Annotated in this window: 56 protein-coding genes (2 of these 56 only partly in view); 22 read left to right on the plus strand and 34 right to left on the minus strand. The window is 62.1% G+C overall.

The window, feature by feature from the left end:
* The 3 genes from NE850_RS12775 to NE850_RS12785 all read right to left on the minus strand — a co-directional run.
* Positions 1 to 54, minus strand: partial view of a class I SAM-dependent methyltransferase gene (locus tag NE850_RS12775; protein ID WP_007178531.1) — the 5' portion only. The gene continues 795 nt to the left of window position 1, outside the view; the window shows 54 of its 849 coding nt (coding positions 1-54); it begins with the start codon at positions 52 to 54; the stop codon falls past the left edge of the window.
* A 298-nt stretch (positions 55 to 352) separates the two neighbouring features.
* A complete protein-coding gene (locus NE850_RS12780) occupies positions 353 to 1,474 on the minus strand; it encodes a cyclopropane-fatty-acyl-phospholipid synthase family protein (protein WP_310698824.1) in 1,122 nt (373 codons plus the stop codon).
* Between the two features lie 67 nt (positions 1,475 to 1,541).
* On the minus strand, positions 1,542 to 2,318 hold the full coding sequence (locus NE850_RS12785; protein WP_310698825.1) for a DUF1295 domain-containing protein: 777 nt from the start codon (positions 2,316 to 2,318) through the stop codon (positions 1,542 to 1,544).
* A gap of 141 nt (positions 2,319 to 2,459) precedes the next feature.
* Between NE850_RS12785 and NE850_RS12790 the strand changes: the two genes are divergently transcribed.
* From NE850_RS12790 to NE850_RS12820, 7 genes are all read left to right on the plus strand, one after another.
* Positions 2,460 to 3,524 carry a DMT family transporter gene (locus tag NE850_RS12790; RefSeq protein WP_165189542.1) on the plus strand — a complete coding sequence of 355 codons (1,065 nt, stop codon included), beginning with the start codon at positions 2,460 to 2,462 and terminating at the stop codon, positions 3,522 to 3,524.
* 174 nt (positions 3,525 to 3,698) lie between these two features.
* Positions 3,699 to 3,902: a DUF3562 domain-containing protein gene (locus NE850_RS12795; protein WP_007178535.1), complete on the plus strand. Its 204-nt coding sequence runs from the start codon at positions 3,699 to 3,701 to the stop codon at positions 3,900 to 3,902.
* Between the two features lie 138 nt (positions 3,903 to 4,040).
* Positions 4,041 to 5,144: an FAD-dependent oxidoreductase gene (locus NE850_RS12800; protein WP_310698826.1), complete on the plus strand. Its 1,104-nt coding sequence runs from the start codon at positions 4,041 to 4,043 to the stop codon at positions 5,142 to 5,144.
* Positions 5,145 to 5,271: 127 nt separating this feature from the next.
* Complete coding sequence (locus NE850_RS12805; RefSeq protein ID WP_165189544.1) at positions 5,272 to 5,733, plus strand: GNAT family N-acetyltransferase; 462 nt, start codon at positions 5,272 to 5,274, stop codon at positions 5,731 to 5,733.
* A 295-nt stretch (positions 5,734 to 6,028) separates the two neighbouring features.
* Entirely contained in the window at positions 6,029 to 7,738 is a 1,710-nt protein-coding gene (locus NE850_RS12810; RefSeq protein WP_310698827.1) for a molecular chaperone HscC, read from the plus strand.
* Positions 7,739 to 7,744: 6 nt separating this feature from the next.
* A complete protein-coding gene (locus NE850_RS12815) occupies positions 7,745 to 9,451 on the plus strand; it encodes a J domain-containing protein (RefSeq protein ID WP_165189546.1) in 1,707 nt (568 codons plus the stop codon).
* A gap of 357 nt (positions 9,452 to 9,808) precedes the next feature.
* Positions 9,809 to 10,042, plus strand: coding sequence for a SymE family type I addiction module toxin (locus NE850_RS12820; protein ID WP_310698828.1), 234 nt, complete (start codon positions 9,809 to 9,811; stop codon positions 10,040 to 10,042).
* Positions 10,043 to 10,096: 54 nt separating this feature from the next.
* Here NE850_RS12820 and NE850_RS12825 read toward each other — a convergent pair whose 3' ends face one another.
* The 19 genes from NE850_RS12825 to NE850_RS12915 form a co-directional block, all read right to left on the minus strand.
* A complete protein-coding gene (locus NE850_RS12825; RefSeq protein ID WP_310698829.1) occupies positions 10,097 to 10,543 on the minus strand; it encodes a hypothetical protein in 447 nt (148 codons plus the stop codon).
* 24 nt (positions 10,544 to 10,567) lie between these two features.
* The gene (locus tag NE850_RS12830; protein ID WP_310698830.1) at positions 10,568 to 11,059 is read right to left on the minus strand and encodes an RHS repeat-associated core domain-containing protein; all 492 of its coding nucleotides are present in this window, start codon (positions 11,057 to 11,059) and stop codon (positions 10,568 to 10,570) included.
* A gap of 190 nt (positions 11,060 to 11,249) precedes the next feature.
* Positions 11,250 to 11,516 (minus strand): hypothetical protein, encoded by a 267-nt coding sequence (locus NE850_RS12835; protein ID WP_007178551.1) that lies wholly within the window; start codon positions 11,514 to 11,516, stop codon positions 11,250 to 11,252.
* A gap of 47 nt (positions 11,517 to 11,563) precedes the next feature.
* Positions 11,564 to 12,256 carry a DUF6531 domain-containing protein gene (locus tag NE850_RS12840; RefSeq protein ID WP_310698831.1) on the minus strand — a complete coding sequence of 231 codons (693 nt, stop codon included), beginning with the start codon at positions 12,254 to 12,256 and terminating at the stop codon, positions 11,564 to 11,566.
* Between the two features lie 35 nt (positions 12,257 to 12,291).
* On the minus strand, positions 12,292 to 12,555 hold the full coding sequence (locus tag NE850_RS12845) for an RHS repeat domain-containing protein (RefSeq protein ID WP_232064410.1): 264 nt from the start codon (positions 12,553 to 12,555) through the stop codon (positions 12,292 to 12,294).
* 310 nt (positions 12,556 to 12,865) lie between these two features.
* Entirely contained in the window at positions 12,866 to 14,269 is a 1,404-nt protein-coding gene (locus tag NE850_RS12850; protein WP_007178560.1) for an MFS transporter, read from the minus strand.
* A gap of 28 nt (positions 14,270 to 14,297) precedes the next feature.
* Positions 14,298 to 15,563, minus strand: a complete 1,266-nt coding sequence (locus NE850_RS12855) for an NAD(P)/FAD-dependent oxidoreductase (RefSeq protein WP_007178561.1) — start codon at positions 15,561 to 15,563, stop codon at positions 14,298 to 14,300.
* Positions 15,556 to 16,521, minus strand: coding sequence for a VOC family protein (locus tag NE850_RS12860; RefSeq protein WP_007178562.1), 966 nt, complete (start codon positions 16,519 to 16,521; stop codon positions 15,556 to 15,558). Before NE850_RS12860 ends, NE850_RS12855 begins: the two co-directional genes overlap by 8 nt.
* A gap of 26 nt (positions 16,522 to 16,547) precedes the next feature.
* A complete protein-coding gene (locus tag NE850_RS12865; protein WP_007178563.1) occupies positions 16,548 to 18,038 on the minus strand; it encodes an aldehyde dehydrogenase in 1,491 nt (496 codons plus the stop codon).
* Positions 18,039 to 18,078: 40 nt separating this feature from the next.
* Entirely contained in the window at positions 18,079 to 18,909 is an 831-nt protein-coding gene (locus NE850_RS12870) for an aspartate dehydrogenase (RefSeq protein WP_007178564.1), read from the minus strand.
* Positions 18,902 to 20,560, minus strand: a complete 1,659-nt coding sequence (locus NE850_RS12875) for a thiamine pyrophosphate-binding protein (protein ID WP_035516860.1) — start codon at positions 20,558 to 20,560, stop codon at positions 18,902 to 18,904. Before NE850_RS12875 ends, NE850_RS12870 begins: the two co-directional genes overlap by 8 nt.
* On the minus strand, positions 20,553 to 21,362 hold the full coding sequence (locus NE850_RS12880; protein ID WP_007178566.1) for an SDR family oxidoreductase: 810 nt from the start codon (positions 21,360 to 21,362) through the stop codon (positions 20,553 to 20,555). The genes NE850_RS12875 and NE850_RS12880 overlap by 8 nt, the downstream gene beginning before the upstream one ends.
* Positions 21,362 to 22,246 carry an IclR family transcriptional regulator gene (locus NE850_RS12885; protein WP_007178567.1) on the minus strand — a complete coding sequence of 295 codons (885 nt, stop codon included), beginning with the start codon at positions 22,244 to 22,246 and terminating at the stop codon, positions 21,362 to 21,364. The genes NE850_RS12880 and NE850_RS12885 overlap by 1 nt, the downstream gene beginning before the upstream one ends.
* Positions 22,247 to 23,137, minus strand: coding sequence for an alpha/beta fold hydrolase (locus tag NE850_RS12890; RefSeq protein WP_165189558.1), 891 nt, complete (start codon positions 23,135 to 23,137; stop codon positions 22,247 to 22,249).
* 46 nt (positions 23,138 to 23,183) lie between these two features.
* Positions 23,184 to 23,711, minus strand: a complete 528-nt coding sequence (locus NE850_RS12895; RefSeq protein ID WP_007178569.1) for a cupin domain-containing protein — start codon at positions 23,709 to 23,711, stop codon at positions 23,184 to 23,186.
* A gap of 26 nt (positions 23,712 to 23,737) precedes the next feature.
* Entirely contained in the window at positions 23,738 to 24,505 is a 768-nt protein-coding gene (locus NE850_RS12900; RefSeq protein WP_007178570.1) for an SDR family oxidoreductase, read from the minus strand.
* Positions 24,498 to 25,589, minus strand: a complete 1,092-nt coding sequence (locus NE850_RS12905; RefSeq protein WP_007178571.1) for an aromatic ring-hydroxylating dioxygenase subunit alpha — start codon at positions 25,587 to 25,589, stop codon at positions 24,498 to 24,500. Before NE850_RS12905 ends, NE850_RS12900 begins: the two co-directional genes overlap by 8 nt.
* 48 nt (positions 25,590 to 25,637) lie before the next feature.
* Positions 25,638 to 25,949, minus strand: coding sequence for a recombinase-like helix-turn-helix domain-containing protein (locus NE850_RS12910; RefSeq protein WP_310698832.1), 312 nt, complete (start codon positions 25,947 to 25,949; stop codon positions 25,638 to 25,640).
* Between the two features lies 1 nt (position 25,950).
* Entirely contained in the window at positions 25,951 to 26,265 is a 315-nt protein-coding gene (locus NE850_RS12915) for a non-heme iron oxygenase ferredoxin subunit (RefSeq protein ID WP_006047381.1), read from the minus strand.
* Positions 26,266 to 26,705: 440 nt separating this feature from the next.
* Between NE850_RS12915 and NE850_RS12920 the strand changes: the two genes are divergently transcribed.
* The gene (locus NE850_RS12920) at positions 26,706 to 27,779 is read left to right on the plus strand and encodes a porin (protein ID WP_310698833.1); all 1,074 of its coding nucleotides are present in this window, start codon (positions 26,706 to 26,708) and stop codon (positions 27,777 to 27,779) included.
* A 103-nt stretch (positions 27,780 to 27,882) separates the two neighbouring features.
* Here the strand turns inward: NE850_RS12920 and NE850_RS12925 are convergent, their stop codons facing one another.
* Positions 27,883 to 28,857 (minus strand): IclR family transcriptional regulator, encoded by a 975-nt coding sequence (locus tag NE850_RS12925; protein WP_007178575.1) that lies wholly within the window; start codon positions 28,855 to 28,857, stop codon positions 27,883 to 27,885.
* A 317-nt stretch (positions 28,858 to 29,174) separates the two neighbouring features.
* Between NE850_RS12925 and NE850_RS12930 the strand changes: the two genes are divergently transcribed.
* The 3 genes from NE850_RS12930 to NE850_RS12940 all read left to right on the plus strand — a co-directional run bounded on the left by NE850_RS12930 (position 29,175) and on the right by NE850_RS12940 (position 31,822).
* Positions 29,175 to 29,462, plus strand: a complete 288-nt coding sequence (locus tag NE850_RS12930; RefSeq protein WP_007178576.1) for a hypothetical protein — start codon at positions 29,175 to 29,177, stop codon at positions 29,460 to 29,462.
* 99 nt (positions 29,463 to 29,561) lie between these two features.
* Complete coding sequence (locus tag NE850_RS12935; RefSeq protein ID WP_310698834.1) at positions 29,562 to 31,265, plus strand: acid phosphatase; 1,704 nt, start codon at positions 29,562 to 29,564, stop codon at positions 31,263 to 31,265.
* A gap of 197 nt (positions 31,266 to 31,462) precedes the next feature.
* Entirely contained in the window at positions 31,463 to 31,822 is a 360-nt protein-coding gene (locus NE850_RS12940) for a DUF3564 domain-containing protein (RefSeq protein ID WP_007178578.1), read from the plus strand.
* Positions 31,823 to 32,111: 289 nt separating this feature from the next.
* On the opposite strand, the gene NE850_RS12945 is transcribed toward NE850_RS12940, so the two are convergent.
* Both NE850_RS12945 and NE850_RS12950 read right to left on the minus strand, forming a co-directional pair.
* Complete coding sequence (locus NE850_RS12945) at positions 32,112 to 33,038, minus strand: 3-hydroxyacyl-CoA dehydrogenase (RefSeq protein ID WP_007178579.1); 927 nt, start codon at positions 33,036 to 33,038, stop codon at positions 32,112 to 32,114.
* A gap of 20 nt (positions 33,039 to 33,058) precedes the next feature.
* Entirely contained in the window at positions 33,059 to 34,183 is a 1,125-nt protein-coding gene (locus NE850_RS12950) for an NAD(+)/NADH kinase (protein ID WP_310698835.1), read from the minus strand.
* Between the two features lie 102 nt (positions 34,184 to 34,285).
* On the opposite strand from NE850_RS12950, the gene gcvPA reads away from it, so the two are divergent.
* Positions 34,286 to 35,695 carry an aminomethyl-transferring glycine dehydrogenase subunit GcvPA gene (gene gcvPA / locus NE850_RS12955; RefSeq protein WP_007178581.1) on the plus strand — a complete coding sequence of 470 codons (1,410 nt, stop codon included), beginning with the start codon at positions 34,286 to 34,288 and terminating at the stop codon, positions 35,693 to 35,695.
* On the plus strand, positions 35,685 to 37,238 hold the full coding sequence (gcvPB, locus tag NE850_RS12960; RefSeq protein WP_310698836.1) for an aminomethyl-transferring glycine dehydrogenase subunit GcvPB: 1,554 nt from the start codon (positions 35,685 to 35,687) through the stop codon (positions 37,236 to 37,238). Before gcvPA ends, gcvPB begins: the two co-directional genes overlap by 11 nt.
* A gap of 103 nt (positions 37,239 to 37,341) precedes the next feature.
* On the opposite strand, the gene NE850_RS12965 is transcribed toward gcvPB, so the two are convergent.
* On the minus strand, positions 37,342 to 38,751 hold the full coding sequence (locus tag NE850_RS12965) for an aminotransferase (RefSeq protein WP_007178583.1): 1,410 nt from the start codon (positions 38,749 to 38,751) through the stop codon (positions 37,342 to 37,344).
* Positions 38,752 to 38,934: 183 nt separating this feature from the next.
* Between NE850_RS12965 and NE850_RS12970 the strand changes: the two genes are divergently transcribed.
* The 8 genes from NE850_RS12970 (at position 38,935) to NE850_RS13005 (ending at position 46,167) form a co-directional block, all read left to right on the plus strand.
* Positions 38,935 to 40,392, plus strand: coding sequence for an NAD-dependent succinate-semialdehyde dehydrogenase (locus NE850_RS12970; protein ID WP_007178584.1), 1,458 nt, complete (start codon positions 38,935 to 38,937; stop codon positions 40,390 to 40,392).
* A gap of 65 nt (positions 40,393 to 40,457) precedes the next feature.
* A complete protein-coding gene (locus NE850_RS12975; RefSeq protein WP_007178585.1) occupies positions 40,458 to 41,255 on the plus strand; it encodes an IclR family transcriptional regulator C-terminal domain-containing protein in 798 nt (265 codons plus the stop codon).
* Positions 41,256 to 41,426: 171 nt separating this feature from the next.
* Positions 41,427 to 42,182 (plus strand): SDR family NAD(P)-dependent oxidoreductase, encoded by a 756-nt coding sequence (locus NE850_RS12980; protein WP_007178586.1) that lies wholly within the window; start codon positions 41,427 to 41,429, stop codon positions 42,180 to 42,182.
* Positions 42,183 to 42,220: 38 nt separating this feature from the next.
* Positions 42,221 to 42,988: an SDR family NAD(P)-dependent oxidoreductase gene (locus tag NE850_RS12985; protein WP_165189566.1), complete on the plus strand. Its 768-nt coding sequence runs from the start codon at positions 42,221 to 42,223 to the stop codon at positions 42,986 to 42,988.
* Positions 42,989 to 43,179: 191 nt separating this feature from the next.
* Entirely contained in the window at positions 43,180 to 43,983 is an 804-nt protein-coding gene (locus tag NE850_RS12990) for a transporter substrate-binding domain-containing protein (RefSeq protein ID WP_007178588.1), read from the plus strand.
* 102 nt (positions 43,984 to 44,085) lie between these two features.
* Positions 44,086 to 44,760, plus strand: coding sequence for an amino acid ABC transporter permease (locus tag NE850_RS12995; protein WP_007178589.1), 675 nt, complete (start codon positions 44,086 to 44,088; stop codon positions 44,758 to 44,760).
* Entirely contained in the window at positions 44,760 to 45,506 is a 747-nt protein-coding gene (locus NE850_RS13000; protein WP_007178590.1) for an amino acid ABC transporter permease, read from the plus strand. Before NE850_RS12995 ends, NE850_RS13000 begins: the two co-directional genes overlap by 1 nt.
* Entirely contained in the window at positions 45,427 to 46,167 is a 741-nt protein-coding gene (locus NE850_RS13005) for an amino acid ABC transporter ATP-binding protein (protein WP_007178591.1), read from the plus strand. The genes NE850_RS13000 and NE850_RS13005 overlap by 80 nt, the downstream gene beginning before the upstream one ends.
* 33 nt (positions 46,168 to 46,200) lie before the next feature.
* Here the strand turns inward: NE850_RS13005 and NE850_RS13010 are convergent, their stop codons facing one another.
* The 3 genes from NE850_RS13010 to NE850_RS13020 are packed head-to-tail and all read right to left on the minus strand — an operon-like array spanning position 46,201 to position 49,454.
* On the minus strand, positions 46,201 to 47,337 hold the full coding sequence (locus tag NE850_RS13010; protein WP_310698837.1) for an FAD-dependent oxidoreductase: 1,137 nt from the start codon (positions 47,335 to 47,337) through the stop codon (positions 46,201 to 46,203).
* 37 nt (positions 47,338 to 47,374) lie between these two features.
* Positions 47,375 to 48,505, minus strand: coding sequence for an NADH:flavin oxidoreductase/NADH oxidase (locus tag NE850_RS13015; protein WP_007178593.1), 1,131 nt, complete (start codon positions 48,503 to 48,505; stop codon positions 47,375 to 47,377).
* 7 nt (positions 48,506 to 48,512) lie between these two features.
* A complete protein-coding gene (locus tag NE850_RS13020) occupies positions 48,513 to 49,454 on the minus strand; it encodes a dihydrodipicolinate synthase family protein (RefSeq protein ID WP_310698838.1) in 942 nt (313 codons plus the stop codon).
* Between the two features lie 419 nt (positions 49,455 to 49,873).
* On the opposite strand from NE850_RS13020, the gene NE850_RS13025 reads away from it, so the two are divergent.
* Entirely contained in the window at positions 49,874 to 51,004 is a 1,131-nt protein-coding gene (locus NE850_RS13025) for a porin (protein WP_007178595.1), read from the plus strand.
* A 79-nt stretch (positions 51,005 to 51,083) separates the two neighbouring features.
* Here NE850_RS13025 and NE850_RS13030 read toward each other — a convergent pair whose 3' ends face one another.
* From NE850_RS13030 to NE850_RS13050, 5 genes are all read right to left on the minus strand, one after another.
* A complete protein-coding gene (locus NE850_RS13030; protein WP_310698839.1) occupies positions 51,084 to 52,274 on the minus strand; it encodes an FAD-binding oxidoreductase in 1,191 nt (396 codons plus the stop codon).
* Positions 52,271 to 53,989, minus strand: a complete 1,719-nt coding sequence (locus NE850_RS13035) for an FAD-dependent oxidoreductase (protein WP_310698840.1) — start codon at positions 53,987 to 53,989, stop codon at positions 52,271 to 52,273. The genes NE850_RS13030 and NE850_RS13035 overlap by 4 nt, the downstream gene beginning before the upstream one ends.
* A 52-nt stretch (positions 53,990 to 54,041) precedes the next feature.
* Positions 54,042 to 54,764, minus strand: a complete 723-nt coding sequence (locus tag NE850_RS13040) for an SDR family NAD(P)-dependent oxidoreductase (RefSeq protein ID WP_007178598.1) — start codon at positions 54,762 to 54,764, stop codon at positions 54,042 to 54,044.
* On the minus strand, positions 54,764 to 55,546 hold the full coding sequence (locus tag NE850_RS13045; protein WP_165189570.1) for an SDR family oxidoreductase: 783 nt from the start codon (positions 55,544 to 55,546) through the stop codon (positions 54,764 to 54,766). The genes NE850_RS13040 and NE850_RS13045 overlap by 1 nt, the downstream gene beginning before the upstream one ends.
* Positions 55,547 to 55,662: 116 nt before the next feature.
* Positions 55,663 to 57,079: the 3' portion of a diaminopimelate decarboxylase gene (locus NE850_RS13050; protein WP_310698841.1), read on the minus strand. Its footprint extends 17 nt past the window's final position; the window shows 1,417 of its 1,434 coding nt (coding positions 18-1,434); the start codon falls outside the window, past its right edge — the gene reads right to left on this strand; it ends in the stop codon at positions 55,663 to 55,665.

The raw sequence follows: 57,079 nt of genomic DNA on the forward strand, positions 1-57,079 counted from the left end.
GTGCGCGGCGTTGGTCTTGAAGCGGTCGGGGACGAACGGAATCGGTGCGGTCATCGGCAGTTCCAGGCAGGTGGTTGGCGGCAACAGGCAAGCGAACAGAACGTCATTGTCGTTGCTGCGACGTATTTTCGCCGATGTCGCCATGCAATTCGAGCCGGTCGGCGTGCATGCGTCGGGATCGATCCTGCTGGTTGGATGTCCATTTGACTGCGCAGTTTCCGGCGGCACGATAAATCGTCCGTGCGGCTGCCGCGCGACAGCGTCCAGCGGGAGACCGGGCACGCAAGCGCACTGAAAGGCGCCCGACGCGTTATGTCCCGCCGGGCGATTCGAAAACCCGGCCAGTCACCATTCAACGCTTCACAAACCGCTTCACAAACCGATAATGCCCAACGCCCCACTCGTTCCCATTCGCGTAGCCGAATAGCTCGGCCACGGCCATATAGAACATGCGCCAACGTTGCAGCCACACGGCCGCATCGTGCGCGCCGTAGGTATCGGCGAGCATCGGCATCACCCGGTCGCGCGCTGCGTCGAGCGCGGCGAGCCAATGATTCGCCGTGCGCTCGTAGTGCGTACCGCTCACCCACCACTGCCGCTCCATGCGCAAGTCGCCCTGGAAATTGAGCAGCAGCGCCTCGGACGGCATCGTGCCGCCGGTGAAGAAGTACTTCGACATCCAGTCGCTGCCGTCCTGTACCTGGAAGTGGTACGCAAGCGTGCGATGCACGAAGATATGCACGAACAGCTTTGCGTCGTCGCGCATCCAGCGTGCGATTTTTGTCAGCAGCAAGCCGTAGTTCTTCATGTGCTCGAACATCTCGATCGACACCACGCGATCAAAGCCGCAGCCAGGCTGTGCGTCGTCGCCGTTCTCGAATTCGAAATCGACAACGTTGCCCGTGAACACCGAGAGATTGTGCAAGCCTGCCTCGGCCGCGCGCGCTTCGATGAACGCGCGCTGCGCATGCGAGTTCGATAGCGCGACGATCTGCGAATTCGGGTAACGCGCCGCCAGCCATAACGACAGCGAACCCCAGCCGCAGCCGAGGTCGAGAATCCGCTGACCGTCGGCCAGTTCCGCCCGCTCGGCGTAGCGTTCGAGCATGGCCGCCTCGGCTTGCGCGAGCGTCTCGCTGCCGGTCGGATACAGGCAGCACGAATACTTCAGACGCGGCCCGAGATGCGCATGGAAGAACGACGCCGGCACCTCGTAATGCTGCGTGTTGGCGGCTTGCGTTTCGATGGCGATCGGACTCGCGCGCAGATCGTCCAGCAGACGGTTGAGCCTTTGCGAGCGCACCTCGCCGTTGTTGAGCGCTTCGTCGCGCAAGCGCTGGCGCATCAGCCGACGCATGCCGAAACGGATCACGCCGTCAGGCAGCCAGCCGCGTTCGCAGCGCTGAATGAGCCAGCCGTCAGCGGGCTCGGCGGGCGGGGGCGGCATGGTGTGATCGGCGGTGGAAAGGCTCATGAGACTGACTCCCTATCGTTTTTGGGCGATTCTCTTGCAGGTGCTGCGCTTGCGCCCGCGTGGGTCTTCAATGCCGCGGCAGCCACGGAATCAGCGCGCTGGTGGTGCGCATGTAATCGGCGTAACCGGGGCGCCGCTTCGCCATGCCTTCTTCGAGCAGCGGGATGCCGGAGAGCTTCAGCAACAGGAAAGCCATCAGTACCGGCGGCAACAGCGTGAACCAGGCCCACGGCGTGCCGATCGACAGCGCGATATAGGCAAGCCAATGCACACATTCAAAGAAGTAATTCGGATGCCGCGAATAACGCCATAAGCCGACGCGGCATACGGCGTCGTGATTGGCCGGATCGGCCCTGAAGTTTCGCAACTGGCGGTCCGCGGCGCCTTCGCCGGCCACGGCGACGATCCATACCGCCACGGCCAGCACGATCCAGCCTGCGGCCGGCGCAGTGCTGCGGTACGACGGCACCAGAAACGCGATCGACAGCAACATCGAAATCACCCCTTGCAACTGGAAAAACCAGAACATCCGGCTCGCCGCCCTGTCGCCGCATTCCTCGCGGAAGCGGTGATAGCGTGCGTCTTCCGGCTTGCCTGCATTGCGTTTCCAAAGATGCGCGCCGAGCCGCACGCCCCAGATCAAACCGCCCAGCGCGGTCAACGCACGCGCCACGGGGTCGCCGGTGCCGAGCACGGCGTAGAGCACCGCCACAAGACCGAGCGAATAAGCCCAGATGGGGTCGACCATCCCGGCGTTTTCGGTCTTCAACTGCCACGCCCAGGCCGCGCTGAAAATCACAACGAGGCCAAACAGCGCAATCGCGGCGGCGACAAGCGGCGGCATGGGTTCTCCGGTCAATGACGATGCGGGTTATACGCTTGAAAAGCGGGATCGGATGCGCCTCGCGCGCCGTCAGTTGCGTCACGGCCGCATCCGGTTAGCATTAACGTGTCTGCAACGCCCGCTCCTTCGCGAATTACCTCTATGCCTACCCGCTTCAACGCCGCGTTCATCGCCTTGCTCGCCGCCGCCCTGTTCGGCGCGACCACGCCACTCGCGAAAGCGCTGCTCGGCTCGCTCTCGCCGTTCCTGCTCGCGGGGCTTTTCTATCTCGGCAGCGGCGGCGGCCTTGGCACCCTGATTCTGGCTCGCCGGCTGAAAGGCAGAGGCGCCGGGCAACCGGCCAGCCATAGCCGTTTTCCGCTACGTGAAGTGCCGTGGCTGGCCGGCGCGATCGTGGCCGGCGGCGTAGCGGGCCCCGCTTTATTGATGCTGGGTTTGAAAACGACGCCGGCCGCCACCGGCTCCCTGCTGCTCAACCTGGAAGGTGTGTTCACCGCGCTGATCGCATGGGCCGTGTTTCGCGAGAACGTCGACATGCAGGTGTTCCTCGGCATGGCCGCGATCGTCGCGGGCGGCGTGGCGCTGTCCTGGCAGCCGGGCGCGGCGGGCCTGCCGCCCGGCACATTGCTGCTGGCCGGCGCGTGCGCGTGCTGGGCCGTCGACAACAACCTTACGCGCAAGGTGTCTGCGCACGACGCCATGTTTATCGCCTGCATCAAAGGGCTCGTAGCCGGGTCGGTCAACGTGGCGCTCGCGCTTACGCTCGGCGCCGCATGGCCCAAGGTCTCGACCATGGTGCTTGCCATGCTCACGGGCTTTGCGGGCTACGGCGTCAGTCTCGTGCTGTTCGTCGTCGCGCTGCGTAATCTCGGCGCCGCGCGAACCGGCGCCTACTTCTCGGTCGCCCCGCTGTTCGGCGTGACCTTGTCGTGGCTGCTCTGGCCGGAACTGCCGCCGCCGCTGTTCTGGATCGCCGCCGCGCTGATGACGCTGGGCGTGTGGCTGCACATTCGCGAGCGTCATGAACATCCGCACACGCACGATCCGCTCGAGCACACGCATCGTCACCGGCACGACGCGCATCATCAGCACGAGCACGATTTTGCGTGGGACGGCGCCGAGCCGCACACGCATCCGCACCGCCATGCACCAATAACGCACGCGCACGCGCATTTCCCCGACATTCACCACCGGCATACACATTGATTTTCCGGCGAACCACGCCGAGCGCGCACTTGCTGCACCGCAAGACAAAAATCTCTGTGAATCGAATCATGCGATAGATCGATTCAATTGGCATGGTCGTGCATCGCATCCTCTAATGGAACTCCTGCTGTGCGCGCTTTGTCCGTCTAACCTGCCTCGCCCCTGGAGGAGCCCATGTCACAACCCGAGCCTAACGTGGACGAATTGATGAGAAGCATCGCCGAGGAAACCGACACGCCGACAGAAACTGTTTCGAAGTTGTATGCGGACATCGTGGCCGTCTATCGGCAGGATGCGCGCGTATTCGATTACGTACCGCTCTTTGCGGCGAAAAAAGTCCGCAACCAGCTTCGCCATAGCCCGGATCGCAAACATTGACGCGGCGGCGCGCGGAGACCACTGCTTGCCGAACGACGTTTCGCCTCGATAGACTCGCGCGCGGATCCAGATGATGTGCGCCGATTATTTTTCCCGCTGCTAGACTCTGACCCAGGACGATCGACTGGGGGAGTGGGCATGCGGGTAACAATCGTGGGCGCGGGCATTGCCGGCTTGAGCACGGCATGGTCGCTCTCGAAACAGGGACACGACATCACACTGATCGAGCAGGGCTCGATTCCCAATCCACTTGCCGCTTCAGGCGACCAGCACCGCATGATCCGCCGCGCCTACGGCAATGCAGACGGTTACGCACACACCATTGCCGAGGCTCTCGATAGCTGGGATCTGCTGTGGAATGACCTGGGCGTATCACACTATGCCAATTGCGGCGTACTCGGCATTTCGCAATTCGCAGGCGACGGCGCCGAACACTTCCGCGCCGGACTGGACCGCATGAAATTCGAGTATGAAATGCTCGAACCGCTCGACGCAGCCACACGTTACCCCTTTCTCGACCCGAACACGTTTCGCTACGCTTACCTCGATCACGACGGTGGCGCACTGTTCAGCGAACGCATTGCACGCGACATGAAAGCGTGGCTCAAAATGCGCGGCGCCGACATTCGCATGCACACCAAAGTGCTGGCAGTCGATCCGCACTCCGCTTCCGTGCGTATAGAAAACGACACGATCGTGCGTGCCGACCGGCTCGTAATCGCCGCGGGCGCATGGACGTTGCAACTGTTCCCCGCGCTCGCCGAAAACCTGATGACCTATCGCAATACCGTCGCTTATCTGCAGCCGCCTGTGGATCTGGAAGACGCGTGGTCGACGGCGCCTGCGATCGTGGATATAGGCGGCGAGAGTGACGGCTACGTGCTGCCGCCCATCGACGGCGTCGGCCTGAAGTTCGGTGCCGGTGTCAATAAAACGTTCGCGCCGGATCCCGACGCGAACCGCATTGCGGCGCCCGCTGAAGGCGACCGTTTGCGCCTGCTGTTTTCTCCGCCGTTCAGCCGCATCGGCGAATATACGGTATCCGAAGTAAAAACCTGCGCGTACACATTCACGGCGGATAAACGGTTCTTTTCGAAGCGGATCGGCAACACGCTAGTGGTGTCCGCATGCTCCGGGCATGGGTATAAGTTCGGCGCGGCAGTGGGCCGCCGAATCGCGGAGTCGCTGGAAACCGGCGACGACGCGATGCTCGCGCGATGGCTCAGGGCAGAAACGCCCTGACGCGTCACAACGCAGGCAATCACGCTGCCTGTGGCTCCAGAATCTGGCCGTTTGGTGGAGCTAACAATGGAGCGACAAATTTCTTATGCTGACGGTTTGAGACTCTTCACTTAACGAGGAATCAAACATGTCCGGCCCGATTCAAATCCGCCCCGCCGTACCCGCCGACTTCGACGCCTGGTTGCCGCTATGGGACGCCTACAACGCGTTCTATGGCCGCTCGGGTGAGACAGCGTTGCCGCGCGAGATCACGCAAATCACCTGGGGGCGTTTCTTCGACGGCTACGAGCCGATGCACGCAATGGTCGCTGAACGCAACGGCCAGTTGCTCGGCCTCGTGCATTTCCTGTATCACCGTCACACGACGATGGCAGGACCGATCTGCTATCTGCAAGACCTGTACACGCTCGATACCGAGCGCGGCAAAGGCGTCGGCCGCGCATTGATCGAGGCGGTCTATGCGCGCGCCAGAACCGATGGTGCGCAACGCGTGTACTGGCAGACGCACGAAACCAATCAGACGGCGATGAAGCTGTACGACAAGGTCGCGGACCGTTCGGGGTTTGTGGTCTATCGCAAAGCGCTGTGATGTCGATGTCGCGCAGCACGCTCGCCTAGCACGCTTCCAGCTTGCCTCAATGAGCCGTAAGCCGTGTGCCCCTGCACGGCTCACTGCATTCGCATGCGTGGACGATCGTTCGGCCACCATGCACAGTGCGTTACCCGATCCGATTCTCACCGTCCCCGTTGCCCACGCCGCTCAAGTTTGCGTGCGGTCTGCCGTTATCGCCATTGGACGGAGCTGCACCCGGCTCCACGCGTTTCATCAGCGAACCCTTGGGCGATCTCCTCATGGAGGGGCGCAAACGAATCGGAAACTGTACATGCCTTCGATCATCGGCATCGATCTTGGAACCACGCATAGTCTCGCGGCAATCTGGCGCGACAACCACGCCGTCCTCATCCCGAATGCGTTAGGAGCGACACTCACGCCGTCATGCGTTTCCATCGACGACGACGGCTCCATCCTCGTCGGCCGCCCTGCTCACGACCGCCTGCATACGCATCCCGAGCGTACCGCCGCGAACTTCAAGCGCTACATGGGCACGAGCCGTACCGTGTCGCTCGGCGCGCAAGCGCTGCGCCCCGAAGAGCTCTCTTCGCTGCTGCTCAAATCGCTGAAGGCCGATGCCGACGCCTTTCTCGGCGAAGCGGTGAGCGACGCGGTAATCGCCGTGCCCGCCTATTTCAGCGACGCACAGCGCAAGGCTACGCGCATTGCCGGGGAATTGGCCGGTCTCAATGTACTGCGCCTCGTCAACGAGCCGACTGCGGCCTCGCTTGCGTATGGCGTGCATCAACGCGATAGCGAGCGCAAGTTTCTGATTTTCGACCTCGGCGGCGGCACGTTCGATGTTTCCGTGCTCGACTTCTTCGAAGGCGTGATGGAAGTACGCGCGAGCACCGGCGACAATTTCCTGGGTGGTGAAGACTTCACCGAAGCATTGGCCGAATTGTTCTGCCATCGCAACGGCCTGAAAATCAGGGCGCTCGCGCCGGTTGCGGCACAGCGTCTGCATCAGCAGGCCGAACGTGCGAAACGTCAGCTCACGCAGAACGGCGTTGAAAGCGTCACGCTTCAGCTCACAATCGACGGCAACGAGCACGTGCTCGACCTCGATGCAGCGACCGCCGAGCGCACCTGCGAGCATTTGCTGCAACGGCTGCGCAAACCGGTGGAACGCGCATTGCGCGATTCGAAGATCGCCGTTGCCGCGCTCGACGAGATCATCCTTGTCGGCGGCGCATCACGCATGCCGATGGTCCGCAAGCTGGTCTCGAAGATGTTCGGTCGCCTGCCCACCGGACACCTGAACCCGGACGAGGTGGTCGCGCTGGGCGCAGCGGTGCAGGCCGGCCTCGTGGGGCGCGACGCCGGACTCGACGAAATGGTGCTGACCGATGTCGCGCCGTATAGCCTCGGCATCGATACCGCCATGCAGATCGGCCCGAGTCAGTTCGTGCCCGGTCACTTTCTGCCGATCATCGAGCGCAATACGATTGTGCCGGTGAGCCGCATGCAGCGCATTTTCACCGTGCGCGACCGTCAGCAGATACTCAGCATCAAGGTGTTTCAGGGCGAAGCGCGTCTGAGCGCGGACAACGTATCGCTCGGCGAATTCACGCTGGAGGTGCCGCCCAAACCAGCCGGAGAAGCAGGCGCGGACGTGCGCTTCACTTACGACATCAACGGCGTGCTCGAAGTGGAAGCCACTGCGTTTCCGGACGGCAAGAAGCGCGCAATGGTGATTGAAGAGAACCCCGGCGTGATGACGCCGGAAGAAATCCGCGAACGCCTCGCTGCGTTGAGTGCGTTGAAGATCCATCCGCGCGATCAACTCGAGAACCGTACGCTGTTGACGCGCGCCGACCGTGTCTACGAAGAGACGCTGGGCGACCATCGGCAATATCTGGCCGCGCATATCGCTCGCTTCCAGGCGGTGATCGAGCGTCAGAATGCGGACGAAATCGCGCAAGCGCGCGGCGAACTGGGCACGCTGCTGGATCGTTTCGACGTGCATGTGACTTATTGACCGGCCATGAATACGATCTCGAACACGCATTGGCCGTGGGACGTGCTCGGCATCGAGTCGGATGCCGACGAACGTGCGGTGCGCCGTGCGTATGCACGCCTGTTGAAACAGCAACGCCCGGATGAAGATGCCGAGGCGTTTCAGCGTCTGCGTTACGCGTATGAGTCGGCGTTGCAGATGGTGGGCAGTGGGGCTGCAAAGGGATCCGACACTGCGCCCGGAGAGGCGAATGCTGAAGGCGCAGAAGCTGCGGTGTTGATCGAGCCGACGCAAAATTCTGCCATTCAGTTGGCGACGCAACCGGTCCCGGCCAACGCGTCTGAAGTCCAGGCTGCTTGCGAGCCCGACGCTTTCGAAATCGCCGTCCAGCTCTGGCAAAACTTCGTCACGCAAGCGGATGACCTCGGGTCGCGTCGTTCGCTGCAGGATCTGTTCGCCACCGTCGTCAACCTTGCAACGCGCGACGAACTCGAGTGGCAAGCGCTCTGTCATTGTCTGAACGAGGACACGCCGGCCAGGCTGCGCATGAACCTGAGCGCGGTTCTTGGCTGGCGGGACAACGCGATGCATCTGCGGCGGCGCAACGCGGCCATTGCGGCGCTCGCGCTGGACCGCGTGTTTGCCGACGAGGACTATGACGCGCTGCGCCTGCGCTTCACCAACGCAATGGCGTTGCTCGAAGGGCCGTTGCCTCAAATGGCCGCAGGCGCAGGAGCGCTGCTTCGTGCAGGGGTGCGCGCCGAAATGGAGCAGTTGCTGATCGCACTCGGCCGCTACCATCCGAATGTCGTGCGGCTGCGGCTCGATGCCGGAAAGGTCGATTTCTGGGGACGCTGCCTCAAATTCCGCATCGGCGCGGGCCGATTGTTTGGTCCGGCGCTTGCGCTGAATGCGTGGTGCGGTTTGCTGTTTGCCGGTGCTTCGCTCAACCCCAACCGTGGGCGATGGTTCGATCAGTGGTCGCCTGCTCAACTGGGCATTCTTCTGTCGACGCTCATGCTCGCTCTGGTGACGATCGCCACTACCACCGTGTTGCTATCCGAGCCCCAGCAACAGAAGCTGCGGGCGTTGCGTGCGATCGGTTGGCTGCGTTATGGGTGGGTTCCCGTGTGGCTCGGTGCCACCGCCGTTGCGCTGTGCGACGACGGCAGCGGCAGGTCGACATCGATCGCGATGGCTACGCTGGGGGGCTGCACGATCTGGGCTGCGTTGGTGTATGGGTGGCCGCCAGTCAAGGAACTCGCGATACTTGCCGCCGTCAGCGCGACGGCGCTGGGTTTTGCGGGCCACTGGATCGCTGCGGACCCGCGCGCGTGGTTGATGCCTTATGCGCATGGGGTGTTGTTCGCGTTCTTTATTTCTTTTTCGCAAGCGGAATGGCGCGAATGGGTTGCGCGTCGGCCACGGGTGTTTTGGGCTTGCGCGCCTTTCTGGTTCGTTGGATTCGCAGCGTTGATCGTGTTGCTGGTTCAGCGCGAAGCGCGTGCGACACAGTTTGCGTGGGCCTTGTTTGCGGTGATGTCGGCAGCGGGCGGCGTGCTGGCGACGACGCGTTGGAGCGATCTGCGCGGCGCTGTACCGGCGTTTTTTCGTGGGTATGCGAATCTGGTCTGGATGGTGTTGGCGATTTATAAACCGGATATTGTTGCGTGCGTGAGTGCTGGGGTGATGAGTGTGTGGGTTATCGAGGGGGGTAGGCGGCGGGCGGGGTAGAGGGATGTCGAGATTGGCGGGTGCGTTGGGGCTTCTGAAACGTGTCGCATCGGAGAAGTCATGTCGTTGTAGAGGCGACGCCCACTCGCCCACCCAATCGGATCCCCGCTGATGAACCGTCAAGGTCGCGCAACGCGCGCTGAAAGATAGCCTTGACGGCCACCGGCGTTCTACGCTCAGCAATGCGGTGCAAGACGACATGGCGGCTTGCACCGCATGCGAAGCACGCTTTGCGCTTTTTCGTTCTTCACTTTGGGGAGCCCCATGGGGGCGGACGGGAGGCAGGCTGCGAGCACGGCGCGAAGGCCGCCTGCGGCCGCAGCCCGCGCGCAGCAGACTGACGGGTGGGCAGGGCTCATGGCTGATGCCAATCATAAAGCACGTCCACCCGTCACCGAACGCTCTGTCACCATCCAGGAATCCTGGCGCTACCAGAAACCGGCTCGCCTGCCCTTCCATATGCGCAAGGAGCCGCCCACCTTTCCGTGGATGAAGCTCTCCGGCCGGTGGATCGAGACCGCCGGTTTCGAGCCCGGACAGCGCGTGCGTATCACCGTCGAGTACCAGAAGCTCATCATTACACCGCTTTAAATACAGAAGGGCCGCAACGCGGCCCTTCTGGACGGGTTTCACTCCGAGGCTGGGCTATGCAGCCGTTGCACAAACTCCCGAGGCATTTATAAGATCTGGTCGCAGTCGCCAGCTAGCCGAACGTGCGTCTACCCTGAATGTCCCGCCTTCATAATCAGGATTACATATAACTGTCACACCGCTATCTCGATCAAGCAATATTTGTGCGGACAAGACAATGCCATCATTTCCCAAGCCAACACCTTCGCACCGCAAATTCCGAACACCTTGCAATTCAAGCTCAATCGCACTATCGGAGAGTGGTTGACTTTGGAGGATTACGTTAACACTTGACTCCCCCGGGAAGTTCTCCTGCGGGAATACCATACCGCCTTCCCCATTAACATACATTGGATTGCTCATGAAGAAACTTCGGATACAACTGTCGTGTAACCCATGTGCAGTTTTCATAAAATCCGCCACCGCCTCTTGACTATCTAACGGAATGAAATCTGGCAACATCTGCTTTCTCCAATCTTGTGGATATTACTCAAGCTCTGACGGGCACCATCCATCTTTTGGAGGCTGCGGTTTAGGTGGTTTCGGCAGAGGACTATAAGGACGTGGGAATTTGCTCCACACACCATCGATCCAGTCATGCACATGATCACCAATTCCATCGTGACGCCCAGGGTGACTGTGATCGTAGTCTATCTCCGGCCGACCATCCGGGCCGTATTTCCTGCCGTCTCCATACGTGCCCTCTCCAGGTGAGCCATCCGGCCGCAGGCCCGGCCAAAAGGTCGAATCAGGATCGCCAGTTCCGGGCCTGTTATTGTTGTGAATCGGGCCGCCGCCTGGCGTCGGACCCACGGGAATGGGGAACGCCATCTGTAATCCGGACGGATCCCTGAACTGCACCGGATTCCCACCCACATAAGCATACGCATTGGTCTGCCCACTCGCCCACCCAATCGGATCCTCACTGATAAACCGTCCGGTTTGCGGACTGTAGTACCGGTTCCGATAGTAAACCAACGCCCCGACACGAATCCGCCCTCACACGGGCCGCTTTCCCTTATCCGGCAAGCTTTCCCCGCATATCGACTTCGCCGGCCAGAGAATTTTTTCCAGACGCGATTCTCGATTGATTCGTATCTCGAAACAAGTGTGGCTTCAGTGTCGTTACGCAGTAACAGGAGGGCCGCCGCCGTTACCGCGTAACGCCTCAGATATCCAGATTCAACCGTCCAGCGTAGTAATCAGCCTGCCCGCGGGGTAACTTCCCTGCCCGCTTCAGCGCCGCCTCTTCGGCCTGCACCAGCAGTCGCTCCAGCATCGCCCGTTGCGTGACGCCGTAACACGCAGCGACCCGCTCCAGTGCCCGCTTCGCATGCAGGTCAATCACCAGGCTCAACCGCTCGCCCTTGCCGTTCTCGTCCTTCAGATGCCGCTCACGATACGCCGCCTGCCGTTGCGCACTACTCATTGCCATGAAGCCTCCTCATTGATCGTTACGCAGTAACTCCAGCATGCCAGGTGTTACCGCGTAACGACACCTGGCCGGATGGGTAACGTTGCTGTCGCCCGCCGGGTTTGACGGCTCCCGAAGGGAGACGGCAACGGCACGCGAATGCCTGACGCCTCGCGCAACTCGAACCGCTGACGATCAGTGCTCATGGCAAGGATCGTGTCGTAGGTAAAACTCATCCCGACGCCAAAGGCACCGGCCAACGGATTGCCCGACGCATCGTAAGCGCCGCTACGGTAGACCCGCGTGAGATCAAGGCTTCCGGCTGTATCTGCAACCGACAGGTCATGCGCGTACTGGTAGAACTGGCCTGTGTACAGGTTCACCGGATCGGCGCCCGAGGTGCTGTTGCCACAACCGGCCGTGGCGTCGCTCGAACAGTCGTTCCCTCCCACGTCGGGCATGCTGCCTTCAGGCGACGCTGGTTCGGTGGTGTCGGTCCCCGCCGGGCCGCTGCAATATTCCGCGATCACGTTTGGATCGCCACACACGTAACCGCCCATGCCGCCGAAGTCGGCGGCCGCCGCCTTCAGCGGACATTGCGGATCGGCGGGATAAGCACCAGCGGCAATGTATCGGCTGTTGCAATAGTCGTTGGCATGCGCATGCGGCACCACGAACCACGACAGCAACATGAAGAACAGCAACAGAACGAACGGACGCCGCAGCGCACGACGCGCCACCAGGGCATCAAAGACTTGCATGGGGTTCCCGGGAGGAAAAGAGGTGACGCGCTCGGCTAGCGCAGGCTGGTTGCCGTAGAGGCGAGCGCGGAAACGGGGACTTGAGCGCCAGAAGATTGCGCAGCCGTCGCGCCGGGCGCAGAAGACGTGGAGGACACCATTGCCTGCCGACGGATCGCCGTTATATTGCCCGCCGCGTCGTAGTCGTAATACGCGGTTGCGCCCGCCACGGAAACAGACGTAAGCCTGCCCAGTGCGTCGTATCCGTAAGTGATCTCGTCAGCGTACGCGGGCATGGCCGAAGCCAACAGACCGGCCATCGCAGCCACCGCGCCGCCATTCGCAACCCGCCGCGCGCGGTGGAAAAGGCACCGGCATCGAAACGAATTTTTTATCGATATCACCATTACACCAACCTGTAGTTTTGCTAACTACCTAGACGATACCGAAAGCTGAATCCGATTTATAGCGGATCGATCTTCAATTGAATTAGGAAACTTCCCGCACCTACCCACCCCGAAAACGAAAGGGCGCACCACCCGGTGCGCCCCTCGTCTCCCTGCTATCGCGGCATTACAACATCAACCGCCCACCAAACTCATTCCCGCCTCAAACCGAAATCGGCAAACCTCAAGCCTCGAGTTGCTCCAGCACCTTGCCCTTGGTTTCAATCCCAAGAAAATGCACCGCCACCGCCGCGAGGAACGGCACGGCCGCAAGAATATAAAACGCTACCTGCAAGTTCCCGCCGATCATCGTCTTGGACACGATAGCGGGAGCAAAGATCGCCGCGACCTTCAACCACGCGCCGCCGACACCGCAACCCATCGCACGGATGCTGGTCGGATACAGCTCCGGCGTATACACATAGGCCGTAATAAAACCGCACGCGAGAAAGCCCAGCGAGAATGCACAGAACGTCGCCACCACATACACCGACGAATCGTGGAAAACGCCCGCCAGCAGCAACGACAGCGCACATGCCACGAACGACAGATTGATGATCGGCTTACGCCCCACCTTGTCGACCAGCAACGCACAGGTCAGCGAACCCACCACGCCGAGCACCGAAGCCGCCACCGCCAGATTCAGCGCGAGTTGCAGCGGCGCGTGATAGATCGTGCGATAGATGGTCGGCAGCCACGTCGAGAGGCCGTATTGAATGAAACCGCAGGTGATCCACAGCATCGCCACGGCCAGCGTGCGCTTGAGGTACGCGGGACCGAACAGGTCACTCATGCGGCGCTTCGGGTGACGATTGGCCATCGCCTCGAATTCGGCCGAATGCGTCACCGGCGGAAGCGGACCTTTGACCGCACGTTCGAACGCATGCACCGCCGTGTCCGCATCGGCCATCCGTTCACGTTCGGCGAGCCAGCGCGGCGATTCGGGCACCAGTTTGCGCAGCACGAAGAACAGGATCAACGGCATGCCGCCGATAAAGTACATGGCTTGCCAACCGAAACGCGGCACGATCCACGCACCCAATGCGTTCGAAGCGAGCAGGCCGACCGGAAAGACGATTTCATACAGCAGCACGAAACGTCCCCGTCCATGCGCCCGGCTGATCTCATTGATGTAAGTCGCGGCCACCGGCAATTCACCGCCGAGCCCGAGCCCCTGAATCACGCGTAATACAACGAACGCCGCGAACGTCGGCGCAAAACCGCATGCAATGCTGGTGATGCCGATAATCCCCGAACTCAACGCGATCGCCTTCACGCGTCCGCTGCGCTCCGCGTACCACGGAAAGACGAACGCGCCGATCAGTTGTCCGACCGAACCGGAGCCGATCAGAAAGCCGATTTCCCACGGCGTCAGATGCCACTTCGCGATCAGGATCGGCAACGTGGCCGCGATCGCGATCACGTCGAAGCCGTCGAAGAACGTCGCGAGACCGATCAGTATGCGCGCGCGCACCTGCATCGCGTTTCTGGGCAAGCGTTCGAGACGCGCGATGATCGAGCCCCGGGTCGCAGGGCCTGAGACACCGGCGCTGCTGCGGTCCCCCATGGTGTTGTCGATGGTTCTCATGCCGTTGTGCCGTCCGTCGTAGGTGTGGTTAGGCAAGCGCCGTTGTGGCGTCGGTTAGGGTCGCAAGGTCGATGGTCCGGCCTTGGTTCATCCATTTGCGCGACAGTTTCAGTTCGCGCGGTGTGTTGATCGCGATCACGCCGCGAATCGCACTGTCTTCCAGATAAAACAGCGTGGCGCGTTTGCCCGGCAAATCGCCGCGCACAGCCAATTGCGCGTCGCCCGGAATGTCGCCGAGAATCTGCAGATTCACGTCGTACTGATCGGACCAGAACCACGGAATATCCGCGTAAGGTTCGAAGATGCCGAGCAATGCCTTGGCGGCGGCAATCGCCTGGTTTTGCGCGTTGGCCCACGATTCGAGCCGCACGCGGCGCTTGAGCCACGCGCTCGGATGATTGGCGACGTCGCCGCACGCGAAAATACGCGGGTCGTCGGTGGCGCCGAAGTGATCGACCACGATGCCGTCTTCCACCTTCACGCCGGCGGCTTGCGCCAACGCCGTGTGCGGCGTGAGACCGATACCGGCCACCGCAAAATCGGCGTCGAGCGTCGAGCCGTCCGCGAATGTGGCGCGCATGCGGGTGGCGTCGTTCGGATGATCTTCGAGCGACACGAGCGTGGCGTTCAGCCGCACGTCCACGCCATTCGCGCGATGCAGGTCGAGCAGGAAGCCGGACACCATCGGCGGCAACGAACGTGCGCACAGACGCGGCGCACCTTCCACCACGGTGGCTTCAACGCCGAGCTTGCGCGCGGTGGCCGCGACTTCGAGGCCAATCCAGCCGCCGCCCACCACCAGTACGCGTTTGCTGGCACGCAGCCGCTCGCCCAAGGCGACTGCTTCGTCGAGCGTGCGCAGGTAGGCGACGTGCGAGGTCTTCACGAGCGACTCCGGCAACTTGCGCGCCGCGCCGCCGGTCGCGATCACCAGGCGGTCGTATTGCACTTCGCGGCCCGATTGCGTGCGCACGATGCGCTGTTCGCGATCGATCGAAGTCGCGCAATCCGGTTGCCACGCCTCGACGTTCAGCGCTTCGAAGTCGTCGGGCTTGACGAGCCGCACGGTGTCGATATCCGCTTCGCCCGCCAGCACCGCTTTCGACAGCGGCGGGCGTTCGTACGGCAGATGGACTTCGTCGGCGATCATCACGAGGCGGCCGTCGAAGCCTTCCTTGCGCAAGGTTTTCACGACCCAGCCGGCCGCCTGACCGCCGCCGATCACGACGATCGTGCGCGGCGCTTCGAGTCCGGCATGGGCGGCTTGCGCCTTTGCAGCGGCAGCGTCAGTCATTTTTCCGCTCCGTCATGAACTTGCCCTCGGGCGCCTTCGCATTTTTCTGGCGCCGCGTATTGCCGTCGATGCCGCCGTCGATCGCCCATTCTGCGAACACGGTCGGACCCGGTTCGAAATCGCGCGGCTGCCATTCGGGCGTAAGTTGGTCTTCGTCGGCGTAGTACTCGATCAGGCCGCCAGCCGGATTCTGGAAATACCAGAAGTAAGCCGACGACACCGGATGACGCCCCGGCCCGAGCTGCGTGTCCCAGCCGCAGCGGCTGATATGCATGCCGCCGCCGAACACTTCATGGATATCGCGCACGGTGAACGCTACGTGGTTCAGGCCGCGCTTACCGTTCGGCAACGCCAGCAGGAAAATGTCGTGGTGCCCGCCGTGCGGCGCGCAGCGCATGAACGCGCCGCGGCCCGGATAACGGTCCGACATTTCGAAGCCCAGCAGTTCGTGATAGAACTTTTCCTGTTCGGCGAGACGGTTCGTGAAGAACACCACGTGGCCCACTTCGACCGGCTCGGCGCGCTCATAAATCGGCGACGGCTGATCGACGCGCAACGTCTGGCCCCACACGTTCGACGGCGAACCGTGAATGTCGAGCGCACGCTTGCGAGTCACTTCAACACGAACCGCCATGCCGTTCGGGTCGATGCAGCCGACGGCGTCGTCGGTTTCGAAATGGCCCGGCTGGCCGTCAAAGCGGCCGCGCAGTTCGTCGAGTTCAGCTTTGGTTGCCACGCCCCAGGTCACTTCGCGCAGCGTCGGGCCTTCTTCGAACGCGGGCGGCAGCGACGGATCGTTTGCATTCACGACGAGAACCGTGCAGCCGTTCAGCGTTTCGAAGCGCGCCTGGGTTTCGTCGTGTGCGACTTCCTTCAGGCCCCAGTCCGCAAAAAAGCGGCGGCAGGCGGCGAGGTCCGTCACGCCGTAAATAATCTGTTCAATGCCGAGAATCGTCATAACGTGCCTCTTGCGTATCCTGCGTATTAGTTCGCCCACGCCAGCGGCGCGTCGTTCAAGCCCCAGTAGAGGCTCTTCTGTTGCATGTATTCGCGGATGCCGAGCCGGCCTTTCTCGCGTCCCATGCCGCTCTCTTTCCAGCCGCTGAACGGTGTCGAGATCGAGAACAGTTTGTAGGTGTTGATCCAGATGGTGCCGGCTTCGAGTGCGCGGGCAATCCGGTAGGCGCGCTTGTAGTCGCGCGTCCAGATGCCGGCAGCGAGGCCGAATACGCTGTTGTTCGCTTCTTTCAGCAACGAGGCTTCGTCGTCGAACGGCATAGCCACCAGCACTGGGCCGAAGATTTCTTCCTGGCAGATGCGGGCGTTGTTGGTCAGGCCTTCGAGAATCGTCGGCTGAAAATACGTGCCTGCTTCGCGGCCGTCGCCGACGGGGCGCTCGCCGCCGCACAGCAGACGGCCGCCCTCTTCCAGACCGAGCGCGACATAACGCTCGACGGTTTCGCGATGCGCCGCCGTGATCAGCGGACCCATCTGTGTTTCGGAACGCGACGGGTCGCCCACGCGCAGCTTGCGCGCGCCGTCCGCGAGACGCTTCATGAAGGTGTCGTAAATGGAGCGCTGCACGAACAGGCGTGAACCCGCAATGCACGCTTCGCCCGACGAACTGAAAATGCCGTACAGCACGCCGTTGACCGCGTGATCGAGATCGGCGTCGTCGAATACGACGGTCGGCGACTTGCCGCCGAGTTCCAAAGACACCGGCATCAACTTGTCCGCCGCGATGCGCGCAATGCCGCGGCCCACTTCGGTGCCGCCCGTGAACGACACCTTCTTCACCAGCGGATGACGCACCAGCACGTCACCGATCACCGAGCCTTTTCCAGGCAACACACTTAGAACGCCCTTCGGCACGCCAGCCTCTTCGCAGATGCGCGCCAATGCCAGCGAGACCAGCGGCGTCACTTCAGCCGGCTTCAGCACCACGGCGTTGCCGCCCGCGAGTGCCGGCGCGAGCTTTTGCGCGTCCGAAGCAATCGGCGAGTTCCACGGCGTAATCGCGGCGATCACGCCGATCGGCTCATAGATGCTCATGGTCAGATAGTCGCCGCGCGAGGGCGTGACTTCTTCGTCGAGCGTTTCGAGGCAGGCCGCGAAATAACGGAACGTATTCGCGGCGCTCGCCACCAGTACGCGCGTTTCGCCGATCGGCTTGCCATTGTCGCGACGCTGCAATTGCGCGAGCGCTTCATGGCGCGCCATGATCAGATCGGCGATGCGGTACAGAATCAGCGCGCGTTGATGCGGCTTCAGCCCCGACCAGTCCGCGCGGCGCCATGCGATGTCGGCGGCTTCCACGGCGTCGCGGGCGTCGTCGGCATTGGCCGTCGAGATTTCCATGTTGACCGACTGATCCGCCGGATACAGGCTTTTGTACGGGTTGCCACGCCCTTGCCGCCATTCGCCGCCGATGAAAATATCGCCGGTGGGCACGAGGCTGGTATCGAAGTGAGTCATGTCGGTCGTTCCGGTTTGCTTCAGCTATTCAACTGATGGCTTAGATCACACAGCGCGCCGCGCGATTGCGTAGCGCACGCATCGCGCTGTAGGCGGTCAGCGCAGACGTCTTGGGATTGTCCGGCAGCGGTTTGCCGCACATTTCCAGCGACATCTCGCCGAACGCGCCGCGCGCCACGACGCGGTGCACGTTGCGCGTCACGTTCGGATCGGCGATCAGTCGAACCGTGGTGTGGTCCAGACCGAGGCCGGCCAGCGCGATCGTCGCGGCCACGTTGGCGTTCTTCGGGTAGAGGCGCGCCGCTTCGCGCGCGCTGCCTTCGAAGATCACCTTCTCTTCGTTCAGCGTGTTCAGATCGCAGACCTGTTCCGCCGGCGTGCCGAGCCAACCCGTGGGCGGTTTGCGGCCGGTGTACAGCACTTCGTCGAGACCGCCGAGCTTGGCCGCGGCCAGCGCGTCCACGCCGCCGATTGCGCCCGAGAGCAGCGTCAGCGTGGCGTCGCCTTCATCGGCGGCGGCGGACAGTGCGTCGAGCAGCATCATGTCGGAGAGCGCGCCGATGGAAGCAACCGCGCAGTCCGTGCCGGCCTTCAGCAACGGCACCACGTGATCGACCAATGCGCTATGTCCCGCGCATTCCAGCGCGAAATGCGGCTGACTGCTCAAGGCGGACACGGAGGCCACGACATCCACCGAGTCGCCCACTACTTCACGCACCGACCCCATATGACGCTCCGGCACGATCACGTGCGACACGCGCACCGTCGGATCGGCAGCGACCGAGCGGTACACCGCCTGGCCGATCGCGCCGAAGCCGATCATCGCGACGTCGACGGGTGCGTGATGCCCCGCGTAACCCGCATCACGCATGTTCCGGCTCCTGTTCCTTGACCGGCGGGCCCGCGAACGCGGTGGCGAACGAGCCGACCGACAGCATGTCCACTTCGACCAGCACGGGCCCGGTCTTCGCCATGCCTTCGCGAATGATCGCGTCGGCCTGGTCGAGCGATTTGATGCGGTAGTGCGTGAGTTTCAGGCTCTCGCAGAACTGCGCGAAATCCGGCTGATGCAGATCGACATAGCAACGGCGGCCACCGTATTGCGCGTCCTGAATGTTGCGGATCACGCCGTAGCACTGGTCGTTCATCAGCACGATCATCACGTTGGCGTTTTCCTGCACGGCCGTGGCGAGTTCGCCGACGTTGACCATCAAGCCGCCGTCGCCGACGAGGCACACGGTTTTCGCCGCGCTGCCCGCAAGCGCCGCGCCGATGCCCATCTGCATGCCCTGGCCGATACCGCCGCCGAGCGCATGAACGCCAGCACGCGGCGAGAAAATCTTCAGCATGCGGTTGCCCCACGTGCTGTTCGAGATCGTGACGTCGCGCACCCAGTTGTAGTCGCGGCCCACCGCCCCTTGCAGCGCGTCGACGAGACGCTTGTACGGGCCGAGGCCTTTGCCCACATCGGCGACGGCGCTTTCGCGCGCGGCAGCGAGGTCTTGCGCGAATGCCGGATCGACCTTGAGGCGTCCTTCGAGCAGCGTCGCGAGTTCTTCCAGCACAGCCGATGCATCGCCGTGAATGAACATCTCGTTGCGATAGCCGCGGTTATCGGCGAGCGCGTCGGCGTCGATGCGATACAGCGGTTGCGGCAGCGCGAGCTTGTACTTCAGCGTTTCATTGCCACGCAAACGCGAACCAACCACCACCAGTGCATCGCACGTCTTGTAGAAGCTCTCGACCGCCGCGTGCACGTTGAACGCGCCGAGCGTCGCCGGATGGTCTTCCGGCAGCACGCCACGGCCTTGCACGCTGGTCACGACGCCAAAACCCAGCGCCACCAGACGCTCAACTGCCCTGGTCGCATGGCGCGTACCACCGCCCAGCCACAACAGCGGGCGCCTGGCCGTGGCCAGCAAATCGGCGAGTTGCGCGACACGTTGCTTGCAATGGGTGAGCGTCGTGATGTGCGGTGCGGCCAGATCGGCGGGCCATTCGACTTCGGCAGCCTGAATGTCGATGGGAATCTCGACGCTCACCGGGCCGCTCGGTGCGGTCTGCGCGACGCGCACGGCTTCGCGGATCGTCGGCAGCGCGGTTTCGACCGAACGCACGCGAAACGCGGCCTTCGAGATCGACGACAGCATCGACAGCTGATCCGGTGCTTCGTGAATGTATGCGAGATCCTGATCGAGGTATTCGGTTTCGATCTGGCCGGTGACATGCAGCAGCGCCGTGCCCGCGGTCAATGCTTCGACCATCGCGCCCGCTGCATTGCCCGCAGCGGTGCCCGTGCTGGTAAACGCGACGCCGAGGCCGCCGGAAACACGTGCGAGGCCATCGGCCATGTTCACCGCGCCGGCTTCGCCGCGCGCGCCGACATAGCGGATCTTGCCGCGGTTGTGGATCGCGTCGAGGATCGGCATGTTGTGGATCGAGATCACGCCGAATGCGGTTTGAACGCCGCATTGCTCGAGAAAGGCGGCGATCAGTTCGCCAACGGTGGTTTTATTAGACATGTCGTGCAACGCCTCCAGAAACATCGATATGACTGCCCGTCGTATAGGACGACAGCGTCGTAGCCAGATAAAAGAGCGCTTGAGCGGCTTCTTCGGGGCGACCGAAGCGGCCTAGCGGAATGTTTTTCTTGCGCGCCAGCTCGGCGGTCCAGTCCTCCCAGCTCTGACCCGGCTGCGCTTCTTTCGCGTAACGGCGGCGCCATTGACCCGATTCGACAATGCCGATCAGAATCGAATTGACGCGGATGCGCTGCGGCGCAAGTTCCACCGCGAGCGACTTGAGCAGGTTCTGCACACCGGCACGCGCCGACGAAGTCGCCACCATGTGCGGCTCGGGTTGCAGTGCGAGCAGCGAGTTCACGCAGACAATCGCGGCGTTACTGTTCGATGCGGCAACGTCTCGCAGCATCGGCAGAAACGCGCGGGTCGGGCGAATCACGCTGAAGTACTTCAGGTCGAGTTCTTCGCGCCAGGCTTCGTCGGTGGTGTCGGCGAAAGTCGACACGCGGCCCTGGCCGGCGTTGTTGATCAGCATGTCGGCGCGGCCAAAGCGGCTCTGCACGGCTTCCGCGAAAGCTTTTACGTCGTCGGCGTCGAGCACGTCGCAGCGGCGCGCAAGCAGTTGCGCCTGCGGGAACTGCGCCTTCAGCGCGGCTTCCGCCTGCGCGAGACGTTCGGTGTCGCGGCCGCAGATCGCGACCGAGGCGCCGGCCCGCAGAAACAGTTCGGCAGTGGCGAGGCCGATGCCGGACGAGCCGCCCGTCACCACCGCTACCTGCCCGGTCAAGTCGATTTGGATCATCAGAGCCCCAATGCCTTCATGTATTTGCTGCCCGCATTCGGCCCACCCTTCGGCCGATAGTTGAGCCGCTGCGAAAGATCGTCGGCGGCGCGGCGGACCTTGTCGATCAGGCCGCTATCGAGCAGCGACGCGTCGATCTCGTGGCGCGGAATCGTCGTCGTGATGACGGCGACGATGCGCCCCGTGTCGTTGCGCACCGGCGCGCTGACCACCGAAATGCCGCGCTCGAACGACGACTCGCTGATCGCGAAACCACGCCGTGCGTCGTCGCGAATCCGTTCATACAGGTCGTCGACGGTGGTGGGCGTCTGCTTCGTGAAGCGTTCGAGTTCCGGCTCGGGATAGAGCTTTTTCAACTCGTCGAGCGTCAGGTCGCCCATCAGGACCTGGCCGTGCGTGGTGGCGTGAGCCGGCAGACGCGTGCCTACATTCACCTTCACCGAGCTGAAAATCGGCGTATGGCTTTGCGCCTTGGCGACGAACACGACGTCGCGTCCATCGCGGATCACGATATGGCTGGTGAGGCCCGTTTCCGTACGCAGCGCTTCGATGACCGGCAAGCCGAGGTCGGTCAGTTCGAGCGAGCTCAGATATTCGAAGCCGAGCCGCAGTACCGCAACGCCGAGGCGATAGTTGCGGTCCTTGTCGGCACGCTCGAGAAAGCCGAGCGATTCCAGGGTTTGCAGCAGACGGAACACCGTCGTGCGAGGAATCTTCAGGCGTTTCGATAATTCCGGTGCGCCGAGAACCGGCTCGCGTGGCGAGAACTCCGTGAGAATCTTCAAACCGCGTTCGAGACCCGGCACCCGGTAGGCAGTGTCGCCATTGGTGTCGTTGCGGTCGTCGTCCGCGTCGCGCTCGGCGTTAATGGTGTCGGGCGTCATTCATTGGCTCCGTTGTCCGTCGCTCGTGCGACAGAACGTGTCGATGATCGCGGTGTACGCGGCGGGTGCTTCGATATAGCCGGCGTGCCCCGCGCGAGGCACGACCTGCAACTTGGTGCCCGCGGCCAGCGCGATACGCTCGCAGGCTTCGGGCGTGGTAATGGTGTCGTCGGCACCGACGGCCACGTTGATGCGGCCCTGGTGGCGCGCGAGGTCACTCGCCAGATCGGCGTTGGCGAGCAGATGCGTGGCCTGCGCATAACCGTGCGGGATCACGCGCGCCATGTTCCAGCGCACCCATGCGCGAGCTTCGTCGCTTGCATGAGCGGACAACATATTGGTGCTGCGTTGTTCGGCGAGACCTTGCGGGCCGAGTTCGTTCAGCATCGCGAGACGCTGATCGCGCTTCGTGTTGCGTACCTCCGCCGACGCCGCGCCGTAACCGCCAGCCGGCGACAACAGCAGCAACCCGGCCACGCGCTGCGGATGCATCACGGCAAACGCGCCGGCTATGATCGCGCCGAGCGAATGCCCAAGCAGCACGCATCGTTCGATGCCGAGCGCGTCGAGCCATTCCTTCAGCACGTTCGCGTAGTCAGCCGCAGTTGGCGAGTCGGCCGCGACCGGCGTGGAGGCGCCATAACCCGGCGCATCCCATGCCAGCACGCGGCGCGTCGCGCCAAGCACTTCGAACTGCTGCACCCACGACGCCGCGCCCGAACCGATACCGTGCAGCAACACGAGCGGCAGCGCGCCGCTGTCGGCGCTATCCACTTCGCGATAGCTCACCGCGCGTTGCGACGCCAGCCAGATCTGCTGCGCCGGGAAACGCGCAAGGCGCGCTTCGAGCGTGGCGTGTGGATCTGCGGTAACGGATGGAACAGCGGACATGATTTCCTTCGCGGGTGTTTTTGAAACTGCGGTAGCGTTTGAAGGCTTAGCGCTTGAGGCTGGCCAACGGCGAATCCGGCGGATACGTCGGCGTAATCGGCTTCGGCGAACCGAGCATCACGCACATCAACGCGTCTTCTTCACCAATGTTGATTTCCGTGCGATACACGCCCGGCGGCACCGAGATCAGATCGCGCTCGCCGAGCACGGCTTCCCACGTTTCGCCGTCTTTCTCGCAGATCACTTTCATCTTGCCGCGCAGCACGAAGAAAATTTCTTCGACATCCATATGAATATGGCTCGGGCCGATGTTGCCGGCCGGGATCACCATCGTCGAGAACGTGAAGCCGCCTGCGGGCACCGTGTTCACGTCTTTCGCGACGCCCGTGCCGCCCGTGCCGACATAGCGCATTTGCGCGCGGCGATACTTCGGGTCGTAGTCGGCCTGGAACTTCAGTGCATCCCAGTCATAGCGACGCGTTTCCAGGCGCGCGACGCGGCTGTCCAGCCATTGGGCAAAGCTCGCGTCCGCGGGTTGTTCCCACGATTTGCGTTCGATATCGGCGTCCGCCATCTCTTTCTCCTTTCGATTCGACAAGATCAATTCATCACGAAGCCGCCGTTGACCGGCAGCAGTTGGCCGGTCACGAAGCGAGCGGCATCGGACAACAGGAACAGCACCGGCCCGGTGACGTCGTCGGGCACTTGTGCGCGCGTGAGCGCGCGGCCTTGCAGGTAATACTGATGACGCTCGGCGGGCACATACGCGGTCGCCTCGACTTCGGTCAGTCCCGGCGCGATCGCATTGACCGTCACCTGATGCGCGCCGAATTCACGCGCCAGCGAGCGGGTCATCGAGATCACCGCGCCCTTGCTGGCGACGTAAGCGAGCAGCTTCGGCGCACCCCACATCGCCGTGTCCGAGGCAATGTTGACGATGCTGCCGCGGCCCGAGTCGCGCAGATACGGCAGCGCTGCGGTGCTCATCAACCAGGTACCGCGCACGTTGACGTTCATCACGGCGTCCCAAGTCTCGACGGACAACTCGTCGGCGAACTTACCGCCTGAGTTGGTGATGGCCGCGTTGTTGATCAGTGCGTCAATGCCGCCGAGTTGCGCCGCGCCCTGCTCAGCGAATTGCTTGATGCTTGCGGGGTCGGCAAGATCGAGCGGCACGTAAGTGACCGCATGACCTTGTTCGGCGAGCGACGCTGCTAGCGCTTCACCTTCTTCATGCAGCACGTCGCCGAACACCACGCGCGCGCCGGCTTGCACCAGCGAGCGGACGAATGCCGCGCCGAGACCGCGCGCGCCGCCCGTCACCAGGACGCGACGTCCGTTGAGCGCTGCGGGCGCGTCGTTATGCATGGCTGTGACCTGCTTCTGCCGCTGCCGGCGTGGCGCTGGCCACTTGAGCGCGATGCGCGTCCAGATCGGCGAAGTGCTGCTGCGCACGCTGACGCAACATGCGGCGCACGCGCGTCATGCCGACGTCGTGCTGATACAGAAACTCGTGATCGCGAGCATTCGGCGCCATGCTTTCCAGCACGTAGCGGTCTTGCTCCAGCACGGCCCAATGCAGACCTTCCAGACGGTTGCGATACATGAAACGCCATGCGTCGCGCTGCCAGCCTTGCACCTTGCGGGTACGCCAGAAATAGACCTGGCAGTTGTCTTCGTCGACGGGAACGGCGAAGCCGATGATCCCGAAGTTGCCGCCCGGCCCGAACTTCTTCTTGTACGGAATCGCGAGACGCATCCACAGGCAACCGGTTTCGCCGAGTTCCACCCAGTCGAAATTCACATCGCGCTGGCCGATCTTTTCGAACATCAGTCCGGTTTCGGTCTTGCGCACGCGCATGTCGGCCTGCTTGTCGCCTTCGGCCATTGAATGCGAGGTCGCGTGCAGATACGCACCGTGCATCGGGTCCATCACGTTGTCGATCGCGTACTGGTAATTGCACTTCCAGTGCGACATGCACAGGAAGCTCGCGTATTCCTCGCCGACCAGTTCTTCCGGCAGCACGAGCGGCGCGGGTTCTTTATGCGCGTCGTCGCCGAACCACAGAAAAATCGCGCCGGCATGCTCTTCGACCGGATACGACTTCACGCACTTCTGGCCTTCCAACGGGCAGTTCGATACAGCAGGCACCTTGGTAACCGTGCCACCGCCGTCGACTTCAATGCCGTGATACCAGCACGCGACGCTGCCGCCGAGGTTCCAGCCGAGCGACAGACGCGCGCCGCGGTGCGGGCAGCGATCTTCGAGCGCGCGGACTTTGCCTTCCTTGTCGCGCCACAGCACGATCTGGTCGCCCAGCCGCGTGATGCCGACCGGCGCGTCGCCGACTTGCCAGCTCGGCGCAACGGGATACCAGTAGTTGCGCAGACCTTTGTTCAGATAGGACTGGATCGGGTCGGCCGCGCCTTGCGTTGTATTGGGGGACGTCATGAAAAGACTCCGGATGCGGATGCGATGAACGTGTTCGGGAAAGCGCGCTTATTCGGCGAGCAGGCGGAATTCGGCGGCGAGGCGCTCGGCGTCCCACGTATTGCCTTCCGGAGTGCGGAAGCCGACGCGGTTCAAACCGTCGACCACTTCCTGCAACTCCGTTGCGCCCGCTTCGAACACTTTTTCGAGCGCGTCGCCGAAATCGTTTTCGTATTGGGTCGGCTCGGCCTTGCGCGTTTGCCAGATGAAGTTCTCGCTTTCGCCCGGCTTCTCGATCACGCCCTTGCCGGCGATGTTGTTCGGCTGCGGCGCGAGCCACGACTTCAGGAAGGGATTGAAGTTCACGGTTTGCTCTCGCATGTCATTCCACCTTGATCTGGATTTCTTCGCCGGCGAGACGTACCGAATACGTCTTCAGGTCGCGGCCACCCGGCTCTTTCAGGCATTTGCCGGTCGGGATATGGAACACGGCTTCGTGCAGCGGGCACTCGACGGTGTCGCCGTCGATAAAGCCTTGCGTCAGCAACGCGTACGCATGGGGGCAGACGTTTTCCAGCGCATACAGCGCATCGCCCACCTTGTAGATGCCGATCTCCGTGCCGTCGAGTTTGAACTCGAGCGGCGCGTCATCGGACAGGTCGCCGGCATGGCCGGCGCAGCGCCATTGTTCAGTCATTTCTCGCCTTCTCCTGAAGCCCTATGTTCCATATACGGAACATCAGTTCGTGTATGGATAATTATAGGAGCGGCTTCGGCGAGAAAAAATAAAAATCTGGACGGGTAGGGGAAAACACCGAGTGTGGCGGCCAAAATACATCGCCGCGCGAACCGGCGAGACCGGCGCCTGTGCGCGCCAAGCCTTACAGCGCTTGGCTTTGAGCCGTATTTTCAGACGAAACCGACAGCCCTCATGCGGGTTTGTACGGGGTCCGAAAATTTATTTTGACCACTTCTAGACTCACTATAATTTTCCATAGGCGATACAAACGCCCATAGGTGGAACATAAAGCGTAGCAGTTTTGGCGCATAAACCCAGAACTGCATTCAACCCAAAGCAAGGATCAGGGACGACGAATCTGGCGAAAGCTATCCGTCGTGTGATCAGGAGAACCAACGGTGAAGCACATCATTGCGGCCGGCTTGACGGCAATCTGCGCAACGACAGGCGCATGGGCGCAGAGCAGTGTGACGCTATACGGCAGCCTGGATGCCGGTGTCGCGTATGTCAGCAATGTAGGTGGCCATTCGAAGTGGATGGAAGAACAGGGCAACATGCAGCCTGACCGCTGGGGCCTGAAGGGCGTGGAAGATCTGGGCGGCGGCCTGAAGACGGTCTTCCAGTTGGAAAACGGCTTCTATACGAACACCGGCGCGTTCGCGAAATCCGGCGTGCTGTTCAACCGCCAGGCGTTTGTCGGTTTGAGCTCCGACACGATCGGCACGCTGACGCTCGGTCATCAGACGCCGTTCAGCTTCGACGTGCTGGGTCCGCTGAGCACGGCTTATCTGGCGGCCAGCTGGTACGCGTTCCACCCGGGCAATATCGACGAACTCGCCGACACGGGCGTGGTGCCGTTCGACAATTCGGTGAAATTCCGCTCGGCGAGTTTCAACGGCTTTCAGGTCGGCGCGATGATGGGTCTCGGCAATACGACCAACTTCTCCACCGGCAAGACACTGAGCTTTGCGCTTAGCTATGCGAACGGTCCGTTCAAGGCCGGCGCGACGTATGCGAATGAGCACGACCGCACGCCGTCGATCGTCACCACGGGCATCACCAACTTCCAGGGCGTGGCAGCGGCGGCTTACACCGCGAGCAAGGTCGAAAACATGGGCGCGGGCGCGTCATACCAGTTCGGCAAGCTGCTGATGCACGGTCTGTACACGCGCGTGAAGCTGGAGTCGGCCGGGCACTCGGACACGTATCAGAGCTACGACGTCGGCGCGAATTATCAGTTCACGCCGTTCAACAGCGTCGCCGGCGGTGCCGCGACGACGACGTTGGCGGGGCATCGCTGGACGCAGTTCGAGATCGGCGACATCTACGCGCTGTCGAAGTCGACGCAACTCTACGTGAATGCACTGTACGAGCGCGCGGGTTCGAACACGGATGCGGCGTTCTTTACGGCAGGTGTGTCGAGCGGCCGGAACCAGACGATCATCCTGACCGGCATCCATCACTCGTTCTGATGTGCTGACGATGCTGTGATGTGAAGCAGGCGGTCCGGCTGGCGAATGCAGCCGGACTAGCGCCCAAGCGAATGCGGAAGCGGAAACAGGGGCGAAAGCGGAATCAGCTCGCCGCCACCGGCTTGCGGCGGGCCTGAATCGCGGTCGGATCGTCCGCACGCGGCCGATAGCTGAGCCGCTCGGACAATTCGAGCGCCGCCTGGCAAACCGCAATGATGAGCGGCTCGCGCTCTTCGGCTTCGCCGATATCCGAACGTGGGATCGTGACCGTCAAGGCGGCCGCGATCTTGCCGCTCTGGTCGCGCACCGGTGCGCTCACTACCGAAATACCCCGCTCGAACGACGCTTCGCTCAGCGCATAGCCGAGCGTCGCGCTTTCGCGCACTCTCCCATACAGCTCTTCCACGGTGGCCGGCGTGCGTTCGGTGAAACGTTCGAGTTGCGGCTCGGGATATAACTGGCGCAATTCCTCGAAGCTGAGATCGCCCATCAACACCTGGCCGTGCACCGTCGCATGTGCCGGCAAACGCGTGCCGACGTGGACCTTCACCGAACTGAACATCGGTGCATGGGTTTGCGCCTTGGCGACGAACACCACGTCGCGCTGATCGCGAATCAGCAGATGCGTGCTCAATCCCGTGGCATCGCGCAGGCGTTCGAGAATCGGCGTGCCGACATCGGTCAGTTCGAGCGAACTCAGATATTCGAAGCCAAGCCTCAACACCGCGACGCTCAGGCGAAAATAACGGTCGCCGTTGACGCGCTCCAGAAAGCCGAGCGCTTCGAGCGTCTGTAATAAACGGAACGTGGTGGTGCGCGGAATGCCGATACGCTTGGACAATTCGGGCGCACCGAGCACCGGCTCGCGCGCGCTGAATTCCGCCAGAATACGCAGACCCCGTTCCAGGCCCGGCACGAGATAAGTCGATCCGCCGGCGCTTTCTTCGTCGGTGGAATCCGGGGACTCGGCGCCATCCAGCCGGCTCGGCAACGCCGCGTCGTCCTGCGAAATCGCGGCTGCCGCACCGCGTGGCTTTGCGTGCTTGCGTCCCGCTCCTGTCTGCTCTTCTTTTGCCATCTTGGCTGCCATTTCTGCTGTTCATCAAGGTCAGATCAGCATGATAGCGCGTGCCGCCGGGCACCTTCACTGTCGTCGTTATTTCTTCCGACACGCCCCGCCGCGAGCCGTCCGATCCTCTACACTCGTGGAGCGCTCGCCGGTATGGCGGAACGTGCCCGAGGTCGTGTGCCGGGTCGTGTGCCGGGTCGTGGTTAACCATGCCTTTCGCCGCACCGCCACCGTTTCACGCGGTGCTATGCTTTGAAGCGGTCCATTGCGCCAAGCCTCGCTGCGGCCGCGCATTCGCTCCGCTCAGGCGTTCGGAGGCCACACCCATGTCCGATTCCATTCAGATTCAGGTTGCCGACTCGCACCTTTATCCGGGCTGCGCGGTGCGCATCGCATACTTGCCGGAGCAGGCACGGGCGGCCGCGGCCGTCGTCGAATTCGCCGACGGTTCCGGCGCCAACGCCACTTGCCATCGACGAACGCTCGACGAACTCGAATTGATGGTGGACCGCTATGCCACGCAAAAGCGTCACCCCGTCGACACCCGGCATTGGCTTCTGCTTGCCGTCGACGCGACGCATAACAGTTGGCGCGTAAAGCGCCGGCTGCCTTAGCCTGTACTTTCCGCCCGCTTCGAATCCGCAACCGGTGCCGCGCATAGGCGGCTCCGAGCGGAGCCTGAGCGCCCGTCACAGCCACGTCGAAACCTAGCGATGACCGATCACGACTCCAACCTGCCGCCGAGCGCCACCAACGCCGACAACACCCCTGACGCGCCGGACGATCCCGACCGCCGCCGGGTTCTCACCGGCCTCGCGGCGGTCGGTCTCGGACTGGCGCTCACCGGCTGCAAAACCGACCAGAACCTGTTCAGCGACGGCGCGCCGCGCAGCGCCGCCGACCTACGCCTCGACGCCGCGCTCCGCGATCAGGTCAGGCACATCGTGGTGATCTATGCGGAGAACCGCAGCTTCGCCAACCTGTACGGCAACTTCCCGGGCGTCCAAAATCCGCTCGATGCCGTGAGCGCCGAGCGCTATCTGCAACTCGACCGCGACGGCAAGACGCCGCTGCCGCGCTTGCCGGCCATTTGGGGCGGCCTCGTGCCGCAAGCGCAGGAAGTGGACGGCAAGCGCTACATGATCGGCCAGAAAGACATCGTCAATCTGCGCAACGGCCCGTTCCATATCGCCGACGCGCAGGGTGCGCCGCTGCCGACCGGCGTGATCACGCGCGATCTCGTGCACCGCTTCTATCAGAACCAGATGCAGATCAACGCCGGCCGCAACAACCAGTTCGCCGCGTGGGGCGATTCCGGCGGCCTGGTGATGGGCCACTACCGCAACTCCGCCGACACACTGCGCCTGTGGAATCTCGCGCAGCAGTACACGCTGTGCGACAACTTTTTCATGGCGGCTTTTGGCGGCTCGTGGCTGAACCACATCTTTCTGATTTCGGCGCAGGCACCGTTCTATCCCGACATTCAGAACAGCCCGGCAAAGAAGATGGTGTCGGTGGTTGAAGGCGACGATCCGACCGGCACACGGCTGAAGCAGGCGGAAGACTCGCCCGCCTCCGCGCTCGACGGTCCGCCGAAGTTCGTCAACGACGGCGCGTTCACCGCCGACGGCTATGCCGTCAACACGATGGCACCGCCTTATCAGCCGAGCAACGTGCGTCCGGCCGAGGGCGGCAATCCGGCCTTCGCTGACCTGTCGAATCCCCGCGTGCTGCCGCCGCAGAATTACGCGACGATCGGCGACCGCCTGACGGACAAAGGTGTCGATTGGGCGTGGTACAGCGGCGCATGGCAGTACGCGTTGGAGCATCAGGATACCGGTGCCGTGCCCGACTTCCAGTATCACCACCAGCCGTTCAACTACTTCGCCAATTACGCGCCGGGCACGGCGGCGCGGCGCAGGTATCTACGCGACGGCGGCCTCGGCAACGACGCGTCGACCAACCGTCTGATCGCGGATATCGATGCGGGTCGTTTGCCCACGGTCACGTTCTACAAGCCGCAAGGCGATCTGAACATGCATGCGGGCTATGCGGACGTCGAATCGGGCGACCGTCATATCGCGACGGTGATCGAACATATTCAACGCGGCCCGCAGTGGGCGAATACGGTCGTGATCGTGACCGTCGACGAGAACGGCGGCTGGTGGGATCCGGTCTCGCCGCCAAGAGGCGACCGCTGGGGTCCGGGCTCGCGGATTCCTGCATTGGTCGTTTCGCCGTTGGCGAAGAAGGGTTATGTCGACCACACCGTGTACGACACCAATTCGATTCTTCGATTGATCAGCCGGGTGCATGGCCTCGCGCCGCTCAAGGGCGTGGTGGCACGCGATCGCGCATTCGCGAGCAATGGGCTCGCGCCGTTGGGAGATTTGACAGCGAGCCTGGATCTGGCTTGAGAGTCGAGGTTCGTACGCCTGCGGTGTGGCCGCAGGCGTATCGGTATCCATCAGCGGTTACTGTACTCGTCACGCGCAAATGCGCTGCGCGGTTGCGTCCATTTTTTCGTGCCCGACCGTCATACCTTTTGCCTTGAATAACACGCGTTGCGGCATAGACTGATAAAGCACGACTTCGCAATCTGTACGGAACTGCCATGCGACTGACCATCCTCATCAACGGTTCGGATCCCACCGTCAGCCACGACTACGCTGTCTTATGGCTCGATACCGAAGAGCATCGGTGGTCGAGAGAGGCGCACCAGGGGATCGATCTGCCGCCGTGGGGCGAACTGCACGACGACAACGGCGTGACGACGCTTTGTGCGCCGAGCACGGACGCACCGCTGTGCACGTTGCGCGGCTTACACGTGGACCGCAAACAGCGCGTGAGCGCCGCGCAAGGCGCCGCGGCATGGACGGCCCTGCCGACGCGCGCGCCGACCAGCGGCTTCTGGCGTCTACAAGCAGTGGACCGTCAAACGGTCCGCGCCGAAAACAGCGTGTTCGGCAATTAGGTTTCAGCACCTCATTTCTTGTCGGTCGAAATTGCCGCGCGCGAGAGACTCGCGTGCGGCAATTTCGCACGCGCGTTCGCTCACTACATCAAAGAAGTTCTCGCGCGCGAATTTAAGGCCGCCTTAAGTTTGCGCACGTAGAGTTGGCAATCCACGCATTAGGGTCGCTGCAAAGCGGCCCATTTTTTTGTGCGAATCCGCTAGTGGAAAACCTGACTCTTCCGGCGAGCGGCTGCCTCCGGGCGAATCGACGGCCTCACCCCGGATCTCAAAGGCTTACGTACAATCGTCACGCTTTCCTGCGATTCCGGATCAAGCCCATCAACTGGCGATCACGCCACCGAACCCGTGCATCCCAATCGTCGAGTGGCAAGGCAGCGCGCCGCTGGGCCGCCACGAGTGTCACGAGATCGGGTGTCCATGGATCATGCTGGCCACGCGATGCGCCCATTCGTTCGTACGCAGGCCCCATCTTCTGCGCATGCGACGCGATCCCGCCGCGCGTGTTGAGATCAACGGTCTCGAACGGCCCTGTTACCGACCAGCGCAGGCCGACGCCGTCGCGTATCACCGTGTCGATATCCGCAACCGAAGCCACACCGTCCCGCACCAGGCAATATGCTTCGCGTAACACCGCGCCTTGCAGCCGGTTGAAAATGAACCCCTCGATCTCCCCCGTCACACGGACCGTGCTCATCCCCGCCGATTCGTAGAACTCCGTAGCGCGGCTGATCGTCGCGTCGTCTGTAAAGGGTGCCGGCACGATCTCGACTACCGGGATCAGATAAGGCGGATTGCCTGGATGCGCAACCAGGCAGCGCGCGCGCCCCGGCAAAGCACCGGCGAAAGAAGACGTGGTCAATGCCGACGAAGAACTCGCCAACACTGCGGTAGCAGGCGCATGCAGGTCGATTTGCGCGAATAGTTCGCGTTTCAGATCGACACGCTCCGGCGCGCATTCCTGCACGAGCACAACCTCACTTATCGCCTCGGCCAGGTCATCGAATACCGTAATGCGAGCCAGCATCGACTCCGCTGGTTCGGCGAGTAGCCCAAACTCGGCGAGATCGGCAAGGCGCGTCAGCACCTCGGGTTTCACGGCGTTTCGCCGCTCTTGCGCCGGTTCGTAAAGATGCACTGCAAAGCCGGCTCGGGCAAACACGATACAAAACGCAACACCAATGCTGCCCCCGCCGATGATCGCGACCTTCTTCATCACTTCTCCCATTCGAGTTTTCAGCAGGTCAACCGCATCACCATGCTGCGATTAGCCCCCGTGCGAATCCGCAACGGCCCGGCAAGCGCACGGTCCATGTCGGCGTCACCGGTATCCACGAACAGGCGGCCGTCCACAAGCGACAGCAGTTTGTGAACGCTCGCCACCGTTTCGATGCGTTGGCGCGGTACGCGCGCCAGCACGCGCGCGCTGATCGGCTGATTGCCGCGGCCGAACAGGCATCCCTGGCGTCCGATCACTCCCATTACGATCGACGCGGACGGCCATCTGTCCAGCAGCGTCAACAGCGTGGCTTCCGACGCATCGGCGGCCACGATCCTGCCATTGACGATCGCATCGACACCCAGCATCGTGCCGCGCACGCCAGCGCATTCGCAAAGCGTCGCCATCGTCGTGCCGGGACCAACGATATACAGCGTGTCTGGTGCAAATTCCGCCGCCAGTTGACGGCATGCCGCCTCGATATCCGCAAGACCGCTTTCGGGTAACTGCGCCTTGCTCGCCTGCATCCGCGTGCGGTCTACCGGTGCCAGCACATGTCCGTGCAGCCGCGATGACGCACGGTCGGCGCGCAATTGCGCTTCGTCGATATCGAGCAATTCGACGGGATGCACGTCGAATTGTCCAAGCGCGCACTGGACCGCCACTTCCCCGGCGCGCGCCGATGTCATGGCGAATACGCCCGAATACATCTTCACGCCACACGGAATGCCGATCATCGGAAAAGATGTCCCGACACTGGCGGCGACATCGCGCGCCGTGCCATCACCGCCCGCGAACAGGATCAGATCGGCTCCGGCAGCAATGAACGCGCGGCACGCCGCCGCCGTATCCGCCGAAGAACTCGGCGAACCAGCGGGCCACGCCACAACTCGTGCATCGAGTCCTGCAAGCCGGCAGGCGTCCTTGCCCATCGCGCCCGCCGCAGTGACCACACGGAAACACGCCGTATCCGCTGCCGCCCGCAGTCGCAGCAATGCGGGCAACGCACGCGTACCCGCCGCGAAGCAGGCTTGCCGCGCGCGTGCCTCGGCAACGGTCTGCGGCCCATCGCTTCCTTTGAGTCCGACCGCGCCGCCCACGCCGGCAAGCGGATTGATGACTATCCCAATGCAGATCGACACGTTCGCATCCAACCTTGCGACAACAAATTTATATGGTTATATTGTGCGCCATACAAACAAATGTGCGCAACTTAAATCAGGCGTGCATCACCGGAGTACCGCATGCGAAGTCAGCCGCATCCCTTCATGGCCAATTCCGTCACTGCGATCCAGCAGGAGATGCTGGACGCAATCGGCGCAAAGACCGTTGCGGAATTGTTCGAGCAGATTCCCGCTGATCATCTGACGAAGGCACCCCTCGATCTGCCGCCCGCGCTCCCGTCGGAAGCCGCACTCAGAAGGTATCTGATCGACACGCTCAGTCAGAACCGTCATTGCGAAAGCGAACTGAGTTTTCTCGGCGGCGGCTGCTGGCGTCATCACGTCCCTGCCATTTGCGACGAAATCGCGCGACGCAGTGAATTTCTGACCTCCGTTTGGGGGACGCCTTCGTCTGACCAGGGGCGCTATCAGGCATGGTTCGAGTTCTGCAGCCAGCTTGGCGAACTGGTCGATTGCGATCTGGTCGGCCTGCCCGTCTATACATGGGGTTGCGCGGCCGGCCACGCATTGCGCATGGCCTCGCGCCTCAACGGCCGGCGCAAGGTGCTCGTGCCGGAAGTGCTCGATCCCGAACGTCTGCTCGTGATTCGCAATTATTGCGAGCCGTCTGGGATGGCGCAGCATCTGTCGATCGTGTCGATGCAGACCGATCCCGCGAGCGGTCGCATCGATCTGGCGCAGGCCGCCGCGCAAATCGACGGGGACACGGCGGCGGTGTACATCGAAATGCCGAATTACTTCGGCATCCTCGAAGAAGATGCCGAACGGCTCGCCACGTTGGCACACGCTGTGGGCGCGGAAATGATCGTCGGCGTGGACCCGATTTCGCTCGGCGTGCTCGCGCCGCCCCCGTCTTATGGCGCGGACATCGTGGTCGGCACAACCCAGCCGCTCGGTGTACACATGTATGGCGGCGGCGGTCTGGGCGGCTTCATCGCGACCCGGGACGAAGAACGCTATGCGCGCGAATATCCGACGCTGCTCGTCAGCATGACCAGCACCAGTCGCGCGGGCGAAATCGGCTTCGGCCTGTCGCTCGCCGAGCAGTCTTCGTATGGATCGCGGGAGAACGGCAAGGACTGGACCGGCAACTCGGTCTACCTTTGGGCCATTGCTAACGCGGTCTACCTGTCACTGATGGGTCCGCAAGGCTTCGAGGACGCAGGCCGGCTCATCACTGCGCAGGCCCGCTATGCAGCGCAACGGCTCGCCGCGCTTCCTGGTGTGACGGTGCCGCTATCAGGCAGCTTCTTCAAGGAATTCGTCGTCGATTTTTCCGCAACGGGCCGCAGCGTCGCATCGATCAATCAGGCGCTACGCGCACGCGGAATTTTTGGCGGCCACGATCTGTCCGCGGAGTTTCCGGCATTCGGCCAGCGCGCGCTTTATTGCGTCACCGAGCTCCATGAGCGGCGCGACATCGACCGGCTCTTCGACACCCTTGGCGAGATCCTGAATCATGACGACTAAACCGGCCCTGCGCCGCTATCACGCCGCTGTCTGGGACGAACCGATCGTAATGGAAATGTCGTGCAAAGGCCGCCGCGGCGTGCTGTTTCCCGAACCCGATCCCAGAGTTACCGCATCCGTCGGCCCGTCCGACCAGCTGATTCCCGCCGCGCTGCGCCGCGTGAAGCGTCCGGCGTTGCCCGAAATGTCCGAGCCCGACGTGCTGCGCCATTATCTGCATCTGTCGCAGCAGACGCTCGGCATGATGGGCATCTCGTTGTTCGGCACCTGCACAATGAAATACAACGCGCGCCTGAACGAAGCCATTACGTCGCGCGATGAAGTCGCCGAATTACATCCGCGCCAACATCCCGATACGCTGCAAGGTGCGCTGCACATCATCCATTCGCTCGACCTCGCGCTGCGCGAGCTGTCCGGCATGGACAGCTTCACGTTCCAGCCCGCTGGCGGCGCGGACGCGGCATACACACACGCATGCGTGACGCGCGCCTACCATGCGGCGCGCGGCGAACTGGAAACGCGCGACGAAATCATCACTACGATACAGTCGCATCCGTGCAATCCCGCGACTGCCGCCACGGCGGGCTTCAAGGTGATCACGCTGACGCTGGAGGAGAACGGCTATCCGTCGGTCGAGGCGTTGAAATCGGTCGTCTCGAGCCGCACGGCCGCATTGATGGTCAACAATCCGGACGACATGGGCATCTATAACCCGAACATCAAGGAGTGGGTGCGGATCGTGCACGAAGCAGGCGGCTTGTGCTTCTACGATCACGCCAACTTCAACGGGGTGATGAGTCGCCTTCGTGCGCGGGAACTCGGATTCGACGCATGCATGTTCATGCTGCACAAGACCTTCGGCGGCCCGAAAGGGGGCGGCGGCCCCGCAGTCGGCGCATATGGCTGCAGCAACGCGCTTGCGCCGTATTTGCCGGGGCCGCTCGTCGTCGAGCACGACGGTGCGTACCGGCTGGAGCCCGGCTCGGACATGAGCATTGGCCGCGTGCGTGAATTCTTCGGCAACATGCAAACGGTCATCAAGGCTTACGCGTGGGTACGCACAATGGGCGCGCAAGGCATTGCGGCGGCAGCGGATATCTCGGTTCTTGCGAACAACTACATGACGCAGAAACTCACGCAAATTCGCGGCGTGACCTGCTCGCATCCACACGTCGACGCATGGCGGATGGAGATGACGCGCTTTAGCCTGGAAACCCTCGAACGGGAAACGGGCGTGACGGTGTTCGACGTGCAGAACCGGATGGTCGATTTCGGCATAGACGCATTCTGGCTCGCGCACGAACCGTGGATCGTGCCGCAGCCCTTTACGCCGGAAGCAGGCGAGATGTGGTCGAAAGAGGATATCGACACGTGGATCGCAGTACTTGAACAGATCTGCCACGAGGCTTACACCACGCCGGATATCGTCCGCAGCGCGCCGCACAATCATCCGGCGGGACGGATCGACGGCGGACCACTGGAAGACCCGTCACGCTGGGCGATGACGTGGCGCGCGCATCTGAAAAAACGGGCCACGCCGTGACCGGCGCTTCATAGTTCAGGGAGCGTCGCCACGCGTCCTCGTTGACCGGCGAAGCTGGCTAACGGTCCGCACACCAATCAATGGTTTGCGGACCGTACGCAGATCAGCCCTGCCAATGCCCTTCGGCCTTCAATTCACCGAATACCTGGTCGACCGCCTTGCGCGCACGTTGCACCATCTCGGCAATCTCCTCTTCTGAGATGACAAACGGCGGCGAGAAGGCAATGGAATCGCCGTCGGGCAAGCCACGCGTAATCAGCCCGCTCGCGAGCGCCGCCTTGGCCACCCGAACGCCCACCTTCAAGGCTGGGTCGAAACGCCTGGCCGGGTTGCGTGCAGCGACGAATTCCACCGCGCCAATCAGACCGAAACCACGCACGTCGCCCACCGCAGGATGGTCGGCGAAAGCCGCGCGCAGATACTGATGCATGATCTTGCCGCGCGAGCCCGCCTGCGCGACCAGTTGTTCGTCTTCGATGACCTTCAGGTTGGCGAGTGCCGCAGCCGCCGCGATCGGGTGACCGCTATACGTAAAGCCATGACCGAACACGCCGAGCTTGTCGCTGCCCGCCACAATCGCGCGCCACACCTTCTCCGAAACCAGGCACGCCGACAACGGCACATAGGCCGACGTCACGCCCTTGGCCACCGTAATGAGATCCGGCTTCATGCCCATTGCCTCCGTACCGAACATGGTGCCGAGCCGGCCAAAGCCGCAAATCACTTCGTCGGCGATCAGCAGCACGTCGTATTTGTCGAGCACTTTCTGGATCGCCGGGTAGTAGCCTTCCGGTGGCACAATTACACCGCCCGCACCCATCACCGGCTCCATGATCATTGCGCCGACCGTTTCCGGACCCTCCGCCAGAATCAGTTGTTCCAGGTCGTTGGCGAGCTTTGCCACGAATTCAGCGTCGCTCTGGCCGGGCTCGGCCTCCCAGAGCCGATGCGGCGCCGTCGTGTGCTTGATGAACGGGAGCGGCAAATCGAATCCGCCATGCAGTCCCGGCAAGCCGGTCATGCCGGCCGTCACCACCGTCACTCCGTGATAGCCGCGCCGCCGTGCGATGATTTTCTTCTTCAGCGGCAGGCCGCGTGCATTGTTGTAATACCAGACCAGCTTCACCTGCGTATCGTTCGCGTCCGACCCGGAATTGCCGAAGAACACCTTCGACATGGGCACCGGCGACATTTCGATCAGCTTCTGCGCCAGCAGAATCGGTGCCTCCGTCGACATCGAAGCGAACGTGTGATAGTAAGGCAGCTTCATCGCCTGCGCGTGAATCGCGTCCGCAATCTCGCGGCGTCCATAGCCGATGTTCACGCACCACAAACCCGCCATCGAATCGATGTAGCGCTTCCCGTGGTTGTCCTCCAACCACACGCCCTCGCCGGACACCATCACGAGCGGTCCATTGCGCTCGTGATCGCCCAGCGCTGTAAACGGATGAAAAAAGAATTGCCGGTCCAGATTGTTGAGGTCGGGCGCGTGGTCCGCCACGGGAAAACTCATGACTATCTCCAGGTAGGGAAGCTGCTTAACAGCCGAAAAACAGCAGACAGGGAATCGCATCGCGTCGATTCACTGCAAATTTATTTAAATAAATTTGTGCGCATTGCGTCATTTTGGGCGATATGAGAACATAAATCAACGAATGGAAAAAAACGTTCACGCCCAACCAAGGAAATTTCAACGATGCTGAAACTCAACGATCCGAGCCTGCTCAAGCAAGCGCTGTATCTGAATGGCGAATGGATCGAGCAGACAGGCAACGGGTTTATCGAAGTCATCAACCCGTCGACCGGCGCAGTGGTCGGCAAAGCGCCGAAAGCGAGCCGCGCAATGACGGCGGACGCAATCAGGAAAGCCCACATAGCGCTCCCCGCGTGGAGTGCGCGCCCTGCGGCAGAACGTTCGCAAATCATCAAACGTTGGTACGAGCTGATCGTGGCGCATGTCGACGATCTCGCCCGGATTCTCACCGCCGAGCAGGGCAAACCGTTCGCCGAGGCACGCGGCGAGATTCTCTATGGCGCGGCGTTTTTCGAGTGGTACGCGGAAGATGCCAAGCGCCTGCACGGCGAGGTACTCCAGGCTCCGACGGCAGGCCGCCGCATGCTCGTGCTACGGCAGCCGATCGGCGTGTGCGCCGCCATCACACCGTGGAATTTCCCGATGGCGATGATCCCGCGCAAAGCTGCCCCAGCACTCGCCGCCGGCTGCACAATGGTGCTCAAGCCTGCCAGCGCAACGCCTTTTTCAGCGCTCGCACTGGCCGAACTCGCGCATCGTGCCGGGCTGCCCGCTGGCGTGTTCAGCGTGCTGACGGGCGCGGCATCGGAAGTCGGCGACGAACTCGCAACCCATCCGCTCGTACGCAAGCTCACGTTTACCGGCTCGACCGAAGTCGGCCGTTCGCTGATGCAGAAGGCGTCGGGCACGATCAAAAAGGTGGCGATGGAACTGGGCGGTAACGCACCGCTGATCGTTTTCGACGACGCGGATATCGATGTCGCCGTAGCCGGCACGATCGCGTCCAAATTCCGCAATATGGGTCAGACCTGCGTGTGCGCGAATCGGATCTATGTGCAGGGCGGCATTCACGACCGGTTCGTCGAAGCGTTGACGCGCGCGGTGAACGCGCTCAAGGTTGGCGACGGCTTCGACGCGGACGTCACCCAGGGTCCACTGATTGACGACGACGCGGTCGCAAAGGTCGAAGAACACGTTGCGGACGCGCTCGCTCAAGGCGCGACGATCGCGGCGGGCGGCAAGCGGCACGCCCTGGGCCGCTCGTTCTACGAACCAACCGTGCTCACCGGCGTGACCCAATCGATGAAAGTCGCGATCGAGGAGACGTTTGGCCCAGTTGCGCCGATCTTCCGCTTCGAAACAGAAGCGGAAGCAGTAACGGCTGCCAACAACACGGAATTCGGCCTCGCCGCTTATTTTTTTACTCGCGACAATGCGCGCGTGTGGCGCGTCAGCGAAGCGCTGGAATGCGGGATTGTGGGCGTCAACACGGGCGCGACTTCCTTCGAGGGCGCCCCATTCGGCGGAGTCAAGGCATCTGGCGTAGGTCGCGAAGGATCAAAGCACGGCATCGAGGAATTTACTGAACTCAAATATGTGTGCATTGCGGAAGTCTGCTGATAAACTTTACGTAATGCAGATTTTGTGCGCCATGCGCCCACTGCAACTACTTAAAGGGGAAGCATATGGCCGCATACGAGACGGCTTTGGAGGACGACGACGAAGTTCGCGATCGCGATTACGTCGGCTCGTTCGCTCGTGGACTGGAAGTCATCAAGGTATTCAACCGGCACACGCCGCGGCGCACGCTGAGCGAAGTAGCCGAGGCGAGCGGCATGACGCGCGCCACGGTCCGACGCTTTCTGCTCACGCTCGTACGCGAGGGCTATGCGGAGACCGACGGCAAGTACTTCAACCTGAAGCCGAAGATTCTAGAGATCGGTTTTTCGGCGCTATCGTCCATGAACATCTGGGACATCGCCCAGCCGATCATGAACGCGCTTTCGGCGAATGTGCAGGAATCGTGCTTTGCCGCGGTACTCGACGGCGACTCGGTGATCTACGTGGCGCGGGCTACATCGAACCGGATCATGAATGTCGGCATCTCCATTGGCAGCCGCACGCCCGCGCATTGCGTGTCGACCGGGCGCGTGCTCCTCGCCGCACTGCCGGATGCCGAGTTTCACTCGTATCTGGAAAAGGCGAAGCTGCACAAATTCACGCCGAATACGGTGACCTCGAAGGTGAAGTTGCGTGAACTGGTTGAAGAAACCCGATTGCGCGGCTGGTCCATCGTCGATCAGGAACTGGAAATCAGCCTACGTTCCATTTCAGTGCCGATTCGCGACCGCGACGGCAAGGTCGTGGCTGCGCTCAACGTCTGCTGTCCGGCCGAGCGCGTGACACCACAGGACATCAACAGCCGGATCCTGTCAGCCATGCTGGAGGCGTCGAAAGATATCACCCGGGCGTTGCAGGCCTAGGCCGCCGCAAACCTGAAGCAGCACCCGAACGGCACGCCTTGCGTGCCGTTTTTTTATCCATTTTCGCAAGTTCCCATCCCCTTTTTTAATGACGCGATGTTTACATAGCGAACTTTTGTGCGCTAGTATCAATGGCAATCTCGAAAGAGATATCCATTGGAGCCATCGTTCATGCAGTCGTCATTGAAGGGTAAGGTTGTACTGGTCACCGGAGGCGCGCGCGGCCTGGGTCATGCTGTCGCGACCGCTTTCGCTCAGGCCGGCGCGGTCGGTGTCGTTGCAGATTTGCCTTCGGCGTCGCGAATGCTACCGCCCGACGGCATGGTGGCTCTCGACTGCGACGTCACCTCGGAGGCAAGTGTCGCCGCCTGCGTCGCGGCAACAGTGGAACAGTTCGGCCAGCTCGATGTCGTGATCGCCAATGCCGGATTGGTGCCCGGCTGGCGCACCACCGAAGCCCTCGATTTCGATGAATGGGATCGGGTAATGGCGGTGAACGCGCGCGGCGTCGCGCTCACGCTAGCCAGAACGGCCAAGGCGTTGAGCGCCACGCGCGGATCAGTGGTTGTCATGGCTTCGATCAATGCGTATGCGGCGCATGCACGCCAGATGCTTTACACGGCGTCGAAGCACGCCGTGCTTGGCATCGTCCGCTCCGCGGCGCGCGATCTCGGTCCGCAAGGCATTCGTGTCAACGCACTGGCACCCGGACCGATCGCAACCGAGGCGCTGCTCGAACGCGTCAGATATCGCGCCAGTGCCGGCGGCGCGCAAGCGGATGTCGCGCTACAGGAACTCGCGAACGGCAATGCGCTGAGACGTCTCGCTACCGAGGCCGAGGTTGCCCAAGCCACGCTGTTCCTGGCCTCCGATGCCGCCAGCGGCATCACCGGCGTGCTGCTTCCCGTAGACGCGGGCCTTCAGTAATCCGCCGCGGTTTGTCTTCCTCAACTCGGGTCATCTCTATGTTCAGTCTGGAAAACAAGACCGTGCTCGTGACGGGCGCGTCCAAAGGCATCGGCGCGGCCATTGCCGGCGCGCTGGGCGCGGCGGGCGCTCACGTCATCGCGCATTACGGCAGTGACCGCGCGGGCGCCGAACAGGCATTGGCCGACGTACCGCCAGCGCGCAAGCATTTCGTGCAGGCAGACCTGCACGATCTGGCGGCCACCGAAGCAATGTGGGACGACGCCGAGGCCTGGCGCGGCAAGATCGACGTCTACGTCAATAACGCAGCCATCATGCTGTGGCACGGCGGCTTCGGCGCGGACGACGCGACCTGGGACGCTGTCTGGGAAGACACGCTCGCCGTCAACGTGCTCGCCCCGGCCAGGCTGATCCGGCGTGCGGTCCGGCATTTCCTTGAGCAGAGCGGCGGCGTGCTCGTCACCATCTCCAGTTGGGCAGCGCAACGCGGTGTGACCAACCCCGACACGATCGCCTATGCGGCCTCCAAAGCAGCCGTGCGCGCCATGACGCAAACCGTTGCCCGCGCGCACGCCCGCGACGGCTTGCTCGCTTACATCGTGGCGCCAGGCGTGGTTCGAACCCAGATGTCCGAGGCATTCGCAGCGACCCAGGGGGGCGAGGAGAAGATCACCGCATCACTCGCGATGGGCGAGTGGGTGCCACCGGACGACATCGGCAATCTGGTCGCTTTTCTGGCGAGCGGCACGGCGCGCCACCTGAGCGGCGCCACGCTCGACGTCAACGGCGCGAGCTACGTCCGGTAGTTTCTCGCGCAAGCGTTAGTAAGGAATTTTTGAGAACATAAGTGCGCCTTGCGCACATTTTCTTTGACAGCGTATTTTGATGAGCCCACAATTTTTTCGTGGACAGCCAGGCAAGGCCGACCGGGGCGACGGCATCCGGACTATGGCGCCTGCCACCCGATTTCCCACTTGCCCCTTCCGGAGAGTTCTCAATGTTTAGAGCAGTATTTCTCGTGCTGGCTGCGGTTGTCGCAACGATGACCGCACAGGTGGCCGAAGCCCGCACGCTCGATCAGATCATCAAGAGCGGCACCATTCGCATCGGCGTGAACCCGAACTTTCCCCCCATGAGTTCGTACAACGCAACGAATCAACTGGCCGGCTTCGATATCGACGTTGGCAACAAGATTGCCAGCACGCTGAATATCAAGGCGGAATTCGTGCCGACCGAAGCCGCGCAGCGTGTGCCCTTTCTCGTATCTGATCGTATCGACATCTCGTTAGGTGCACTGACCCGCTCCGCCGAGCGCGCGCAGTTGATCGATTTCACCGTGCCGTTGCACACGGAGTCGATGTCCGTGTTAACGACCAGCAAGATCAAGGCAACCAAATGGACGGATCTGAATTCACCGTCCATCACGTTGGTCGACATGCGCGGCAACTGGTCGGTCGATTATGTGAAGGACAAACTGCCTAAAGCGAAGATGCTACTGGTCGAATCGATTGCGGATACCGTGCGCGCGGTCGCACAAGGACGCGGCGACGCGATTGTCGAAAACATCGACTTCTTCCAGAATTTCACCAAGAACTATCCGAATATCAAGTGGCGTACGCTGAACGACCCGATCTTCGTCAATTACGACAGCATTGGCGTTTCGAAAGGCAATTCGACATTGAAGGACTATCTGAACGTGGTGCTGTTCGACCTGCACTCGTCGGGTTTCGTCAACGATACCTGGCAAAAGGCGTATGGCACGCCCATGCAGAAGCCGATCGTACCGAACCCGTACTTCTGAGTTTTTGAGCCGGGGCCGCTGGCACGGACAGCCGCGCGGCGGCCACATCCTGCATGACAGCGCGTGCCTGCAAAGGCACGCCGTCATTTGTTCTGGATTGCCATGACCTACACGCTTCAATATGCCGATGTGCTGCGCCAGTTACCGTATCTGGCAACCGGTGCGGTTCTGACGCTCGAGATCGCCTTCGTTTCATTCTGGCTCGGGTGCCTGATCGGTCTTGCCGGTGCGCTCGGCAAGCTGCACGGTGGCGCGCTCACACGCCGCGCGATCGGTCTTTACGTGGTTGTGCTGACGAATACGCCAGCCCTCGTGCAGATATTCTTTCTGTTCTACGCGCTGCCGGACGCCGGCATCACCCTTTCGCCAATGGCCGCCGTTCTGATCGGCCTCACGCTGAACTCCGGCGCTTACCTCACGGATATCTTGCGCTCGGGCATCAGTTCAGTGCGCACGTCTGAACTGGAAACCGCAGAAACGCTCGGTATGTCGCGCCTGCAAACGGTTCGCTATGTGATCTTGCCGCACGTCGCCAAGACCATCTACGCGCCGCTGTGCAATTTTTTCATTTGGCTCGTGCTGGGCAGCTCGATCGGTTCCATTTTCGGCGTGGAAGAATTGACCGGCCGCGCGATCAACATTTCCAGCGCGAACATGCGCACGATCGAAACCTTCTCGGTCGTGGCCGCCATGTACGTCGCACTGACGTTCGTTGCGTCGATCGCGCTCGCGCTGACCGGCCGCTACGCCTTCCGTGTCAAAGCGAGGATCTTCTGATGCTCGATCAAATCGCTGCACAAGTCCCTACGTTTTTCACCCGCTTCACGCTCGAGTTCCTGCTCGAAGCAATGGGCCGCACGCTCGCCATGACTGCGCTTGGATGCGGCGTCGGCATCGTACTCGGCACACTGATCGCTGTTATCCGCTATACGAAAACGCGTCTGCTGGCGCCGGTGCGTATCGTACTGACGATGCTGGTGGAAGTGTTCCGCCGTATTCCGTTTCTGGTGAATCTGTTTATTGTGATGTTCGCCTTGCAAGGCTTCGGCTCCGAGGTTTCGCTCTTCACGATTGCGACCGTTTCCATTTGCATCGTCGCTACCGCCTTTCTGTCCGAGGTGATTCGCGCCGGACTCGAATCGGTTCCCCGGCAGCAGATCGAAGCGGCCGAGGTGATGAACCTCGGTTTTACGCGTACGTTGTTCCTCGTGCTGCTGCCGCAATCGTGGAAAGTGATTCTGCCGCCTGCCTTCGCCTTCATGGTGATGTTCATCAAGGACACTTCGCTGGCCTCGCAAATGGGCGTGGTCGAACTGACCTTCACCGGCAAGGTGTTGATGAACCGCGGCTTCTCGCCTTTTCTCGTCTACGGTGCGGTGCTTGCCGCCTACTTTATTCTGTCCTACCCGTTAAGCCGTCTGGGTGCCTATCTGGAGAATCGCCTTGCCTCACCTCGCAGTCGAAAAGCTCTCAAGCGCATACGCTCAGCAACAGGTTCTCCGCGACATCACACTCTCGGTTGAACGCGGTGAAGTCATCAGCCTGATCGGACCGTCGGGTTCGGGGAAGAGCACGCTGCTGCGTACGCTGGTCGGATTGATGCCGCCCACTGCCGGCCGGGTCGTGCTCGACGACGAGCCGCTCAATTACTCGTCGCGCAAGAGCGTTCGCGCTGCGCGAGACAAAATGGCGATCGTGTTCCAGCAATACAACCTGTTCCAGAACATGGACGTAATGCGCAACGTCACGCTGTCGCCTCTGAAGATCAAGAAGCGCGCACGCGATCAGGTGGAAAACGAGGCGAAGGAACTGCTTCGCCGCGTGGGCCTGGCGGATAAACACCGTAGCTACCCGGACGAACTCTCCGGCGGCCAGCAACAGCGCGTTGCCATTGCGCGGGCGCTGGCGCTGAAACCCGAATTGCTCTTGCTCGACGAAATCACCGCCGCGCTCGACCCGGAACTCGTGAACGAAGTTCTCGACACCGTGCGCACACTGGCGAGCGAAGGCATCACGATGCTGCTCGTATCGCATGAAATGTCGTTCGTGCGCGAAGTGTCCACGCGGGTGGTGATGATGGACAAAGGGCAGATCGTCGAAATCGGCACGCCGGACAAGATCTTCGGCAATGCCAGCGAAGCACGTACGCGGGACTTCGTCGGGAAGATTCTGCGGCATCACTAAGCCGGCTGTGCGCCGGCTCGCATGCCTGAGAAATCAGGCGCGCGCCAGCAGGAATGGCGCAAGGTCGACATCGAAGGGCGCCGGTTTGTCTTGCACCAGACTCGCTATGATCCGTGCGATAGCCGGCCCTGCCGTAAAGCCCATCCACGGAAAGAAATTGATGAAGAAGCCCGGCGTGCCCGGCACTTCGCCAAGAATTGGCTTCCAGTCGTCGGTTCCATTCACCACCGCTGCCCACGTGCGAATCACGGACAGCGCGCCGAGCGCCGGCACTGCAGCCAGCGCGACCGCCATATTGCGTTCCAGCGAGTCGGGGTCGGTACTCGGATGACCGCGGCTGTGCCAGCGCGCCGGCCAACCGCCGCCAATCAGAATGGAGCCGGCCTGATTCTGTTTGAGGGTGAGTTTGTCGCCGGCTGAATAGACGAGGTGTGGGATCAGCGGCGCGACGCGCTCCGTCACGGCAACCTGAATCGCGAATCCCTGCACGTCGATGGCGATACCGAGCAGCGATGCGATCTTGCCGGCGTCGGCGCCTGCCGCATTCACCACGCGCCGCGCCCGGAATGCCCGGTTGCCGGCGAACACCTCGAAGCCCTCGCCGCTACGGACAATCCGTGTCACCGCGACATGGCGCTCGAACACCACCCCGAGCGTGCGCGCAGCGCGCGCATAAGCGAGCGTGGCAGCAAGCGGGCTCGCTTTGCCTTCGTCGGGACAGAACGCGCCGCCGACAATCGCATCGGACAGATACGGCGCGAGCGCTTTGACTTCGCCCCGGTCGAGCAGACGGATTTCGAGTCCTTGCGAGCGCTCCACTTCTGCTTTTGCCGCAATCGACGCCATCTGCGATTCGTCGGTCGCAACCAGAAGCCCCCCCTTCAGCGACACTTCCAGATCAGCGTCGAGCTCGGCCGGCAAACCGCGCCATACGTCGATAGAACGGTGCAGCAGGCCAATGGTCGGCGCAAACGTTCTGGCCCATTGCGGCCCGCGATTGACGAACGGATCATGCGGAATCTGTGCGTGCAGGCTGCCGGCATTCGACCCGGACGCTTGCGTATTCAGCTCGCTGCGCTCCAGCACGGTTACGGCAACGCCGTCACGGGCAAGGTAATAGGCAGTCGCGCAGCCGGCGAGACCGCCGCCGATCACAATGACATCGTTCATCGGTTCGACAGGTGGAGTGTTGGGAAGACGCGACGGATTACTTCGTCACGGCATCGGCAGAAAGCATGTTACGCCGCGCCAGGAAGAAGGCGAAATTCCTGGGCAGCACTTCGTGCGGAAAAGGATGGCCCAACGCCCGCGCGGCGCGATACACGAAGTTGGGATCAGCCAGCAACTCGCGCCCAATCGCTACAAAATCGGCTGACCCGTCGCTGATAATCCGGTTCGCCTGCTCAGGTTCGGTGATCAATCCCACCGCCATTGTCGCCATTCCAGCCTCGCGACGAATCCTTTCGGCGTACGGCACTTGATGTCCCGGCGCCTCTGCGCGAATCGACCGCGCGACGGGCCCGCGAATGCCGCCCGACGAACAGTCGAGCAGATCGATGCCGATGTTTTTCAGCCGCCGCGCCAGCTCGACCGTTTCGTCGAGCGTGACGCCACCCGCGCTTTCGTCCACGCAGGATGCGCGATACCACACCGGCATGGCCTCCGGTACAGCCTGCCGCACCGCGAGCGCGGCTTCCAGCGCCAGGCGCGCGCGATTGTCGAACGCGCCGCCATAGCGATCCGTACGGTGATTCGCCAGTGGCGACAGGAACTCGTGCAACAGATAGCCGTGCGCGCCGTGCAACTCGACAAAATCGAGTCCGGCTTCGACCGCCCGCCGCGCGCTCGCCGCGAACGCGGCAACGATGCGCGCAATACCGGCTTCATCTAGCGCCACGGGGATCGGCCAACCGTCGGCGTGCGCCAGCGCCGACGGCGCAATCGCGGTCCAGCCGCGCGGCGGCACTGCTTCCGCGAGCGGTCCCGCGCCGTCCCACGGGCTAGCCGAACTGGCTTTGCGCCCGGCGTGCCCGATCTGCACGCCAAGCGGGATACCCTGATCGCGATACAGCCCGGCCAACTGACGGAAACCAGCGATCTGGCCGTCGTGCCATAGGCCGAGACAGCCCTCGCTGATACGGCCGTCGCGTTCAACGGCCGTTGCCTCGATCAGCGCACCTCCCACACCGCCGAGCGCAAAGCGCGCGTGATGCGCAAGATGCCACGCGCCGACCTGACCTTCGACGGCACGGTATTGACACATCGGCGACACGACGATCCGATTGGCGAAAGTCGTGCCTCGCGAACTGAACGGTGTGAACAGGCTGATCTCGCGCATGGTGGGCTCAGGCCTTTTGTGCCGCGCAGCGCGCGACATAGGCGTTGATGTCGTCGAGGATCGACACGATCTTCGCGCGCCGTTGAATGCCTTCTTCACCAAGCGCGGAAAACGTCGTGAGTGGAGGACGCACATCGCCGACCGGATAACCCTGCGATGCCGCCAGCGCCTTCGAGTAGCACTGATGCCCATAAGTCGGATGACCTTCCGCGATGATCCGGTCGAAACTGCCAATCATCTTCTGGATGGTCTTTGCCTCTTCGATGTCGCCTTCGACCAGCGCATCCCACATAAGCGTGGAGGCTTTCGGAATGTAGTTCGCATACGGATTGACATATCCGACCGCACCGAGCAGGAAGCTTTCCACCGGCCGTTCGCCCGCGAAGACGTTCATCACGCCGTCGGTGGCCTCGATCACGTCGTAGACACGCCCTACGTCCATACTCGCTTCCTTGATGTAGCGCACGTTGTCGAATGCACGGGTCAGACGCGCCACCAGTTGCGCCGACATGTCGACATTGGTCGTGACCGGGTTGTTGTACAGCATGATCGGCAGCGACGTGGCTTCGGAAATCGCCCGGTAGTATTCGAAGATTTCATCTTCGGTTGGCGTGTAGTAATACGGTGGAACAATCATGTATCCGTCCACTCCGAGCGCTTCCGCTTCGCGGGTGTAGCGCACCGCGTTGGGTGTCGACGCGTTCATCGTACCGACCAGCACGTCCATTCGCCCTGCAACGTGCTTGACCGTGGCCTCTACATATTGCGTGCGTTCTTCGTCCGTGATCGTCAAAAACTCGCCCGTGGTGCCAAGAATGATGACACCGGGGGAACCCGCTTCTATCTGCCAGTCGAGAAAACGCTTGAGCGCCTCTATATCGATCGACTTACCGTCCGCTGTGAACGGCGTAACGGTCACGCCGTAACTGCCTCGAAAAACTTTACACACGTAGCTTTCTCCAATTTACTCGTTGAACTTCAGAGCGCCATGCGCACAATTGTCACACGCCGAATTTGATGATCTTCCTGCTTTTCATAAAGCCTGCAACGTTGCCATCGTCCCGAACCTCGCCCTATATCGGTAATTTTTGTCGTCTCTCATCACTTTATGACGCGAAAATTACCTAAATTTCATAAAAATCCCACAATCATTTTTGTTCACATGGCGCCTGAATGTTAGCATGGCGCACGTTTTGTCACAAAGCACCTGCATCGAAATTCCCAACTTGCCGTGTGCTGTGGCGACCGCAGAACGTGCAAACCACGTGTGCAGGTAGTTCGACCCAGTCAACCGCTTCGCACCTGCTGCGAGGCATCTGGTTCGCACTACCAATTTCCAGCAGTATCAATTCAGGGGAGTTGAGCGGCATGAGGACTATCAGACGGATCGCTGCGCTTGTCGGCGTTGCGGCAACGGGTTTGGCTCACGCACAAAGCAGCGTGACGATGTACGGCGTGATCGACGTAGGCCCCACATTCGTCAGCAACGAAGGCGGCGCACACAACATCAAGATGGACGACTCGATCGCGTCGGGCAATCGCTGGGGCTTGAAAGGAACGGAAGATCTGGGTGGCGGACTGCAAGCGATTTTCACCCTTGAAAACGGCTTCGACGCGTTAAATGGCACCTTCCGTCAAGGTGGTCGCGAATTCGGCCGTCAGGCATGGGTAGGCCTGCAAAACAAATACGGTTCCATTACGATGGGCCGTCAATACGACCTGATTTACGATTACACCGCCATCTACGCGATGAGCGCCTGGGCAAGCGGTTACGCGACTCACCAAGGCGATCTGGACCGCATGGGCTGGGAACGCCTAGACAACGTCATCAAGCTCAAGAGCGCCGATTTCAACGGATTGCAAGCCGGCGCATTGTATTCGTTCGGCAACGTGCCGGGCAGTTTGCATGAAGATAGTTCGTGGTCTTTTGGCGGACAATATAACCATGGTCCGTTCTCCGCCGGCGTGGTCTATCTGCGCATGAACAACCCGAATGGCTCGAATGCGATAGACCCGTATGCGTCAATGGGCGTCTCCAGTTTCCTCGGCCAGACTACCGCAACGCGCGACCCGTCCACCGGCCAGGTCACCGACCTGTTCTCCAGCACAGCGATGCAGATCGACAGTCAGAGCGTGCTAACGGTCGGCGCGAGTTACATACTGGGGAAGGTCACCTACGGACTTGCGTATTCGGATGTCTGGTTCAAGGGCTTCGGCCAGACCGCGGTGCTACGCACGTATGACGCGGGTGCCTCGTGGCAGGTCACACCTTCGTTCAACGCCTCGGCAGGTTACTTCTATTCGACCCTGGACGGACACCACTACAACGAAGCCAGCCTCGGCTTCGACTACAACTTCTCCAAGAGAACCGACGTCTATTTGCAAGGCTCTTATCTGCGTGCTTCCTCGGGCGTCGATGCTGTGCAGGGCTACCTGTTCACGCCGTCGACCACCAGTACGCAGACAAGCGTACGTATTGGTCTGCGTCACCGCTTCTGATGTGAAAGCGCCGTACGGCTCGTCGAGCCGTGCGGCGCTGGTTGTGGCCCGAAGTTTCGCTGCGGATGAATCCAGTGTTTTATTGTCCAGCCAGCGCCCGCAACTCTTCCTCTTGCAGACGCATTGGCGAATAAGGCTGCATGTCGACACCCGGATCGCGGCCCGTCATCAGATCGGCGACCAGACGGGCGGTGAGCGGCCCAAGCGTATAACCGGCGTCGCCAGGAATAGCCGCATGCAGTCCCGGCAAACCCGGCATCTCGCCCAGCACACCGCGCCCGTCCACCTTCGAATTCAGACCGGCCCACGTGCGGATGATCTGCAACTGCGCCAGCGACTGCACCATGTATTGCGCCAGCGAAACGTTCCCAATCAGGCTCGCCGGATCAACCACAGGATAATCCGATCCGGGTGCAAGTTTCGCGGGCCAGCCACCTCCGATCACAACTTGCCCGGTAGACAACTGCTTGAGCGTGATCGAACGCTCCGCATGCTGCACCAGATGCAGGATCAGCGGCGGCGCGGCCTCGGTGATATTCATGTGCAACGGCTCGGGCTCCACCGGCAGGAAAGCGCCCACGCTATCCATCAACGCACGCGCACCGGGACCAGCCGCAACTGCGACCTGCCGCGCCTGGAGCGAACCCAGCGTGGTGGCAAGCGTGAACCCCGGAGAGATGGCACACAGTCGTTCGACCTTGCATCGGTCGACGATCGTCACGCCCAGACGGACCGCCCACGCCCGCACCTGTGCATTGCAGCGGAGGGGGTTGAGCTTGCCTTCGTTGGCGCACAATTCCGCACCGTATGCGGCTGGACCGAGATAAGGCGCGATACGCTCGAGATCGCCCCGTTCGAGCAACTCGACCGACAAACCCAGTTCGCGCTCACGCCGACTCTTCGTCACGAGAAATTCGAATTGCTCGGGCGTCTCCGCAACCATCAACCCGCCAGAGACTTTCATTTCGAAATCGGCGCCGATATCGCGCTCGAATTCCCGCCAGTATTCAACTGCTCTGGGATAGAGCGGCAACTGCTGTTCGAAACCGGCCACGCGCTGCGGAAAGAGCCGCATGAAGCGGCTTTGCATCTGCACGTGCAGGCTGCCGGCATTAGCTGTCGAAGCCGAAGATCCGCCCGCATCGATCAACGTCACCGCACGGCCGCGCTGCGCAAGAAAGCCGGCCAGACACAAGCCGACAATACCTCCGCCGATCACTGCGACATCGGTTTGACGGCATGGCAATTCGTCTATCCGGATGGGGCTCATGATCCGCTGCCGCGCCCGCTCAGTTCCGCAATCGTTACCGGCTTGACCGGCACGCGTGGGGCAAAACCAGACATCTCGTCACGCGAGCGGCCAAAGCGTTCGCACACGATCTCATCCAGCACAGGCGCGCAGTAGCGGCCCTGACAGCGTCCCATGCCGATACGCGTGCGTCGCTTGATCGCGCCGGCTGTGCTGAGACCTTCGTCGAGCGCCGCATCGAGCTGAGCGAAAGTCACTTCCTCGCAGCGGCAAATCACCGTGTCGCCACAACGCTCCCTGGGTGCTGTCAGCGGGCTCGCGTAGACGTTCCAGAGCGCGTGCTGGAAGCGGCGCTGTCTGGCCAGTTCATTGACCGCGCGGGCACGTTCGTGCATCAACGTTTCGGCGGGCGCATGGCCCAACGCGGCAGCCACCGCTGCACCGACGACCACGCCCTCGGCAAGCGCCGCTTTCGCACCGCCGAGGCCCGTGCAGTCGCCGAGGGCATACACGCCCGCGATGCTCGTCAGACCTGTCTCGTCGCGGCGCGTCGCCAGTTGCCGTCTGCGCGGATCGAAGTCATGCACGCAGCCCAGCGCGCGGAGCAGTTCGTTGGCCGGCTCGAAGCCGTAGCCGAGACACACCACGTCCACTTCAATGCGCTGAGTCAGCGTCGCGCCCGAAACATGCGCCAACGTCACGGAAAGTCCACCGGCAACTTTCTCGATCGACTCGATCACCGTGTCGTTGACGATACGCACGCCATGTCGCTTTACCGTTCGCAGATAACCGACACCTTCGGCGACGAGCGCAGGGGCAGCAAGACCCATAGTCAGCAATGAATCGAGCGAGCCGAGGCCAGGCGCGGGTGCCGCTTCCACCACCGCCGCGACGGTCGCCCCGCCGCTCAGCAACTCCGCCGCCAGTTGAAGATTCAACGGACCATTTCCCGCGATCAGCACGCGCTGGCCGGGCAGGCGCCGCGACGTGCGCCACAAGGTCTGCGCGGCGCCGGTCGTCATGACACCGGGCAGCGTCCAGCCCGGCACCTGCCAGCCGCGCTCATACGCGCCGGCTGCCACGATGCAGGCGGCGGGACGAAAACGAATGGATCGCCCCCGCACCGTCGCAATAAATTCCTTCGGTTCGAACGCGCCCCAGACCGGCGCGTCGGCAATAATCTGGACGCCTGCCTTGCGGGCCGCATCTATGAGTGCCGCACCGCGCCGATGTTGCGCGTCCGCCGGCAACACGCCCTGCTCCGATACGCCGAGCTGCTTGTAGTACTGGCCGCCGGCCTGACTACGCTCATCGAGCACGGTTACGCCGACACCCGCGCGTTGCGCGAAGAGCGCCGCCGATAATCCGCCCGGTCCTGCGCCAATCACCAGTAATTCGGGCTCGCGCAACTCGGGTTCGTCCGTGCCGGTGAATGCGCCTGACACATTCACGCCGGCGGATGGAGATGGCGCGATCAGCGGTCGCCCATGCGCGCCGCGCCGTACGCTGATCGGTTTTTCGATCTTCGTCATGCAGGCGCGCCGATTGGCGACGCCGTCCACTTCGACCAGGCAATCCTGACACACGCCCATTCCGCAAAAGACGCCGCGCGGCTGCCCCGATGCGGTAGTTCGAAAATCTTGCACGCCGTGGGCGGTTAGCGTCGCCGCGAGCGTTTCGCCGGGCCGCGCGCGCAACGTCGCACCTTCGAACTCGATAGGAATGGTTTGGGTCATGATCGATCAGCGCATATGCCGGGATGCGTCCGGCAAGAGAAAGCGGCCTGTTTCAAAGCGACGGCTCCAGGCGGGTGTTCAGCACGAGTTCCGCCACCGTTGCATTGTTCGGCAGCGACAACAGGAAGGCGATCGTATCAGCAACCGTTTCCGGATCCAGCCGGTCCGCCGCTGGGCTCGCGCTTGCGAATGTCGCGATCAGCTCGGTGTTGACCGCGCCGGGACATACCGCTGTTGCGCGCACGCCGCTATCCCAGCCTTCGAAACGCGCCGCGTGCGTCAGCGCCATCACTGCATGCTTGGTCATCGAGTAGCCGATGGAATCCGTGGGCCGGTAGCGCTTGCCATCGGTCGAAGCAATGTTGATGACCCGGCCCCGGCCGCTCAATTTCAGGGCGGGCATGGCGGCGCGAATCGCGCGGTACGGACCCTTCACATTGACTTCCCACATCTGGTCGAGCGCGCTTTCATCGCCGCGGTCGAACGTGATTTCGAGCAGGATGCCGGCATTGTTGATCAGTGCGTCGATCTGGCCGAAGCGTTCGAGCGTTGCTGCGACCCATGAAGTGGCCGAGGCCGCTTCAAACGCGTCGTAGTGCGCAATCAGCACGCGTGCGGTATCCGCCGCCAGCGCCGGGGCGATCTTCGTGGCGTCGCGTACGCCGAGCGACAACGTATAGCCTTCGTCATATAGACGCGCCGCGATAGCGGCGCCGATGCCGCGCGATGCGCCGGATAGCATCACGACGCGTCCTTCCGTTTCGACTTGCGCCATCAGAATAGCCCTTGATAAACGCCGCCGTCGTTGACGATATTCTGGGCGGTCATGAAACCGTTCTGCGCGCTGCACAAAAACGCGATCAGGTCGCCGCATTCTGCCGGATCGGCAAATCTGCCGGCTGGGCAATGACGCAAGCGGTCTTCGACGATCGCTTCGAAAGTCGTGTTGCCGCGCGCCGCGTGACCGTGCAGATTGGTGATAAGTGCGTCGGTCTCGAACAGGCCCGGACATACGCTGTTGATAACCACGTTCCGCGCAATGAGTTCACGCGCCATTGCGGCAATCGCGCCGGTCAGCGCGAGGCGCGCTGCGTGACTGGGCGCAAAGCCAACCTGCGGAAACTTGATGAAGCTTACCGACATATTGACGATCCGGCCAAAGCCACGCGTGGTCATGCCCGGCACGACGGCACGGATCAATTCGAGTGACGAATAGAAGTGAGCTTCCATCCAGCCGTCCCACGCCTCACGGGTGAGCGTTCGGAAGTCGTCCGGCACCTGGCGAATACCGGGATTCGCAACGAGGATATCCACGACCCCCGCTTTCGCCAGCACTTCAGATCGGCCTTCTGCCGTGCCCAGATCGGCGCTCACCGTTTCGACTTTCACTCCTGTTTCGTCGATAAGTTGTTGCGCGGCCACGCGGAGCGTCTCATGCGACCGCGCGACCAGTGTCAGGTCCACGCCTTCGCGCGCGAGCGAGCGCGCCGCCGCGAATCCCAGCCCCTTGCTCCCGCCGCATACCACCGCGCGACGTCCTCTGATTCCCAAATCCATACCATCTCCGCTAGCCGGCGCACCGTGCGTCGGCCTATCTCCTGTTGAGCCGCGCGGCGGCCCGCTTATCGAACCGTCCCGCTGCAGCCTCCCGTTGCACCCGTAAGTAACGTGGCCTATTTCTCCGGCTTTGCGAACGAGGCCGCCAGGAGGCGCGGAGGCACCTTGAAGCGCCCCGCTACATCACGCCATTGCTCGCGCACGGTCGTGACCTCCGCGGTATCGCCCGAGACCAGCACCGTAGCCGGCAACAATTGCGCGTTGTAGCGCGCTGCGCCGGACTCCGTGTATCCGCCGGCATCGAGAAACGCTACGAAGTCGCCCCGCTCGAGCAACGGCATCACCCGGTCCGCACCAACTTCATCGGAATTGCAGAGCGGACCGACCAGATCGACATGGTCGTTCGCCTCACGCCCCGTGTCCTTGACCGCGACTGCGTGGTAATACCAGTCGAGCGCGGACGCCCACGAAAGATGATTCGTCGACAAGTCGAGATTCACCCACTTCTTCGACGCGCCCTGTTTGATCGCCCCTACCTGCCCAACAGCGACGCCAGACGGCCCCGATATCGCCCGGCCCGGTTCGATACGCAGCTTGGGCAGCGGCAATTTCAGCCGCTCCGCTTCTTCACGGATCGCCGCACCGCACAAGCGCCCGTAAATGTCCGGCGTCGGCGCCGCGCTGTCGTCGATCTGCGAACGCGGCCCCGTGCCATACCATTTCCCAAAGGTCCAGCCGCCGCCAATATCGATGCATGGTGGCGTCCAGCCCGTTTCGTCGCGCAGGAAGCCGGACCAGACGATCATTTCGCGTGCCATGATCGCGAAATTTTCCGGATCGTTCGACATGCGGCTCAGGTGGAAATGCGTTTCCTTCAGTTCGATATTCGCCATCTTCTGGGCGCGCTTCACGATGTCGACTGTCTGCTCACGCGTCATGCCCCACTTGGTGGAATCGCTTTGTTCCTTGAGCGTGCCGGGACCGTGCATCGCCACGCCCGTGCGTCCGGCAAGCGGCAGCAAGTCGAGCTTCAAACGGATGCCGATTGCGACCTTCCTGCCAAGCCGCTTCGATATGACGTCGATACGGTCCAGTTCGTCCATTGCGTCGATGTTCACGCAAATGCCGTTGGCAATCGCCATCTCCAACTCTTCGTCCTGCTTGTTCGATCCGTTCAGCACGAGCTTTTGCGGATCTGTGCCGGCCAGCAACGCTATATACATCTCGTTCACGCCGAAACAATCACCGCCAGCGCCTTCCTGATTGAGAATGTGGCGGATCGCAAGACCGTTATTCGACTTGTTCGCAAACAGGATTTCGACCTGCGGATAGTGAGCAAGGAAACCGTCGCGAAACGCACGATAGCGGTCGCGCAATTCGTTTTCGGAAATGATGTAAAGCGGCGCACCGTGCGTTTCCGCGAGTGCCTGCACATCGCATCCGTCGACCCACAGATCGCCGTTTGCGCCAATGCCGATGTATTTGCCGTACTGGACGGAAAAGCCACAGGGGTTGGCATCCGTCTTCGGTTGC

Origin of the sequence: Paraburkholderia sp. USG1 (genome assembly GCF_031570135.1) — a bacterium.
Lineage (GTDB): Bacteria > Pseudomonadota > Gammaproteobacteria > Burkholderiales > Burkholderiaceae > Paraburkholderia > Paraburkholderia dioscoreae.

Excerpts from the sequence above, each read along its gene's own strand:
- NE850_RS12780 (WP_310698824.1), bottom strand. The coding sequence starts at position 1,474 with ATGAGCCTTTCCACCGCCGATCACACCATGCCGCCCCCGCCCGCCGAG.
- NE850_RS12785 (WP_310698825.1), bottom strand. The coding sequence starts at position 2,318 with ATGCCGCCGCTTGTCGCCGCCGCGATTGCGCTGTTTGGCCTCGTTGTG.
- NE850_RS12790 (WP_165189542.1), top strand. The coding sequence starts at position 2,460 with ATGCCTACCCGCTTCAACGCCGCGTTCATCGCCTTGCTCGCCGCCGCC.
- NE850_RS12795 (WP_007178535.1), top strand. The coding sequence starts at position 3,699 with ATGTCACAACCCGAGCCTAACGTGGACGAATTGATGAGAAGCATCGCC.
- NE850_RS12800 (WP_310698826.1), top strand. The coding sequence starts at position 4,041 with ATGCGGGTAACAATCGTGGGCGCGGGCATTGCCGGCTTGAGCACGGCA.
- NE850_RS12805 (WP_165189544.1), top strand. The coding sequence starts at position 5,272 with ATGTCCGGCCCGATTCAAATCCGCCCCGCCGTACCCGCCGACTTCGAC.
- NE850_RS12810 (WP_310698827.1), top strand. The coding sequence starts at position 6,029 with ATGCCTTCGATCATCGGCATCGATCTTGGAACCACGCATAGTCTCGCG.
- NE850_RS12815 (WP_165189546.1), top strand. The coding sequence starts at position 7,745 with ATGAATACGATCTCGAACACGCATTGGCCGTGGGACGTGCTCGGCATC.
- NE850_RS12820 (WP_310698828.1), top strand. The coding sequence starts at position 9,809 with ATGGCTGATGCCAATCATAAAGCACGTCCACCCGTCACCGAACGCTCT.
- NE850_RS12825 (WP_310698829.1), bottom strand. The coding sequence starts at position 10,543 with ATGTTGCCAGATTTCATTCCGTTAGATAGTCAAGAGGCGGTGGCGGAT.
- NE850_RS12835 (WP_007178551.1), bottom strand. The coding sequence starts at position 11,516 with ATGGCAATGAGTAGTGCGCAACGGCAGGCGGCGTATCGTGAGCGGCAT.
- NE850_RS12840 (WP_310698831.1), bottom strand. The coding sequence starts at position 12,256 with ATGCAAGTCTTTGATGCCCTGGTGGCGCGTCGTGCGCTGCGGCGTCCG.
- NE850_RS12845 (WP_232064410.1), bottom strand. The coding sequence starts at position 12,555 with ATGGCCGGTCTGTTGGCTTCGGCCATGCCCGCGTACGCTGACGAGATC.
- NE850_RS12850 (WP_007178560.1), bottom strand. The coding sequence starts at position 14,269 with ATGAGAACCATCGACAACACCATGGGGGACCGCAGCAGCGCCGGTGTC.
- NE850_RS12855 (WP_007178561.1), bottom strand. The coding sequence starts at position 15,563 with ATGACTGACGCTGCCGCTGCAAAGGCGCAAGCCGCCCATGCCGGACTC.
- NE850_RS12860 (WP_007178562.1), bottom strand. The coding sequence starts at position 16,521 with ATGACGATTCTCGGCATTGAACAGATTATTTACGGCGTGACGGACCTC.
- NE850_RS12865 (WP_007178563.1), bottom strand. The coding sequence starts at position 18,038 with ATGACTCACTTCGATACCAGCCTCGTGCCCACCGGCGATATTTTCATC.
- NE850_RS12870 (WP_007178564.1), bottom strand. The coding sequence starts at position 18,909 with ATGCGTGATGCGGGTTACGCGGGGCATCACGCACCCGTCGACGTCGCG.
- NE850_RS12875 (WP_035516860.1), bottom strand. The coding sequence starts at position 20,560 with ATGTCTAATAAAACCACCGTTGGCGAACTGATCGCCGCCTTTCTCGAG.
- NE850_RS12880 (WP_007178566.1), bottom strand. The coding sequence starts at position 21,362 with ATGATCCAAATCGACTTGACCGGGCAGGTAGCGGTGGTGACGGGCGGC.
- NE850_RS12885 (WP_007178567.1), bottom strand. The coding sequence starts at position 22,246 with ATGACGCCCGACACCATTAACGCCGAGCGCGACGCGGACGACGACCGC.
- NE850_RS12890 (WP_165189558.1), bottom strand. The coding sequence starts at position 23,137 with ATGTCCGCTGTTCCATCCGTTACCGCAGATCCACACGCCACGCTCGAA.
- NE850_RS12895 (WP_007178569.1), bottom strand. The coding sequence starts at position 23,711 with ATGGCGGACGCCGATATCGAACGCAAATCGTGGGAACAACCCGCGGAC.
- NE850_RS12900 (WP_007178570.1), bottom strand. The coding sequence starts at position 24,505 with ATGCATAACGACGCGCCCGCAGCGCTCAACGGACGTCGCGTCCTGGTG.
- NE850_RS12905 (WP_007178571.1), bottom strand. The coding sequence starts at position 25,589 with ATGACGTCCCCCAATACAACGCAAGGCGCGGCCGACCCGATCCAGTCC.
- NE850_RS12910 (WP_310698832.1), bottom strand. The coding sequence starts at position 25,949 with ATGCGAGAGCAAACCGTGAACTTCAATCCCTTCCTGAAGTCGTGGCTC.
- NE850_RS12915 (WP_006047381.1), bottom strand. The coding sequence starts at position 26,265 with ATGACTGAACAATGGCGCTGCGCCGGCCATGCCGGCGACCTGTCCGAT.
- NE850_RS12925 (WP_007178575.1), bottom strand. The coding sequence starts at position 28,857 with ATGGCAAAAGAAGAGCAGACAGGAGCGGGACGCAAGCACGCAAAGCCA.
- NE850_RS12930 (WP_007178576.1), top strand. The coding sequence starts at position 29,175 with ATGTCCGATTCCATTCAGATTCAGGTTGCCGACTCGCACCTTTATCCG.
- NE850_RS12935 (WP_310698834.1), top strand. The coding sequence starts at position 29,562 with ATGACCGATCACGACTCCAACCTGCCGCCGAGCGCCACCAACGCCGAC.
- NE850_RS12940 (WP_007178578.1), top strand. The coding sequence starts at position 31,463 with ATGCGACTGACCATCCTCATCAACGGTTCGGATCCCACCGTCAGCCAC.
- NE850_RS12945 (WP_007178579.1), bottom strand. The coding sequence starts at position 33,038 with ATGAAGAAGGTCGCGATCATCGGCGGGGGCAGCATTGGTGTTGCGTTT.
- gcvPA (WP_007178581.1), top strand. The coding sequence starts at position 34,286 with ATGCGAAGTCAGCCGCATCCCTTCATGGCCAATTCCGTCACTGCGATC.
- gcvPB (WP_310698836.1), top strand. The coding sequence starts at position 35,685 with ATGACGACTAAACCGGCCCTGCGCCGCTATCACGCCGCTGTCTGGGAC.
- NE850_RS12965 (WP_007178583.1), bottom strand. The coding sequence starts at position 38,751 with ATGAGTTTTCCCGTGGCGGACCACGCGCCCGACCTCAACAATCTGGAC.
- NE850_RS12970 (WP_007178584.1), top strand. The coding sequence starts at position 38,935 with ATGCTGAAACTCAACGATCCGAGCCTGCTCAAGCAAGCGCTGTATCTG.
- NE850_RS12975 (WP_007178585.1), top strand. The coding sequence starts at position 40,458 with ATGGCCGCATACGAGACGGCTTTGGAGGACGACGACGAAGTTCGCGAT.
- NE850_RS12980 (WP_007178586.1), top strand. The coding sequence starts at position 41,427 with ATGCAGTCGTCATTGAAGGGTAAGGTTGTACTGGTCACCGGAGGCGCG.
- NE850_RS12985 (WP_165189566.1), top strand. The coding sequence starts at position 42,221 with ATGTTCAGTCTGGAAAACAAGACCGTGCTCGTGACGGGCGCGTCCAAA.
- NE850_RS12990 (WP_007178588.1), top strand. The coding sequence starts at position 43,180 with ATGTTTAGAGCAGTATTTCTCGTGCTGGCTGCGGTTGTCGCAACGATG.
- NE850_RS12995 (WP_007178589.1), top strand. The coding sequence starts at position 44,086 with ATGACCTACACGCTTCAATATGCCGATGTGCTGCGCCAGTTACCGTAT.
- NE850_RS13000 (WP_007178590.1), top strand. The coding sequence starts at position 44,760 with ATGCTCGATCAAATCGCTGCACAAGTCCCTACGTTTTTCACCCGCTTC.
- NE850_RS13010 (WP_310698837.1), bottom strand. The coding sequence starts at position 47,337 with ATGAACGATGTCATTGTGATCGGCGGCGGTCTCGCCGGCTGCGCGACT.
- NE850_RS13015 (WP_007178593.1), bottom strand. The coding sequence starts at position 48,505 with ATGCGCGAGATCAGCCTGTTCACACCGTTCAGTTCGCGAGGCACGACT.
- NE850_RS13025 (WP_007178595.1), top strand. The coding sequence starts at position 49,874 with ATGAGGACTATCAGACGGATCGCTGCGCTTGTCGGCGTTGCGGCAACG.
- NE850_RS13030 (WP_310698839.1), bottom strand. The coding sequence starts at position 52,274 with ATGAGCCCCATCCGGATAGACGAATTGCCATGCCGTCAAACCGATGTC.
- NE850_RS13035 (WP_310698840.1), bottom strand. The coding sequence starts at position 53,989 with ATGACCCAAACCATTCCTATCGAGTTCGAAGGTGCGACGTTGCGCGCG.
- NE850_RS13040 (WP_007178598.1), bottom strand. The coding sequence starts at position 54,764 with ATGGCGCAAGTCGAAACGGAAGGACGCGTCGTGATGCTATCCGGCGCA.
- NE850_RS13045 (WP_165189570.1), bottom strand. The coding sequence starts at position 55,546 with ATGGATTTGGGAATCAGAGGACGTCGCGCGGTGGTATGCGGCGGGAGC.